The following is a 56540-nucleotide window of genomic DNA, read 5'->3' on the forward strand; positions in this document are numbered from 1 at the left end:
TCTTGACAATGTCCTGCTCATATTAAAAGGAACGTCCCCAAATGCCGGCAGTTTGGGACAGTCATTATTGATGAGAATCGGGCGCAGTGCCAAAAGCCCCGTTGGGCGAGATGTCAAACGGGAAGGTGCCGCAGCGATTGAACGCGGCGATAAACATGCGGATGGCGTTGGACGGCGTGGTGCCCACGAGCTGGGTTGCCGCCGCGAAGGCTGCCTTCTCCTCGGGCAAGACCTTCGCGACAACCGGGGTCATGTGTTCTGCCATGGCGCTTCCTTTTTGAAACGACGGTGGTGCGGATAGATGCGGGCCACGCGGCTGGGCGACGGGCTGTGAAGGCAACCCGATTGGCCCGCATCCGGAGTTTGTTTCTGCGGCGTTGGTATTACTTGGTATTCCTAAGTATTACCCCACAGATAGAATACCACACCCGACCCCATGGGGACGGAGGAAAACGGATCATTTTGTTGCTGAGTTAGTATTTAGAGCGTGATGATGTCCGAGATATTGAGGACCTGAGCGTCGACGGCATCGTGCGTAGCAAGCAACAGCATGCGACCGTCGAGCAAGTCGAGCACGACCTCGGCGCATGCGTCGCGCGCAGCGGTATCTAGACCGGTAAAGGGCTCGTCCAGAATCACCGCGTCGCCTGGGCACAGCAGGGCTCGGGCAATCTCGACGCGACGGCGCTGCCCGCCCGAGAGCTCGGCCACACGAGCATGCACATCGACCCCCGGCACCAGCAGGCGCAACAGAGCCGCGGCACTCGAGGCGTCCACGCGCGCGTCGGCGCACACCAGCACGTTATCCAGGGCAGAAACGTCCTCGACTAGGCGCACATCCTGAAACACCATGGAACACGGCGCGCACTCCCCCGCCGCCAGTGCAAGCAACGTCGACTTGCCCACACCCGAGGCGCCCATCACGCAGGTCCGTCCACCGGCGGGCACGCGAAGTACCAGTCCGTCAAGCGCCGGCGCCCAGAGCGCACGATCGCCCACAGCAAGCGCAAGCTCCGCCGCAACCCCGCCGCCAGCAGAACCGCCCGCACGCCACGCCGCTGGCCCCGAAGCCCGCAGCAGCCACACCAGCACGCGCTCGCATGCCCACGAAGCCATAACAACCAGCACGGTCCAGGCCAGCAAATCGGCAGTCTCAATCAAAAGCTTCGCCTGATAGATGCGCTCGCCCACGGTGCCCGTCGCCATGCCGATCAGCTCCGCCGCCACACCGGCCTTCCAGCTCATGCCAATCACGGCGCGGGCACACGAAAGCACAAACGGCAGGACTTCGCGCCAGGTGTGGGCACAAAACAGTCGCCAGCCCCGCACGCCATGCAGACGAAACATCTGCTCCAGCGGTTTATCCGCTTGCATCAAGCCCTCGACCAACGAAAAATACACGCCCGGCAGAGCCATCAAAAAGACCGCTGCAATGCTCACACGCGCCGACCCCAACCAAATGAGCAGCAGGACCACCACGCAGGCAACCGGTGTCGCCTTAACAAACGAAAGCGCCGGCGCCACCAAGCGGGCAAACGTCAGCGATCGCACCGAGACTCCCGCCAGTACGCCGCCGCACACCGCGGCAAGCGCCAGCCCGCCCAAGATACGCGCACCCGAGCCTGCCAGAATCGCCCATGTGCTGGCATCGCATACCAGTCGCAGCAACGCCACCACGACGGCACCCGGCCCCGGCAAAATCAACGGCTGCGCCACGAAACCCGCCATCAGCACCCACACGGCAAGCCAAAAGGCGGCAACGGCACCTGCTGCCGCCACCGCCTTCATACGCTCTGTCATTTGTCGAGCAAACGCACGCACGGGCTACTCCATATAGTAGAAATCATCGGCCGGGAGCTTGCCGCCCACGGCGCTCGCGTCCGCATCGGCCAGCACCTGCAGGTACCCACCGAGCGCCGCCTTCATGTCCTTCCCCGTCTGGCACACGAGCATGCACCCGGGAATCGCCTTTTCGGCAATCGCGGCGTTATCGACGATACCCGCATCGACCACGGCCTGTGCCCAATCTGCCGGCGCCGCGTTCACGGCCTCAACGCTCGCCGCATGGCAGCTCAAGAATTCCGCCACGGCCTCGGGATGTTCCTCGGCAAAGGCCCGGCGCACCACGGTCACGCCCGTCAGCAAACGGGAGCCCGTGTCTCCTGCCAGCTCGTCCCACACATCGGTCAGACTTACCGGCGCCGACAGCTTGCCTTCGCTCTTGGCGATGGCCGCCGTCTTGAACGGCTCGGGCAGCACGCCCACGGCAGACGGATCGGCAAGCAACGCCGACAGCACCTCGGTAGGCTCGCTCTTAAACTCAAGCGTCACCTGGCCGGTCAGGCCCGCGCGCTCCAGCAGGTAGTTCATGACGTACTCCGGCGTGGCGCCCTTGCCCGTCATATAGACGGTATGGCCCGCCAGATCGCCAAACGAGGCCACACTCGCGTCGCCCGTCACAACGTTCAGCACGCCCAGCGTGTTGATGTCGATGACCTGCGCCGCGCCCTCGGTCTTGTTGTAGAGCACGCTCGCCACGTTGGCGGGCACCAAGGCAATGTCGACATCGCCCTGAATGACCTTGGGCACGATCTCGTCGGCCGCGGCGCTGATCGCAAAGTCGAACTCGTTATCCGTCTCGCCACTCGCTGCCTGGTCCATAAACTGCACCAGACCAATCGACGTCGGCCACTTGAGCGAGGCGACGTGCACCTCGACCGGCTCGGCAGCAGCACCGGCGCCGTCCGTGGCAGCCGAGCCCGCGGCGGACCCGGCACCGGCACCCCCGCCGCCACAGCCCGCGAGCGCAAGCGACAGCGCGCCCGCGGCAAGCGCCGAGGCAAACCCTCGGCGCGTCATCTCAACATTAAACGCACGCATCGCTAGCACTTCCCTTCGTTGGGCATCGACCAGGCGTGATGGTCGGTATGCAGCAACTCCTCGGCCAGCGGCGAGAGCGGCGCGCCCAAAAACTCGCGGTAGCACGCCTGAACATCGGGGTTCTCGTGCGAGAAGCGAATGTCCGCAGCGGCATCCAGGCCCCACAGCACCTGGCCGCGCTCGGCCGCCAGCTCGCAGCCGTCGTGGATGGGCTGACCGCCGCCACCGACGCAGCCGCCCGGGCACGCCATGACCTCGACGAAGTCATAGCTCGCACGGCCGTCGCGAATCGCGTCGAGCAGGCGGGCGGCGTTACCCAGCCCGTGCGCCACGGCGACGCGCACCTTGGTGCCATCGATATCGGCGACGGCTTCTTTCCAGCCGTCCAGGCCGCGCACATCGGTAAAGAAGTCCGCATCGGGGTTCTTGCCCGTCACCAGGTAATATGCCGAGCGCACGGCTGCCTCCATCACGCCGCCCGTGGCGCCAAAGATCACGCCCGCGCCCGTGCCAAAGCCCAGCGGCGTATCGAGCGGCTCCTCGACCAGCGTGTCAACGCTCACGTGGCTCGCACGGATCATGCGCACCATCTCGCGCACCGTCAGCGCAACGTCCACATCGGGCGTGCCGTCCTCGCCCACCATGCTCGGCAGCGCGCACTCGGCCTTCTTGGCCGTGCACGGCATAACGGACACCACGAACAGGCGCTCGGACTCCACGCCCAGCACCTTGGCGTAGTAGGTCTTGGCAATAGCGCCGAACATCTGCTGCGGCGACTTGGACGTGGACAGGCTGTCGACAAACTCCGGATAGCGCGCCTTCACAAAGCGCACCCAGCCCGGGCAGCAGCTCGTAAACATGGGCCAGCCGCGGCTGTCGCCCTCGCCCTTGGCGGCGGCGCCCAGGCGCTCGATCAGTTCGGATCCCTCCTCCATAATGGTGAGGTCGGCCGAGAAATCGGTGTCGAACACGTACTCAAAGCCCACGCGGCGCAGCGCGCAGGCCAGGCGCTCAACGGTGGCCTCCTCGCGAGATATGCCGAGTTCCTCGCCCCAGGCGCTGCGCACGGCCGGCGCGATCTGCACCAGCACGATCTTGTCGGGATTAGCGAGCGCGTCAAACACGGTCTCGGTATCGTCGCGCTCGCGCAGGGCGCCCGTCGGACAATGTGTAATGCACTGGCCGCACGCGACGCAATCGGTCTTGCCGATCGGTGCGCGCCCGCGGGTACCCACGGCGGTATGCGTGGCGCGGTTGGTCAGGTCCCAAATCCCTAGGCCCTGCACGCTCTCGCACACCTTGATGCAGCGCATGCATTTAATGCACTTGTCGTTTTCGCGGATGATGGGAAAATCGAAATCCCAGCCCTCGCCCGCCAAATGCCTTTGATACGGCAGATAGAAAATGCCCAGATCGTTGGCGATGGTCTGCAAGTTGCAGTTGCCGCTGCGCACGCAGCTCGTGCACTGCGAATCGTGCTGGGACAGCAGCAGCTGCACGTTGGTGCGACGCGCCTCGCGGGCCTTGGGGCTGTTGGTGTGGACCACCATGCCGTCGAGCACGTAGTTGTTGCAGGCGGCAACCAGCTGGTCGCAGCCCTCAACCTCGACCACGCATACGCGGCAGCCGCCGATCTCGTTTAGATCGCGCAGGTAGCACAGGGTGGGAATCTGGATGCTGACGGACTTGGCCGCATCCAGGATCGTGGTGTGCTCGGGAACCACGACCTCGCAATTATCGATAGTGAGCTTGACCATGTTATGCGCTCCGTTTTCGGTGTTGTCGCTGACGGTGGTGTTGTTGGGCTCTACCATTCCAGGTTCCTCCCTCCGCGGAACGCGCCAAAGCCAAAGTGATCGCAACGCAGGCAGCGGCTCGCCTCCTGGCGCGCCTCCTGCTCGGTAAGACCTTGCTCGACCAGATCCCAATCGTGAATACGCTCGCCGGCCTCGCGCTCGCCCAGCTCGCAGCGGCCGCACTCATGCTTGCCCTTAAACTGGACGGTCGGCAGCTCGACCTCGAGCTTAATCTTGTGGTCAAAGCCCAGGTAGCGGTCGATATTTGCCGAAGCAACGCGGCCGGCGTTGATGGCTCGGATGACGGTGGCGGGACCGGTCTGGCAGTCGCCGCCGCTAAAGAGACCATCGAAGTTGGGCACGGCGCCGTCCGAATCGGTGACGACGCGACCCCACTTGCAGACGATGCCCATGTCCTCAAACGGCTTGGAATCGATGTCCTGGCCAATGGCCACGAACACGCGCTCGCAGGGAATGACGCGCTCGGGCGTGGCGGCGGCACGCGGGGCCGGACGACCGCGACGGGGCTCACCGATAATCTGCGGCTGCACGCGCAGGCCGCTCACGCGACCGCCCCCGCCCGTCTCGATAGCGAGCGGGGCCGTGAGCTCCAGTACCTCGCAGCCCTCGGCCTGGGCGCCGGCGATCTCGGCGTCCTGTGCCGTCATGTCGCAGATACGACGGCGGTAGACGATGCTCACCTTTTCGGCACCGCAGCGCACGGCAGAGCGTGCCACGTCCATGGCCACGTTGCCGCCGCCGATGACGCACACGCGCTGGCCGCTCAGGTCGGGCAGTTCGTCATCGCCGATGGCGCGCAGCATCTTGACGGCCGACTCCACGCCGAGCGCCTCTTCGCCCGGAAGGCCAAGCTTCTTATCGCTGTGGGCGCCAATAGCCAGGTAGACGGCATCGAACTCGTCGCGCAGGCGGGCAAGTTCCTCGCCGTTGACGGAGTGGTCGAGTTCCACGTCGATGCCGGCGCTCAAGATCCAGTCGATCTCGGCCTGCAGGCGCTCGCGCGGCAGACGGTAGCTGGGAATGCCGTAGCGCAGCATGCCGCCCAGGTGGTGGCGCTGCTCAAAGATGGTCACCTTATGGCCCATCACGGCCAGGTAGTAGGCACAGGAAAGGCCGGCCGGGCCGCCGCCGATCACGGCGACGCGCTTGCCGGTGTTATCCACTACATGGGGTTTGTGGTCGTTGAGGTCGCTGTGCTCAACGGCAAAACGCTTGAGGGCGAGGATGTTCATGGGATCGTCGACCATGCCGCGACGGCAGTGCATCTCGCAGGGATGCTCGCACACCAGGCCGCAAACGAGCGGCAGCGGGTTGTTCTTGCGGATAACCTTGACGGCGTCGGCATAGCGGCCGGCCTCGACGAGCGAAATGTAACCGGGAATGTCGACGTGCGCCGGGCAGCCCGAGACGCACGGGACGCGGGCCTCGCGGTCAAAGCCACAGGAGTGCTCGCGGATGTGGTGCTCAAAATCGTCGCGGAAACCGCGAATGGCCGTGAGCGCCATGGCGCCAGCTTCGTAGCCGATGGCGCAGTCGCTCGAAAGATAGATAGTGCGGGCCGTGCGCTCGATCAGGTTGAGCGTGGACTCATCGGCGCGCCCTTCGAGCACATCGGCGAGCAGATCGCTCAGCGCGCTCAGGCCCACGCGGCAGGGCGTGCACTTGCCGCAGCTCTGGGTGGAGCACAGGTTGACGAGCGCTGCCGTAAACTCAACGGGGCACGGGGCGAGCGAACTCACCGCCAGACGACGTCCGAGCGCATCGTGCAGGTCGTCCATGACGGCCTGAGCGTGGCTGCGTTCCATTACATGCAGTCGTGCCATAAGATCCCCTCTCATGCGGCAGCCCGGAGGCGAGGCCGGGCGAAGTTGCTACACGCACAACACTGACCTAAAAAGTTGTTAGGTCTCCACGCAGTTCGGCAGGCGGTATAAAATGTCACCCTCGGCGGTGAAATAGAACATTACCGCAGATAAATGCCATATTTGATAAAACGCGTTACCAAATGACAATGCCCCGCCCACGCAATCACGTGGACGGGGCATTGCTCCAGGTATGCGGCCAGCGACCCTGTTGCTTTTACTTAAGCTCGGGCCAGTAACCCTTGTTGGCCTCGATCATGTCGTCGAGAACCTCCTTGGCGACCTTCATCGACGGCACGGTCTTGTTCAGCGTAAAGGCCTTGAGTGCCTTCTCGTACGAACCCTCGATCGTGGCCTCGACCACGAGCTTCTCGGAGTTCAGCTGCTGCATCATAAGACCCTGCTGGAACAGAGGAATGTTGTCACGGCTGATGACCTCGGGGCCGTTCTTGCCAATGTAGGCAGGCAGCTCGACCATGGCGTCGTAGGGCATGTTGGGGATAGCGCCCTTGTTCTCGCAAATGACCAGGAAGCGCTGCTTGGTATCGTTCTTCAGAGCGATGGCCAGGTCGGCAATCCAGTCGCCGTGGCTGCCCGCATAGAACGTACTCTCGTCGATCTCGCCGGTCTTCTCGTAGTGGTCGATGCCGTCGAAGAGGTTCTTCTCGCGCGTCTCCTCAACCTCGTTAGCACGGGTGCGCTCGGGGTTGGAATGCTCGACGAACTCCTTCTGCTGCAGGTAGTAGTTCAGATACGTGTTGGGCAGGTACTCCGGGAAGCACTCCATGATCTCGTACTCGCCCTTCCAGACGTAGTACCAGCTGCCCTTGGTGTGGCGGTTCTGCTCGGGGTGCTCGTCGGTGGTCTCCTCGGGCTTCTTAGACATCAGCGAGCCCATGCCCTTGAGGTACGAATCGGGCAGCAGAATCTCATGCTCCTTGATGTACTCGCGCAGCTGCGGGAGCACCTCCTCGCCCTTGTGGCGGATCGAGGTGAACCAGCCAAAGTGGTTGAGGCCAAAGTAATCGTACTCGACATCCTTCTTGTCGATATCGAGTGCGGCGCAAACCACGTCGATGATCGCGATCGGCATGTCGCAGATGTTGATGATGCGAGCGTTAGGACGCAGCACACGGCAGCCCTCGGAGACGATGGCAGCAGGGTTGGAGTAGTTGAGAATCCAGTAGTCCTTCTTGGCGTACTTCTCGACGTCATCGATCAGCTCGACCATGGGGAAGATGGTGCGCATGCCGTAGGCAAGGCCGCCGCAACCGCAAGTCTCCTGACCCACGCAGCCGTGACGCAGCGGAATCTTCTCGTCCTGCTCGCGCATGGCGTAGCCGCCCACGCGCATCTGGGCAAACACGAAGCTCGCGTCGGTAAAAGCCGTCTTTTTGTCGGTGGTCACCGTGAGCTTGATGTCCAGGCCGAGGTCCTCGTGCAGAATCCAGTCCACGAGCACGCCGATCTTGCGCTGGCGCTCCTCGTTGATGTCGTACAGACGAATCTCGTCAACGTCGAGCTCGTCCTTGCGCAGGGCGATGGACTTGACGATGCCGGGGGTAAAGGTGGATCCGCCACCACACAGAGTAATGATCATTGTTTACTGCTCCTTCTCAATTGCGTTTTCGACCTTGTCGCGCATCTCGGCGACCTTCATGCCAAAGATGATCTGGATATTGTTGCCGTTACGGTTGATGCCGCTGTTAGGCACATGGTTGATGAGGTTCTCATCGATGAGGTCCGGGTTCTTAACGTTCACGCGAAGACGCGTAAAGCAGTTCTCGAGCTCCTCGATGTTGTCCTTGCCGCCAAGACCTGCGACCAGGTCGGCAATACTTGCATCGACGCCCTCTGCGGGAGCTGCGGCAACAGCGCCCTGCTTCACCGCGACAGACGCGGCGGCCTCGCCCTCGGCAACGGACTCGGCGAGCTCGGACTCCTCCTCGCGGCCAGGCGTGTGGAGGTTGAGCTTCTTAATAAGGAAGGTGAAGAGGAAGAAGTACAGGGCGGCGTTGACGACTCCAAGCACCAGCATAACCGGCCAGTTGGTCTTATCGACACCGAGGACCAGGTTGGAGACCACGATGTTGATGATGCCGCCTGCAGTCGAAGCGGGCACGGAGAGGACCTTGAGCAGGACCAGGAAGATACCGGAAAGAACCGAGTGAACGACAAAGAGCACGGGAGCGGCAAAGACAAAGAGGAAGTCCATGGGCTCGGTGACACAGGAGAGCACGGCGGTGATGATCAGCGGGATGATAACGGCCTTGGTCTTATCCTTGTTCCCCTTGTAAGCGGTGAAGATAAAGGCGAGACCGATACCGATGTAGGGCCACAGGTTGTTGAAGGTGTAGCTGTTGAAGTAGGTGCTATCGGAGAAGGGCTGGCCCGTCATTGCCATCTCGGCGACACGGATGGGATAGGCGCCGGCGATAACCTGATCGCCCAGCGTCAGGGTGCCGCCCACATCGGAGAACTGGAACGGGGTGTAGATGAGGTGATGCAGACCGGTAGGAACGAGCAGCTTGTTGAGCATGCCGTAGATAAACAGACCGATGTTGCCCGACTCCTTAATGATGCCGGCAACGGAGGAGATGGCACCCTGAACCGGAGGCCAAACGATGCAGAAGCCAGCACCCATGATCCAGGAAATGATGATCATGATCAGGAACGGAAAACGAACGCCCGAGAACATCGAAAGGGCAATGGGGAACTGCTTGTTCGAGTACTTGTTGAACGCGGCACCGGTGATGCAACCAAGAATGATGCCGCCAAACACGCCGGTATCGAGCACCTGAATGCCCATAACGGTGCTCTGGCCGGTTCCGGTAAGGCCGAGCATGCCGCTCGCTTCGGCAAGAGAGCCGGTGGCGTTGAGCACGATGTTGTTAGCCTGCAGGAACAGGAAGAACGACATCAGGGCGATCAGCGAAGCATGGCCCTTGTTCTTCTTTGCCATGGCGCCGGCGATGCCCACGCAGAACAGAATCGAGAGGTTGTTGATGATAAACATCAGCGACTGATAGACAACGGCGCCCACAAGCTGGAACGGACCGGAGCCCAGCACAGGGATCACGGCGCAGATGGTCTTGTTGGTCAGAATAATGCCCACGATGAGCAGAATGCCGGCAACCGAGAGATACATCATCGGCTGAACGATTGACTTCGCGAACACCTCCAACGGCGCTTTGAAATTGAACTTCTTTTTTGCGGTCATAGCGGTACTCCCCTTCCTTTTCCGCAAATTAAGACAGATGTGCCCTGGACAAGACCGTGAGCCTTGCCTTATATCAATCGATGTGTGGGCACGTTATGCCTAGAGACCAGGTTCTCCAAGCAGGTTAACAATGTGATATGCGAGATAACTCTTCTCGGCATCGGTAACGACAACGTTATAGGTAGACGCTAAGTGGTCGGCAATTGACTCCGCACACGAGAACGCCCTCGGATACGCCGTTTCATCGATACGGAACAGCGCGTCGCCATTGACCTGCCCCGCCGCGGGATCGAGCGCCCGCTGCGCAAAAAACTGCAGATGGCGAACGAAACGCTCGTACGGCAACGAGGTGACGTCAAGGGTCGTGGCATAGTGCTCGGAAACAATCGCGAGCACGTCGCGAACAAGCTGGACCGAAACAATCAGACGGTCAGAGCGCTGCGGCATGGTGGCGTTGACGATATGCAGCGTAATAAAACCCTGCTCTTCTTCGCTCATCTGGATGCCCATATACTCCTTGATAATCTGCAGCGCACGGCCCGCAAGCGCATACTCCTTGCGATAGAACTGCTGGATCTCGAGCAGCAACGGATTCTCGCAGGGGACGCCCTTACGCTCGCGCTCCAAAGCAAGACTGATATGGTCTGCGAGAGCAATGAGAATCTTGTCGTTGATATCAACATTGAGCTCTCGACGGAGCATCTGAACAATGTCCTCGGCAATCACGAGGTTGACGGTGGGGATGGACTCCAAAAGATGTGCCAAGCGGTCAATCGTACGCGAATCCTGAGAAGTGCCCTCCTGCAGCGCATAGGTCTTTTCGACCGATGCTTCATCGATAGCGTCGCCGGCATGACGGCCAAAGCAGAGGCCTCGACCGATGACAATGAGCTCGGAGCCATCGTCCGAAGTGACCATTGCGACGTTGTTGTTGAAAACTCGCTTGATAACCACGGTACCCACCACAAGAATTTACTCGGAAAGCCAGACGACAGGCTCTTTAACAGCAACAGGGCCGGAAGCGTGCTCACGAAGAGTCGAGTTCTCCGAACGCTCGCACACGATAACGAAGACCGTGGGATCGAAGCCGGCGGCGCGGACCGCGTCGAAATCGACCTCGACGAGGGGCTGGCCCGCGTCGACATGGTCACCCTGGGCAACAAGCGCATGGAAGCCCTTGCCCTCAAGTTTAACAGTGTCGATTCCGATATGCAGCATCACCTGAGCAGAGCTGTCGTCGGACATGATGCCCAGCGCGTGCTCAGTCGGAAACAACGCCGCGACGGTGCCGGAAACAGGAGCGCACACCGTTCCCTCTTGGGGAACCACGGCAACGCCATCGCCCACGGCACGGCTGCTAAAAGCGGGGTCATTGGTATTTTCTAGATGAACAAGCTCGCCGGAAACGGGAGCGAGGATTTCGAACTCGGAAGCTGCAGTCTTCTGCTCATCCGAACCGCCCATCAGGCGAGAAAAGAAACCCATGGTGGCATGTCCCTTCATAAATATAGCCCAACCAAAATCAAGCGAATGCATCCATAGAGACACACTCGTTCAAAGACTTTGGTTAGGCCCACGTCCGAGGGACTCGGTAACCTTCCGCATTTCTTTTTACGGGAGTTATTTTAGACAAGCCCAAAGCCAGAATAGTCATTATGACCGGTGAGCGGTATTTTTTCTTCGATAAACGGTATTTAGGCAGCACTTGGGGACGTTCCTTTTCTGCCGGCACTCGGGGACACTCCTCACTCTGGTGCATTGGGGACAGGTTTGTTTGCACCAGGTTGGTGCAGATTAACCTGGCCCCATTGCACCAATTTCGTATGCGCTAGACAAAGAGCTCGCATTCCTTCCGCACGACGCAAACCTTGCTCAGCATCTGGGAAACAGCGGATAGCTTGTTGGGATCAAGCTTACGAGCGCCTCGCGGGCATACGGCAATGCAGCGCATGCAGGAGATGCACGCCTCGCCAGCTGCTCGTTTGGGGTCACCCTTGTCGATAGCACAAACGGGGCACGCCGCGGCGCATGCACCGCAGGAGACGCAATCCTCTGTTGCCTCAGGTGCCATGCGGTGACCTCTGGCTTGTTTGTAAGGACGATTGCCGGGAATAGAGGGCTCGGATGTATCCTCAGCCAACAGCTTTTGCTGAATTTGCTGCGCAAACTCTGCGAGCTGCGCCGCATCCTGCACATCCGGACGACCGGCAGCAAACTGTCGCGCAATGGAATGTTCTGCAATGGCTGCAACTGCCGCGATTACCCGGAATCCCGCATGCTTCGCAACGTCCTCCAGCTCTACGAGCGTGTCCTCAAACGCGCGGTTTCCGTATACACAAACCAAAACAGCCCGAGCCCCGTTGCCGCGCACCATGCCCAACCGGTCAGCCACCACAGCCGGAATTCTACCGGCATACGCCGGCACAGAGATTACGGCCACGTCGTCCTCAGTCATCGAGACAGCGCTGAGATCTAGCCCGCTATCGGTCAGATCGACGGTAACGGTATTATTGTCCAGCGCCCCGGCCACAAGGCCAGACACCTTCCGCGTTCCACCCGTCGGACTAAACACAATTTCGAATACGCTCATCGAGGCACCCTCTCCCTACGCCTGGCAACGCGTCAAGCCGTTTTCACATTCAGACAGAGTATACGGCGCATGGGGAGAGCTCCCCGTTTCGGTGCGCCAGGCACCCCAATGCACCCACCCTACGCTGTCTGCCTCTTCGTTTTGTATAAATTACGGTACAGATTGTATATATTTACGGGATACCGCCGCGTTCTCCTGAGGTACCCCATCCTGGCCCGTGCAAAAAACGGAGTATTCTGCAACGTGACCGCGCCAGCACCGCCGCGGATGGGCAAAACTGTAGGGCGCCGCATCCTTTTAAGTCCCGACATGGCGAGAATGACGCGCCCCTGCTCCGGAAAACGACGAAATCTGACTCAGAACGCTCGCTAGGGATATCCGAAGGCCACCGTTGGCGACGTCAAATCATATGCAGACAACTCGAACTGCAGAATACTCCAAAAAATGCACGGCGCACCCCATGGGACCCATTGCCGCATGGTAGGAAACAGGCCCACGGCATCCTCTAGATGCATTCCCGAGGAAATCACATTTGAACTAGCGATCGGATACGGCAAACAAAAAGGGCCCCGAGCGTAGTTGCTCGGGGCCCTTGGTTCACCTCGCTCTAGCGGGCGATGCGTGCGTTATTTGCGCTTGCCGCCGCCGTCACCGGGGCGACGGGAGCTGCTACCGCGCTTGCCACCACGACTATTGCCATAGCTGCCACGGTTATCGCGACCGCCGGCACGACCGCCACGGGAACCGGCCTGGTTGCCGCCGCGACCACCACGGTAGCCGCCGCGACGCTCTTCGCGGGTATCGTCGTAGTTGCGCCAGTCATCGCGACGATCGCGGCTGGCACGCGGGTCACGACGATCGCGCGACTCGTTAGAACGACCAGCACCGCCGCGGCCGCCGTTACCACGAGCGCCCTCGCCGCCGCGACGCTCGTCTCGGCCACTGCGCTCGTCATCACGACCGGAACGACGACGGTCGCCCGAGCCGCGCTTGCCGCCGCGCGAACCACGGCCCTCGTCTTCGCGCTCAACACGACGACGACCACCACGGTCCTCGTCCTCACGACGACGGCGGTGCGCCTCGCCCTGGAACTGCTTGGCACGGCGCTCGGCACGGTTGCCTCGCGGGACCTGCTCGACGGCACCAGCACCGCCGCGCTCCTCGGCAGCCACCTCGCGGGCAACGCTCTCCACGGCCTCGTCCACGCGAGCCTGAACACCCTCGCGCACGCGGGTCTTGCCGCCGCGCTTGGGACGGCTCGGACGCTCGCCGTCGCCGCGACGCTCGTCTCGGCCGCGGTTAGAACGACCGGCCACATCGCCGTAATCGTCGCCGTTGCGTTTGCCGTCGCGACGTGCCTGCTCAAGCTTCTTCTTGCTCTTGGACTTGCCGCGCTTGGTCTTCTTCTTCACCTTAAAGGCCGCAGGGTCGCGCTCGGGATCAACCGCAGGCGGATTGGGACCCACGTGCAGGTCGTCGGGCTCGTAGATGTCGGCGGTCTTGTCCATGAGCTTCTCAATCTCGTAGAACTCATCGACGTCCTGCTCGGTCACAAACGTGATGGCCCAGCCCAGCTCGCCGGCGCGGCCCGTACGGCCAATGCGGTGGATATAGTCAGTCGGCTCGGCCGGCACGTCAAAATTCACAACGTAGCGCACGTCGCTAATGTCGATGCCGCGGGCGAGCACGTCGGTTGCCACCAGCACGTCGACGGTGCCGTCGCGGAATGCCGAAAGGGCACGCTCGCGCTGGGCCTGGCTGCGGTTGCCGTGAATCGCGGCGGCCTTGATGCCCTTACGCTCCAGACGACGGCAGCAGCTGTCGGCGCGGTGCTTGGTGCGCATAAAGACGATAGTGCGCTCCGGACCCTCCTTCTTGAGGAACTCGGGCAGCAGGTTGTTCTTGGCCTCTATGGACACCGGGAACACAAACTGGTCGACGGTGTCGGCGGTCGACGTGGCGGGCGCGATCTCCACGCGAGCCGGGTCGCTCACCAGGTCGGTGATCTCGCCCACGGCCTCCTCGTCGAGCGTCGCCGAGAACAGCAGCGTCTGGCGCTCGGCCGGCGTCTCGCGCACAATGCGGCGGACGGCGGGCAAAAAGCCCATGTCGAGCATGCGGTCGGCCTCGTCGAGTACCAGCACTTTGACCTCGCCCAGGTGGCAGGCACCCTGCTCGATCAGATCGACCAGACGGCCCGGCGTTGCGACCAGGATGTCGCAACCGTACTTGAGGGCAGCGGTCTGGGGCTTGTAGCTCACGCCGCCCACGACGGTCACGGCAACATGGCCGGTGACGTCGGCGATTTTGCTCGCGACCTCGTCGATCTGCTGGGCAAGCTCGCGCGTAGGGGTGATGACGAGCATCACGGGGCCGCGGCCGTTGCCCTCGGGCTTTTTAGCACCGCGACGACGGTTGCGGCCGCTACGCTCGCGCACAGGCTTGGGCGGAGCGATGTGCTCCAGGTTGTTCATGGTCGGCAGCAAAAAGGCGGCCGTCTTGCCGGTGCCGGTCTGAGCGGCGGCAAGCAGGTCGCGGCCTTCGAGCACCACGGGGATCGAGCCGGCCTGCACGGGCGTCGGCGCCGTGTAGCCCAGGTTCTCGATAGCACGAAGCATCTCGTCAGAAAGGCCCAGCTCGTCAAAGGCGGGCAGGCTCTCGGTAGCGGACTCGACGGCCTGGGCAGCATTGGCCTCATCGGCGGCATCGAAGGCAGCCTGGGTCATGGCCTCGCGGGTCTCGTCCAGGATCTCGGCGTCGGTGACGTCGGATACAGAATTACGCATATGTTGTTGTTCCTTATCTGCACGCGCAATGGGCACGGCATGCGGCCGCGCGGGCGTGCTTGGTAGTGCGCTAATACATACAAAAACGGGTGCGCACAGAGAGGACGTTGCTCAGCACGCTGGCGATCGCTTTGGCAGCCCTATCGCGCGCCGTCCAGACGCAGCAGCTCTAAGCGATGGAGCAGATTCGCCGCGGGTTAGTATACCCGTACTCCGTATGCCCCCACGTAAACCACAGATGACGGAGCAGGTCTGGGCCAATTGTCTCAATCTGTAACATCTACAGGGCAAATCTTCCTCTACGTGTTACAGATCGAGACAAACGGTCGACACGGTTCACAAACGTCTCAATCTGTAACAGTTACCGAGTAAAATCGGTCCTAATTGTTATAGATCAAGACAGAGGGGGATTTCCGTCCGGTCCAAACCAAATCTCTCAGTCTTCCTGCAATTTCGAACATGTGGCCTATAATGTTGCTTTGGTTACGCTACATATTGCGCAGCCATTTAATACGTCGCCCACCGGGGGCCATTAATTCCTATCGCCTTATTGGCTAGGAAGCAATCAAAGGAGGTATCCGTGGCAGCAGAGACGCCTTGCTCGGTCCTCTATAACGATATTCGCTCGTTCGGCGGTCTTAAACATCTCGAGATCGCCCGAATGCTCATCAATGGAAACTCTTATCTCGGCAGTACCCTGCTCGAGAAATGCTCTTCCAACCGCTCGTATCTCACCCGTTACATCGTCCATCGCGAGCCTGACCAGTGCGCGCCCGCCATCTACAGCGACTTTGCCGTCACCACGCTCAATCTTTCCGCGGCAATCTGCAGCAAGCTCGGCGGCGGCGAGTCCGCCTATCAGGCAATCGCCGAGCACTATCGCGGCCCGGCCGCCAACGAAATGATGTCGGCTCTCGCCAGCTACAAGCTGGACAGCCGCCTATATGCAAATGCCCTCAATCACATCGACAACTTTGACGGCAATGCCGTGCGCGAGAAGAGTACGCTTTACCTTATGCTCTTTGTGGCAACGGGAGCGCTCGCCGATCCCGTTCAGGGCATGGCTACCGTCGAGCGCTTTTGTGACAGCAAGACGGGTGGGCACTTTGGCACCACCGAGACCACCGTCGGCCGTGGTTTTTTGAGCAGCTTGGATCAACCGCGTGCCGTCGCTCCCAACCTCGGTTTGCTTAGGATGCACGCCGGAAACAGCGTTGACATGCAGGTCCACCCCCTTACGCGTGACCCGCGCGGCACGGTAATTGGCTCCTTGCCCAAAACCTCGCCCAGCATCACCGATGTGGGCGCCGACGCATCGCGCGAGCATCTTCGCATTTGGCTTGAGGGTGAGCACTGGTACGCCCAGGGCCTTGGATCGACCAACGGCACAGTGCTCGAATCGGGCGCGGGCGACGGCGATATTGTGATTGAGCCGCCGCGCGACCAACGCGAGTCCGGCAAGATCTATCCCCCCGTGGAAATCGCCAACAGCGACAGACTTCATTTGGGTCTCTATACAACGTTTCTCGTTATTGTGGACTAGCGCGTAGAGACGTGGGAAACAGATGTCACTCGTCTTATATCATTTACGTTGCACGCTGCACTATAAATAGCAATACGAGTCAGCTTATCGGCAAACACGTCTATCATGGGCTTTAATCGATAATCGCGTTCTCGATGTGAGCACGCGGCCCCACCAAACGAAGGAACGCCTTGGATACCACCAACACCGCCTCTGGCGACAAACTCATCCGTCTCGACACGTTCGATACCGCCGTGGCGGTCGACCCCAGCGCCGAGGACGACGCCAAGCGACGGTTTATGACGCTTATTCTTCAGACTGCATACCGCGACGACGGCAATATCGGGCACGTGCTGCGCGCGACCAACACGAGCGGTGAGGTCTTTGCCGTCAAGCTGCTCAAGGACAACACCATCCTTTCCGGCCAAGCCCCCGATCGCTCCACCGAGCAAGCGGCTGCGCACCTGGCCAACACCGCCGCGCTGTTCGAGGAGTACCGTCATCTGTGCACCGTCTCGCACCTGCGCGGATTTCCGCGCGTCTATGGCTATGGATCGTGCGAGGACGACCCGCTCATCCTCATGGAGTGGGTCGAGGGCACCTCGCTCAAGCAGGCGCTGCCCTTGCTTCCGCACGATGTCTCGGGCGGGCTAACCACCCAGATGGTGGCCGCCGTTGGAAACGCCGTGCTTCGCGCACTCCTGATGACCCAGGGACTCGTAAATCCGGTCGTCCATCGCGACCTGTCGCCCGCCAATATCATGTTCCGTACCACCAGTCGAACGCTCGAGCAGCAGGTCGTCGATTGCTCCTTTGACCCCTGCCTCATCGACATGGGCTCCGCGACCATGGCTCTCGGCGACGACACGATCACCCGGCGCGCCGACATCTGGCGTTTTGCCACGCCCGCATACGCCGCGCCCGAGATGCTCACGCAGGATATCGAAGGCATCGCGGCCCTTCGCCGCTCGCCCGCCATCGATGTCTATGCGCTATCGAGCATTCTGTACCAGCTCTACAGCGGTCGCAAACCGTTCGATGTGGAGTCGACGGGTGCCGCGGCAACCGGCTCGTTCTACCTCATAAAGACCAAGACCAAGCCGGCACCGCTCGAGCCGCGATGCAATGACGACGAGGCACTCGTCCAGATCATCATGAAAGGTATCTCGGTTGAACAGGGCGATCGCCCCACCGAGCAGCAGATGCTCGAGGCGCTCTCGGCATACCTCCCCGCTGCAGAATCTGAGGGCCGTGAGGGCGCGGGCAGTGACGCCGCAATCGACATCGACGCCGGTACACACCTTAAGGTCGACGTCGCCGGCGAGCGCGCGAGAGAGATCCTGGAGCAGGCCCGGCACGATGCCATGACCCGCCGCCGCTTTATTATCGGCGGCGTTGTCGCAGCCGTTGCGGGACTCGGCGTTATCGGGGCGGCAACCCATGGCTTTGGCATCCCCGACTATCTGGACGGCATCCGCGGTTCACTTGGCGACTACACCTGGGATCAGCTGCAGGAGATTTCGCTCAAGATTAGGGCCGCCGAGACCCGTAGCGAGGCACGCGAGATTGTCAAGCGCTATCATCTGCTCGATGCCGATGGGCATATCCCCTATCCGTGTACCAAGCGCGTCACGCTCACCAACGGACTGCAGGTTGGCGCGCAGCTCGTGGGCATCCGCCACGACGAGCTTTTGGACGGAACGGGCAAGGCCGGACTGACGTTTATGTTCGATGCCGGCATTGCCGAGCGCGACGCCGCGGCCCAACCGTTGAGCGCCGGCTGGGCAGATTGCGAACTGCGGGAATGGCTCGATGGCGACGGCCTTAAGCTGCTGCCCAACGAGTTGCGCGCACTCATCAAATCTGTCAAAAAGATCTCGAATAACATTGGCGCCGCCAGAAGTGCATCGTGTCTGAGCAAGTTGCCCGCAACCCTTTGGCTGCCCGCCATGGTCGAGCTGTGCGGCAATCAGCCACCCGAGTCATTTACCGAGGACTTTCACTACCTGGCCGACATCTATAACGGCGAGGGCAAGGAGTACCAACTCTTCCGCGAGCTCAAGGTGAGCCCGTATTCCACGAACGAGACGATGGTCCGCCAGTGGAAGGGCAAGGACACCTGCTGGTGGGAGCGCACGGTGAGCCCCGACACATCGGAGAGCGAAGGCACACTCTATATGAATCGCGTGGGACGCGACGGCGACGTCTTTACGTACGCAACGCCTGCAAGCAAGCCCAACAAGCGAACCTGCGTGATTCCCGGATTCTGCATCTAGGCGGCGGGCGTCTTGCCGTGACGGGACCCCTCCCCGGCAATTGTCTCAATCTGTAACACTAGCTCGGCAGATACAGGTCTAGATGTTACAGAACGAGACAAACCTCAACCCCGCGAGACAACATCTCAATCTGTAACAGTAAGGGGTTAAAAACCTCTCTAGATGTTACAGATTAAGACATTTGAGTTGACCGCGGACAGTCTGTCTCGATCTGTAACAGTTAGAACCCAAAAAACCAGTCTAGATGTTACAGATTAAGACATTGAGTTTCCTGCCAACTGTTTGTCTTGATCTGTAACAAATACTCGGTAAAACGGGGTCTAGTTGTTACAGATCGAGACGTTAGTTTTCGGTTGAAATGTTTGTCTAAATCTGTAACAGCTATGGTTCAAAAACCGGTCCAGACGTTACAGATTGAGATGTTTGGCAGAGACGGCCACCGATTGAGCAGCCACCCTCATCTGTAATGAAAAGTCATACATTCCAACTATTACTGGACACCCCCAGGGGGTATGGGTGTATAGTATCGGTTGGTTAACATTTCCGACACTACGTCACAGAAAGGAGAAACCATGGCTCAAGATAAGTTCGACGTGGGCGGCATGACATGCGCCGCCTGCCAGGCGCACGTGGACCGTGCCGTGAGCAAGCTCGATGGCGTCGAGAGCGTCGCGGTCAATCTGCTCGCCGGCTCCATGATGGTCGACTATGACCCCGCGCAGGTCACCCCCGACGACATCTGCACCGCCGTCGATCGTGCTGGCTACTCGGCCTCACCCGTCAGCACGGGCACCGACGCCGCCCAAAGCGGCAGTACGCAAGCCAGGTCCGGCGCCGCCCATATGGAGTCGCCCACCAAAAAACTGGAGGCCGCCGCCTCTGCCATGCGCACTCGTCTCATCGTCTCGATCGTATTCCTCATCCCACTGTTCTACATAGGCATGGGGCACATGCTTGGCTGGCCGCTGCCCGGCATTTTCACCGACCATACCCACAGCATGACGCTCGCCCTCACCGAGCTCGTCCTGCTTATCCCCATCGTCTATGTCAACGACGCGTACTTTATCAACGGGTTTAAATCGCTCGCGCACGGCGCGCCCACCATGGACGCCCTTATTGCCGTGGGCGCCACCGCTTCCGTCGCCTGGTCGTTCTATGCCATGTTTATCATGGCCGACCAGCTGGCCGCCGGGCAAATCCACGAGGCCATGATGACGAGCATGGGCAACCTGTATTTTGAGAGTGCGGGCACGATCCTGTCGCTCGTCACCGTGGGCAAATACCTCGAGACACGCAGCAAATCCAAGACCGGCGGCGCCATCGAGGCGCTCATCGACCTGGCGCCCAAGAGCGCGACCGTCGTGGCAGAGGACGGCACCGAGACCACCGTCGACGTCGACAGCATCCTTCCCGGCCAGGTCCTGCGCGTACGCCCCGGAGAGTCCATCCCCGTCGATGGCGTGGTGCTCGAGGGCAGCTCGGCCGTGGACGAGAGTGCGCTCACCGGCGAGTCCATCCCCGTGGAAAAGACCGCCGGTGCCACCGTCAACGCGGCCACGGTCAACCGCACGGGCTCGTTTACATTCCGCGCCACGCGTGTGGGCGCCGACACGTCGCTCGCCAAGATTATCCAGCTCGTCGAGGACGCCAACACCACCAAGGCGCCCATCGCCCGCATGGCCGACAAAGTCGCCGGCGTGTTCGTGCCCGTGGTGTTTGTAATCTCTGCCGTAACTTTTGTGGCGTGGATGGTGCTGACCGGAAGCATCAACGAGGCGCTCACTTCCGCTGTCGCCGTGCTGGTGATCAGTTGTCCGTGCGCGCTCGGCCTGGCCACGCCCGTCGCCATTATGGTGGGCACCGGCAAGGGCGCCGAGATGGGCATTCTGTTTAAGAGCGCTGAGGCGCTGGAGAACCTGCGCAGCGTGGGCACCGTGGTGCTCGATAAGACGGGCACGGTCACCCGCGGCAAGCCGGCCGTGACCGACATTGTGGTTGTCGCGCGCGCCGACGGCTCGCCCGCTATGAGTGAAAAGGCGTTACTGAAGCTCGCTGCCGCGCTGGAGCGCTCGAGCGAGCACCCGCTGGCCGAGGCGATCATGGCCGAGTGCGAGTCGCGCGGAATCGTGGCGCGCACGGTCGAGGACTTTGCCGCCGTGCCTGGACGAGGCGTTACGGCGCGCGAGGGACAAAACGTCATCGCTGCCGGCAACGTGCGCCTGATGGTCGAGCTGGGCGCGAAGGTGCCCGCCGGCCTTGCCGAACAATTTGCCGCCGAGGGCAAGACGCCGCTGTTCTTTGCCAAGAACGGCGAGCTTGTCGGCACCATCGCCGTGGCTGATGAGGTCAAGGAGACGAGCGCCGAGGCCATCGCCGCGCTCCGCAAGCTCGGCGTCGATGTGCGCATGCTCACTGGCGACAACCGCGTGACGGCCGAGGCCATCGCCCGCCGCGTGGGACTGAGCAGCGAGCAGGTCATCGCCGACGTCCTCCCCGCCGACAAGGAACGCCACGTGCGCGAACTGCAGGATGCGGGCGGCAAGGTCGCCATGGTGGGCGACGGCATCAACGACTCCCCCGCCCTGGCGCGCGCCGACGTGGGCCTTGCTATCGGCACCGGCGCCGACATCGCCAAGGAGGGCGCCGACGTGGTACTCATGCGCAGCGACCTCATGGACGTCGCCCGAGTCATCGAGCTTTCACGCGCCACGATCCGCAACATCAAGCAGGACCTGTTCTGGGCACTGTTCTACAACGGCATCGGCATTCCGCTGGCGGCGGGCGTGTTCTTCCCGCTCACCGGATGGCAGCTCTCGCCGATGTTTGGCGCCGCGGCCATGAGCCTGTCGAGCGTGTGCGTCGTAAGCAATGCTCTGCGCCTGCGAACCTTTAAGCCTAAAGTGGCAAAATAGGCTCACTATTACGTCCATTTAGAACGGGTTTTCCAGGTGCCAGAGATTGACCTGAAAGAGGAGCGACGCGTACTTTGGTACGCGAGCGACGGCTTGAAGGTCAAGGTCGGGTGTCTGGGAAAGCCGACACAACAGAGAGGAATACCGATGCGATACACAATCAAGACTTCCGGCCTCATGTGCGGCCACTGCGACGCCACCGTCGAGACGGCGTTGCTCAACGTTGCCGGCGTGACCGACGCCGATGCCGATCACGAGACTCAGACCGTCCAGGTGGAGTGCGCCGACACCGTGACCGCCGAGCAGCTCGCCGCCGCTGTCGAGGCCGCGGGTGAGAAGTTCCACGCCCTTTCGGTGACCGCCGCGTAACGACCCGCAGGTACCCCCCCCGACCAGAAACGAGGACCCGCCATGATGGCAGACCACAAATCGGTAACCCGCATGCTCAAGACGGCACGCGGCCAGATCGACGGCATCTTGCGGATGGTCGATGAGGACCGTTACTGCGTCGATATTTCCACGCAGCTCATGGCAACGCAGGCGCTCATTGCGCGCATCAACGCCGACGTGCTCAAGGCGCATATCGAGGGCTGCGTGACTTCGGCAATCGAATCGGGCGACGAAGACCTCAAGGCCGCCAAGCTCGCCGAGATCGAACGCGTCGTCGACAAGCTCTCCAAGTAATTGGGGCATTGGGGACGGACTGCTTTGCACCTTCTTGGTGCATCGGGGACAGGTATGTTTGCACCACCTTGGTACAGATTGACCTGTCCCCCTTGCTCTAAATCGGGTATAAAGGCGTGCAGCATATCGAACGAAAGGCAATTTGCATGAATGACTTTATGAAGGGCCGCAATGGCGCCGATGAGCTCACCATCGTTATGGGCTTTGTCGGCATCGTCATCGCGATGATCGGATCGATAGCCCATATCCAGTGGCTCAGCTGGATTGCCATCGCCGTAATCGTGATTGGCGTGCTGCGCGGCCTGTCCAAAAACATCGACGCACGTCGCAAGGAAAACGCGGCCTTTGTCGCCGCGACCGCTAACGTCCCCGGCCTGGGCAAGTTCGTAGCGAGCTTGGGTAGCGGCGCCGCGGCTGCCAACGCCTCGCGCACGGCCGGTACCAGCAAGGAAGACTTTGAGCGTGCCAAGCGCACGGCCAAGAAGATGTGGAAGGGTCGCAAGACCACAGCATACCTCAAGTGCCCCAACTGCGGCCAGATGCTCTCCGTCCCCAAGGGCAAAGGCAAGATCCGCGTCACCTGCCCCAAGTGCCACGCCAAGATGGAAACCCGCTCCTAACGCCCGCACGCGGGACAAATTAATCAGGTTTGTTTGTCCCAAATCTTAAGTATTTGTTCGATAAAAAAGCCGAGGCCTCGTGTTGAGACCTCAGCTTTTTGCATGCGGCAACGGAGCTGCCCCTTTGTCACATCTACGCCACACCGTCGCGGGCAAGCTCCTCGGCCAACGCCTCGGCAGGCATGGCCATAATCGCGTCGAGCTCGGCGTCCACCTCGGGAATACGCTTCACCTTGAGCTTGCGTACCAAATCACCGCGACACATCACATGCGTCGGCTCACGCAGAGTGCACAGGTCATCGAGCGGATTCTTGCGCGTCACCAGGATATCGGCGGCCTTGCCGCACTCGATCGTACCGGTCTCGCCGCCCAGCCCCAGCAGCTCGGCGTTGACTTGCGTAGCCGTATGCAGCGCGAAGGCGTTGCTCACACCGACATACTTGGCAAAATAGGCCACCTCACGCCACATGTCGTACTGCGTCACGAACGGGCAGCTTGAGTCCGTGCCCAGGCCCACCTTAATGCCAGCTTCCAGCGCGGCACGGGCGCTCTCGATGATGCCCGAGCACACGATGTCGCCGTTCTTCTTTTGTGTATCGGTCGAATGGGTCTTTTCCGGGTCGAGCAATACAAACGGCAGCGCCGGGCTGATCGTGCAGGTCACGCTCGGCGCGCGTCCCTCGAGCTGTGTGCCCGCGGCGCCGCGATACAGCTCCAGGATCTCGGGCGTCATCGGGGCACCGTGCTCGATCGTGTCGACCCCGGCCTCAAGCGCGGCCTTCACGCCCTCGGTGCTCTCGACATGAGCCATAACCGGCAGGCCCACCTCGTGCGCCGCCTTGCACGCCGCCGCGGCAACATCGATCGGCATGCGCAGCACGCCCGGCTCGCCAACTTCGGTCGCGTCGAACACGCCACCCGTCACGAACAACTTGATGACGTCGGCACCACGAGCGTACAAGTCGCGCACCTGTTCGGCCGCCTCGTCGGGCGTATTGGCGACCTGCGCGAACAGCCCCGCGCCGTGGCCACCCGGCACTGTAACGCCCGTTCCCGGCGCTACCAGACGCGGACCCTGATACTTGCCGGCATCGATAGCATCGCGCACGGCGATGTCGGCAAACAGCGGGTCACCCGCACCGCGCACCGTAGTCACGCCGCTTGCCAGCTGCTGTTGGGCGCTGCCTTTGAGGATGTGGCGAACGATGGCGCGGCCCACGGGATTGTCGAGCTTCTTCATCAGCGCGCCCGCATCACCCGCCGAGACCGGCTTGCCCGAACCGCACAGATGCACGTGCATATTGATGAGGCCCGGCATGAGATACGCCCCTGCCAGGTCGATGACCTCGGCCCCCGCTGGAGCTTGGGCCACAGCGCTCGGTCCCATCCAGGTGATGATGCCACGCTCGACGACCACGGCCATATCGGGCTGCGGCTCCATATGCTCCGAACCATCCAGAACGGTCGCATTGATAAACAATGTGGGACGATCGGCAGATGCCATATCGAGCTCCTCCCTCACGAGCAACTTGAACATTTGTCCATTATCACCCAGTGCGGCAGGGTTGCTGCGGACATATCGGTTAACGGAGAAAGGATGAGACACGGAGAACGGAATGCATTGCAGTCCCATCCCAGCGACATCCGGGAAATGTCTAGATCTGTAACAGGTAGACCGGGTTTTAGCAGCCAGATGTTACAGATCGAGATCTTTCGGCACCGCGTCCAACCTTTGTCTCAATCTGTAACAAGTAGACAGGTTTTCGGCCTCTAGATGTTACAGATCGAGATATTTTAGCGGCAGCCAACCTTCTGTCTCGATCTGTAACAGTTGCGAGGCCAAACGGCCCCTTGTTGTTACAGATCGAGACAAACTCGGCAGGAACAACCACATCCGCGTCAGTTACACCCCTCAGCGCCCATACCACTGCCGCCTCCACTGCTCAGCCAAATCGGCCCACTGCGGAATGCCCGCCAGTCTCATCTTTTCAGCCAGCTTCCCCGGATTCTTGAGCTCATCAAACGTAAAACTCAGCACCTTATGTCCGAGCATCGTCAGATGAGACTCTCGCTGACGTTCTGCCACGAACGGGTCGACCGACTCCCGACCCTCGTCGTTCTGTAAGGCATACTTTCCCTTTCCATCGAGCTCGCCAATCACGCACGTCCCGTCCTCGAGCCTCCAGAAATAATCAACGCGAAACACTTGGCTCGAATCAAGCGGGTCACGAAACTCCACCTGCAACTCTGGCACCGGAAAACCGTATGCAATAAAGAATGCCCGGAACCGAGACTCGCCACCGTTTTCGGACAGCCCGTCCGCATGCGACGCAATCACCTGAGCTCTGCGATATCCGCGTCTGCCCTCGCAATCGGCCTGGAGCCGTTCGCAGAGGTCGTCGCGCGATATGCCCTTCGCCCGCAGCGCAGAATCGGCGATCGCCAGACCATACGAAAACGGCGCACGCAGCAGACAGTCCTTCACCGTGCGCCAAAACGGCGTCACTCGCACGCCGTCGACGCGCTCAAGCGCACCCGCCGCCTGCGGACGCAACAGCCGGCATCCTGCACTCAGCGGCACCGAGCAACCTGTCTTAACAAGAAATCGCGGCCCAAGCAGATCATTTGGCACCTCCAGACCCCACAAAAGTGCCGCGTCGTAACCCCAAAACGCCCAATCGGGATGAAACTCCGCAAGCCCTTTGATGGTCCGCAGCGCTCGCTCCGTCGGCGTCAACGCATCCCAATCATGCTGAAAACAGAACAGGTGCGACTCAGGCTCCGCGATATCGTCGGTTCCCACATGGCGCCGCAGCCACATGAGCTCGGCATTGTCGTGCGTCACAAGCAGCACGCCTAGTTCAGCCGCCTCCGTGAGCCTGGCAAGCATCCTATTCCGCGCCAACGTGTTGCGAGCCGTATGCTTGTGTTTGAGAACGGTATTAGACACTTCCATCACCACCACATCGGACAAATGGACCATTGTCACCGTTGCCTCCGCTGATAAACGTCTTGATCTGTAACAGTTAGACGTTCTCCAGGCCCCTAAACGTTACAGATTTAGACAAACCAGCGGCGCCCAGGTATTCGTCTCGATCTGTAACAGGTAGACCGGTTTTTTGTCCCTAAACGTTACAGATCGAGACATAAAGGCAGAAGGCAAGGCAGGCGACAACCGTCCATCCCCTACTCCCATTCCTGTTCGTAGATGTTGAGCGACTTTACGTACCGCCCCTGGGCGCCCATGATGTCGCGGACCAGACGCAAGAAGAAGCTGATGCACGAGGTGTCAAAGCCGTCCTGCAGGTCCTCCGGATGCACCGCACCCGGCCCATCGACCGCCGTATCGCTCAGCCGCGCGATGTCATACAGGTAGAGCTGTCCCGCCGTAAGCCAGACATCGTCGACGCAGGCGAGGCGCACCGCAATCGCGCCGTCACTCCAGTGCTCCTTCTGCACGATATGCGGATCGTAGACATCAAAGCGATGATCGGTGCGTGTGTCCTTCAGCGCAACCATGCCGTTCGCAGGATCCTTGTCCAAAATGCCAAAGCGCGAGAAATACTGCGTGTCGCGTACCTGCTCGAGCCGCTTGAGCGAGGCAGGCGAAAGCGATGCCGGCGGCTCGTCAACATACAGCTCGAGCAGCGTCTTGCCATGGCGATAGGGGCGCTCGAAGAGCAGCCAATCGGTAAATGCCATGTTGTAGGCCATGATTTCGTTTTGCGAAGGCTCGGTGCAATAGCTGAGCCACGGGTCGACAATGATCTCGAACTGTTCGCGCGCCGGCTCCAAAAACTGGAACTTCCGCAGCATCCAAAAATGGGCCATGTCGGCAATATCGTTGCCGACGGCTTCGGCTAGCTCTGCTCTGTCAAAAGCGTGGTCAGTCATGGCATCCTCCTCAAACTGATGGACCTCAATTTGAGCTTACGAGGAAGGTGGGCAGCCACGACCAGCGCGGGCAAAATAGGCCTCCGACTGCAAACCAGATACTGACCAAACACTTGACGAAAAGCTTGATCGAAAATGCGCACCGCAACAAAACCGCAGGTAGACATAGACGGCCAACCCGCCCTTTTGAGCCAGATGCCCGCAGCCACCACAGAAACAACAGGTGACCACAGCCCGAGAAGTCGACAAATGAACATCCGTACGTCGACAAACGAGCAAACTGCTCGCAAATCCGCAAGGAGTGTCCCCGAGTGCCGACAGAAAAGGAACGTCCCTAACTGCCGGCACTTAGGCGGCACTTAGGGACGTTCCTTTTGTGCCGGCCGTTGGGGACAGCCCTTGACGATTCAGCTGTGGGCAGCAGCCTTACAGCGCCAGCGCGTCGGCGACTTCGGCAGCGCAGGCCAAGGCGTCGGCCATAGCGTTCACCACGAGCGAGCTGCCGTTGCGAGCGTCACCGGCAACATACACCGGCGCGGCATCCGCGGCGACGCCCTCCGTGCGAGCCGCGAGATGCGAGCCCTCGGCAGCCATCACCGGCAGCGGACGACCAGCGATGGCAACAGGCACGCTCACCGCATCGAACACGCCGTGCTCCGGACCCGTAAAGCCGCAGGCAATGAGCACCAGCTGCGCCGGCACCTCGTGCTCGGAGCCCGCGATGCGCTCGGGCTTTCCCGCCGACCAGTCCAGATCGACCACGCGCAGACCCGCAGCCGCACCCTTCTTGTCCAACAGCACCTCGAGCGTATCCACGCCCCAGGCACGCATCTCACCACCCATCGCAGCGATAGCCTCCTGCTGGCCGTAGTCGGTCTTCTTAACGTTGGGCCACTGCGGCCAGGGGTTGCTCGCCGCGCGCTTATCGGGCGCAGCCGGCAAGAACTCAAACTGGCGCACGCTGCGCGCGCCCTGACGCACCGCGGTACCCACGCAGTCGTTGCCGGTATCGCCACCGCCAATGACCACGACGTCCAGGCCGCGTGCGTTCACCGCGGGCTTGCCGCCATCGAGCACCGAGACGGTCGAAGCCGTCAGGTAGTCCACGGCATACACCACGCCCGGGGCATCAATGTTCGCAGCCGAAAGTCCACGCGGAGCACGGGCGCCGGCAGCCACCACGGCGGCGTCAAAGTCGTCGAGCCTGGCGGTAACCTTGGGATCGCTCACGTCGGCGCCCAGCTCGAACACAATACCCAGCTCGCGCATGAGCGCCACACGACGCTCAACCACAGACTTCTCGAGCTTCATGTTGGGAATGCCGTACATGAGTAGGCCGCCGGGGCGGTCGTCGCGCTCAAACACCGTCACGCGGGCACCGCGACGTGCAAGCTCCCATGCTGCCACCAGGCCAGCCGGGCCGGAACCAACCACGGCGACCGAGGGCGCGTCCTCCCCTGCCGGCTCAAAGCGACGTGGGCCGCCGTTGGCCCACTCATGGTCGCTGATCGCACGCTCGTTATCGTGAATCGTCGTGGGTTGGCCGTCGACCGAGCCCAGGTTGCACGCGGCCTCGCACAGTGCCGGGCACACGCGGCTCGTGAACTCAGGCATGGGCGAGGTGAGCGACAGGCGCTCGGCAGCCTCAACCCAGCGGCCGCGGTACACCAGCTCGTTCCACTCGGGAATCAAGTTGTGCAGCGGGCAGCCGCTCGGACGTGCCTTGCCAAAGCTCGCGCCCATCTGGCAAAACGCCACGCCGCACATCATGCAGCGGCTCGCCTGGGCGCGACGTGCGTCGTCATCGAGCTCCACATACAGGGGATCAAAATCATGACTGCGCTCCTCCACGGGACGCAGCTCGTGGGTCACGCGATCGATATCAAGAAAAGCACCGGGCTTATCCATGGCACTTACGCCTCCTTCTTGGTCGAAGCAACAGGGCTGGCAGCCACGGACGCAGCACCCGCAGCACCGCCCGCAATATCGAAGCGAGCGACATCCGCGGCGCTCGCGCGACCGGTCACAATGTCAAACGCCAGCTCCTCTGCCTGCGCATGCGTCTTACCGGCAGCCTCGCTCGCAGCGACAATCGCCAGCACACGCTCGTACTCGGTCGGAATGACCTTCACAAAGTGCTTGCTCATCGTCTCAAAGCTGTAGAGCAGCTTGATGCCGCGCGGGCTCTGCGTCGCGTCCACGTGCTCCTGGATGAGCTCGCGAATCTGCGCCAGCTCGCCGGCAGTCGGGGCCTTGAGCTCAACGCTCTCGTGGTTCACGCGGGCATCGAGCGTGCCGTACTGGTCAAAAACATAAGCCACGCCACCCGTCATGCCGGCAGCGAAGTTCTGCCCGACCTCGCCCAGGATGAGCGCCAGGCCACCCGTCATGTACTCGCAACCGTGGTTGCCGCAACCCTCGACCACCACGGTGGCACCGGAGTTGCGTACGCCAAAGCGCTGGCCGGCCAGGCCGTTGATGAAGCCACGGCCGCTCGTGGCGCCAAAGAACGCAACGTTGCCCACGATGATGTTCTCGTCGAACTTGTAGGTCGCATGCGGATTGGGGCGCACCGACACCTCGCCGCCCGAAAGGCCCTTGCCAAAGTAGTCGTTGGCGTCGCCGCACACGTTGAGCGTAATGCCGCGCGGCAGGAACGCGCCAAAACTCTGACCGGCTGAACCATCGCAATCGATGGTAATGGAGCCGGCGGGCAGGCCCTCGGGATGCGCCTTGGTCACCGCGTTGCCCAAGATGGTGCCGACGCAGCGGTTGACGTTGGCGATATCGGCGCGGAAGCGTATCGGACGCAGGTGCGCACGGGCATCGGCCGTATAGGGCACAAACAACGTGGAGTCGAGCGTCTTGTCGAGCTCGCTGTCGGCAGCCATCTGCGGCAGGAAGTGACGACCGTCGGCACCCGGAATATGGGCACCAAACTCACAGGTCGCGCTCGCCAGCACGGGCGACAGATCCAGCAGGTTAGCCTTGCGGTTCCCCGGGACCTCGATCTGGCGCAAGCACTCGGGATGGCCGACCATCTCGTCGACGGTGCGGAAGCCCAGGCTCGCCATGACCTCGCGCAGTTGCTCGGCAACAAAGAGCATAAAGTGCTCGACGTGCTCTGGCTTGCCGCGGAAGCCGCGACGCAGGCGGCAGTTTTGCGTAGCGATGCCGGCGGGGCAGGTATCCTGCTGGCAGTCGCGCTGCATGAGGCAGCCCATCGAGATGAGCGGCATGGTCGCAAAGCCAAACTCCTCGGCGCCCAACAGGCAGGCGACAGCAACATCGGTGCCGTCCATGAGCTTGCCGTCGGCCTCGAGCACCACGCGCGAGCGCAGGCCGTTTTGCAGCAGCGTCTGCTGAGCCTCGGCAAGGCCAAGCTCCAGCGGCAGACCGGCGTGCCAGATCGAATCGCGCGCAGCGGCACCCGAGCCGCCATTGTGGCCGCTGATCAAAATCTTGTCGGCAGCACCCTTGGCAACACCAGTGGCGATGGTGCCGACACCAGCCTCGCTGACCAGCTTGACCGACACGCGCGCACCGGGGTTGGCGTTCTTAAGGTCGAAGATCAGCTCGGCCAGGTCCTCAATGGAGTAGATGTCGTGATGCGGCGGAGGCGAGATCAGGCCGATGCCGGGCGTGGACTGACGGACCTCGGCAATCCAGGGGTAGACCTTCTTGCCGGGCAGGTGGCCACCCTCGCCGGGCTTGGCGCCCTGGGCCATCTTGATCTGAATCTCGAAGGCGCTGCACAGGTAGCGGCTCGTCACGCCAAAGCGCGCACTTGCCACCTGCTTGATCGCGGAGTTCTTGGAGTCACCGTTAGCCAGCGGGGTCTCGCGACGCGGATCCTCACCGCCCTCGCCCGAGTTGGAACGGCCGTGCAGGCGGTTCATGGCGATGGCCATGCACTCGTGTGCTTCCTTGCTGATGGAGCCGTACGACATGGCGCCGGTGTTAAAGCGGCGGACGATGTTGAGCGCGGACTCGACCTCGTCGAGCGAAACCGGCGTGCGGCCGCTGGCATCAAAGTCGAGCAAGTCGCGCAGACGCACGGTACGGCCGGTGCGGTGCAGGCGGGCGCTGTACTCCTTAAAGGTGTCGTAGCTGTCCTCACGGCAGGCGGTCTGCAGCAGGTAGACGGTCTGGGGGTCGATGAGGTGTTCCTCGCCGCCGAGCGGGCGCCACTTGGTCAGGCCCAGCGTGGGCAGCTGATCGGGAGCCGGGCTCTTAAGGATAGCGAGCGCGGCGTCGTAGCGCTCGTTTTGCTCGCGTTCAACGTCCTCGACACCCATACCGCCCACACGGCTCACCGTGCCGGCAAAGTACGCGTTGACGAACTCCGGCGTAAAGCCCACGGCTTCGAAGATCTGCGCCGAATGGTAGCTCTGCACCGTGGAGATGCCCATCTTGGACATGATGGAGACGATGCCGGCGGTCGCAGCCTTGTTGTAGTTGGCGATGCCCTGCTCGGCCGTCACGTCCAGGTCGCCGCGTGCCGCCAGATCGCGGATGCACGCATGTGCGTTGTACGGATAGATGCCGCTCGCGGAGTAGCCCACCAGTGCCGCAAAGTCGTGCGGGGACACGGCGTCACCGCACTCCACCACGATGTCGGCAAAAGTACGAACGCCGGCGCGGATCAGGTGGTTGTGCACGCAGCCCACGGCGAGCAGCGACGGCACGGGCACCTCGCCCGCAGCGGCACGATCGCTCAACACCACAATGTTCACGCCGTCGCGGACCGCAGCCTCAACGTCCTCGGCAAGCTGTTTGAGCGCAGCCTGCAGCGCGCCCTCGCCGGCATCGCGGCGGTAGACGGCACGGAAACGACGGGTCTTAAAGCCAACACGGTCGATGGCACAGATATGCTCGAACTCTTCCTCGTTGAGCAATGGGCGCTCCAAGCGCACCAGCTGACAGGCCGTGCGGGAATCCTCGAGCAGGTTGCCGTGGTTGCCCAGGTAGAGCGTGGTCGAAGTCACCATGTGCTCGCGCAGGGCATCGATCGGAGGATTCGTGACCTGAGCGAACAGCTGATAGAAGTAGTCAAAGAACGAACGCGTCTTCTTGGACAGGCAGGCCAACGGCGCATCGATACCCATCGAGGCGAGCGGGGCCTTGCCCTGCTGGGCCATGGGGCGCACGACCTCGTCAACATCATCCCAGTGATAGCCGAGCTTGGCCATGCGCACGGCGGCGGGCACCTCGGCATCCTCGGCGGGCGCGGGCGCGGCGGGCTCATCGAGCGCGTCGACGGTCAGTGTCTCCTCGGCAATCCAGTCGCGGTAGGGCTTCTCCTTGGCATAGCGGGCGCGCAGCTCGTCGTTGTAGATCACGCGGCCGCGGGCAAAATCGACCTCGAGCATCTGGCCCGGTCCCAGGCAGCCGCTCGTCAGGATGTTCTCGGGGCTCACCTCGATGGTGCCCACCTCGCTTGCCAGCATAAAGCGGCCATCGCGCGTCACGTAGTAGCGGGCGGGGCGCAAGCCGTTGCGGTCGAGGGCGGCGCCCAGCGTGCGACCGTCGGTAAAGGCGATGGCCGCCGGGCCGTCCCAGGGCTCCATGAGCATGGACTGGTAAGCGTCGTAGGCGCGGCGCTCCTCACTCAGGCTATCGTTGTGGTCCCACGGCTCGGGCAGCAACATGGACGCGGCACGCGTGAGCGGGCGACCGTTCATGACCAAGAATTCGAGCACGTTGTCCAGAATCGCGGAGTCGGAACCCTCGCGGTTGATGATGGGCATCACGCGCTCAAGATCGTGCTGCAGCACGGGGCTGTACAGGTTGGGTTCGCGGGCGCGAATCCAGTTGACGTTGCCCTTGAGGGTGTTGATCTCGCCGTTATGGATGATAAAGCGGTTGGGGTGCGCACGCTCCCAGCTGGGCGTGGTGTTGGTGGAGTAGCGCGAGTGGACGAGCGCCACGGCCGTTTTGACGGCGGCGTCGTTGAGGTCGATGAAGAAGCGGCGCATCTGCGTGGCGACCAGCATGCCCTTGTACACGATGGTGCGCGAGCTCATGGAGCACACGTAGAAGATCTTGTCTCGCAGGGCAAACTCGGCATCGGCCTTCTTTTCGATGGTGCGGCGGCACACGTACAGACGACGCTCAAAGGCATCGCCGGCGGGCGTGTCGTCCGGACGGCCCAGGAAGGCCTGCAGGATAGTGGGCATGCAGGCGCGGGCCGTCTCGCCCAGGTCGTGCGGGTCGACGGGCACCTCGCGCCAAAAGAGCAGCGGCACGCCGGCCTCGGCACAGCCCTCCTCAAACACGCGGCGGGCATCCTCTACGCCCTTGTCGTCCTGCGGGAAGAACAGCATGGCCACGCCATAGTCGCCCTCTGCCGGCAGAATCTGACCGCACTTTTGAGCCTCTTTACGGAAAAAGTGATGCGGAACCTGGAACAGGATGCCGGCGCCGTCGCCGGTGTTCTTCTCGAGTCCCGTACCGCCGCGGTGCTCCAAGTTGACCAGAATGGACAGCGCGTCGTCCAGAATCTGGTGATGGCGCTCACCGTTGATATCGGCAAGCGCGCCGATGCCACATGCATCGTGGTCGAATTCGGGGCGATAAAGGCCCTGCTGCTGAGCGGAATCTGCCTGCATCGCGATCCTCCCCTAGATATTTAGACAGTCAGTTGAATAGGCATACTAGGAGCATCGCCGACCCGTTGTGTTTCCCACCCGTTTCGAAACAATCGCGTAACGCACGCCCTACGAGTGGACACCGCCGACCTCAAGGGCGACAACATAGGCCCCAAGTTCGGCCTGTTAGCTCACCACTTCAAACATCTCAATCTGTAACACGAAGGCCCAATTACGACGACTAACTGTTACAGATTGAGATGTTTTCGAGAGACAGTTCCGAATGTCTCGATCTGTAACACAAAGGGCCGGTTTTGGCGGCAAACTGTTACAGATCGAGACATTCCATAGGACCATTTCTTCCTGTCTCGATCTGTAACACCTAGGCCCAATTTCCATCCCTCGTTGTTACAGATCGAGACATTTCGGCAGCCCCCTTTCACCATCCCATTCAAATACAACAATTTTGTTAGTCTTGGTTAACTTTTAAGCTTAAAACGGGTATCCTTTGCGACGTCAAGCAAACGACACGCACACCGTGCCAGATCAAGGAGGCCCCTATGGCGCACCAAGCAGACCAGCAGACGATGCAACTCGTCCTTATCCGTCACGGAGAGTCCGAGTGGAACAAGCTCAACCTGTTCACCGGCTGGACCGATGTTGAGCTCACCGACACGGGCCGCGAAGAAGCCGCAGCAGGCGGTCGAGCCCTCAAAGAAGCGGGCTTCGACTTCGGCGTCTGCTACACCTCGCGTCTCAAGCGCGCAATTCACACCCTCGACATCGTGCTCGGCCAAATGGATCGCGAGTGGTTGCCCGTCATCAAATCCTGGAAGCTCAACGAGCGCCACTACGGAGCGTTGCAGGGTCTCAACAAGGCCGATGCCGCAGCGGAGCACGGCGACGAGCAGGTGCTCATCTGGCGCCGCTCCTTCGATGTCTGCCCGCCGGCACTCGAGCCGGACGACGCGCGCGATCCCCACACCCAGGAGCAATACCGTGATGTCGCGCCCGATCAGCTGCCCTATACCGAGTGCCTCAAGGACACGATCGCCCGCGCCTGGCCTTATTTCGAAGACGAGATTCGCCCCCAGATGCTCGCCGGCAAGCGCGTACTCATCGCCGCACACGGCAACTCCCTGCGCTCACTCGTCATGAAGCTCGAGCACCTCACGCCCGAGGAGATCCTCAAGGTCAACATCCCCACCGGCGTGCCGCTCGTCTACACCTTCGACACCGATTTCAACGTCCTCGACAAGCGCTACATCGGCGACCCGGCGACCATCGCCGCCAAGATCGACGCCGTGGCCAATCAGGGCAAAGCGCACAAGTAGCCCCAACCCAAATCCGACGCGTGGCGCCGCACGACCCAGATGCGACGTCACGCCGCCCATACGCAGGAGCGCACCATGCTCAACCATCTCAAACAGCACTTTGGCTCCCGACGCACCGGTGGTCACGGAGGCCTAGACATTGCGCGGCATATCGGCCCAGGGCTGCTCGTGACCGTCGGCTTTATCGACCCGGGCAACTGGGCCTCCAATATGGCCGCGGGCTCGCAGTTTGGCTACGCGCTGCTGTGGATCGTCACGCTGTCCACGATTATGCTCATCGTGCTGCAGCACAACGCGGCGCACTTGGGCATCGCCACGGGCGCCTGCCTTGCCGAGGCCACGACCCGCTTTCTCCCCCGCATCGTGGGACGCGCGGTGCTCGGCAGCGCCTATCTCGCGACCATCGCCACCGCCATGGCCGAAGTCCTGGGCGGCGCGATTGCCCTTCAAATGCTCTTTGGGCTGCCCGTGCGTGCGGGCTGCGTCATCGTGGCGGCAGTATCGATGGCGATGCTCATGACGAACTCCTACAAGCGAGCCGAACGCTGGATCATCGCCTTCGTAGGCGTGGTAGGACTCTCGTTTTTGGCCGAGCTTGCACTAGTCAAGGTCGACTGGCCGCAAGCCGCCGCAAGCTGGATCACGCCCAGTATGCCCACTGGCTCTGCCGCGATTATCGTGAGTGTCCTGGGTGCGGTCGTTATGCCACACAACCTTTTTCTGCACTCCGAGGTCATCCAATCCATGCACTTCGAAGGCCAAGGCGAGCAGGTTATCGAAGAGCGTCTGCGCTACGAGCTCTTCGACACGCTCTTTTCGATGGGCGTGGGCTGGGCAATCAACTCGGCCATGGTCATCCTGGCCGCAACGACCTTCTTTGCGCACGGCATGGTCGTAGACGACCTCGCCGTCGCAGCGGCCACGCTCTCCCCCATTCTGGGCCCGGCGAGCTCGACCATCTTTGCGGTAGCGCTGCTGTTCGCGGGACTATCGAGCAGCGTGACAGCGGGCATGGCGGCGGGGACCATCACTGCGGGCATGTTCGACGAGGAATACGATATCCACGACCGACATTCCTCGATCGGGGTGGCGGCCTGTTTCGTCGGCGCAGTGACGGCGTGCCTGGTCGTCCCAAATCCTTTTGAAGGTCTCATCTGGAGTCAGGCACTGCTGTCGCTTCAGCTACCGATTACGGTCTTTGTGCTCATACGGCTCACCAGTTCACCCCGCGTCATGGGCAAATACGCCAATTCGCGTCCACTCAACGCGCTGCTCGTAGGGATCGGTGCCATCGTGACGATTCTCGATGTCGTGTTGTTGACAGGGATGTAATGGGGCGGGGCACCTACTCAGGCAAACGTCTCGATCTGTAACATCTAGACCCGCTTTCGATGTCTAGATGTTACAGATTGAGATCTTCTGCCGGACGGTTTTGGTTTGTCTCGATATGTAACAAGTGGGCCCAATTTCCACCGTTAGATGTTACAGATTGAGACAAAAGGTCGGCCGGACTCACAACAGACAGGATCGGCCAACAGCAACCGTGATCCCTTGGGGGCGGAGGAAAAGGGCCCCGGCCGAGAATTCGACCGAGGCCCTTGAACAGAGCTATGTTCGGCTTTCGCCGTGTGTCTGCGAGCTACTCCTCGACGAGCTCAAACTGATCGGGACCGACGCCGCACACCGGGCACACATAATCCTCGGGCAGCTCGGGCGTATCGACCTCAACCTCGTAACCGCAAACGACGCACACGAACTTATACGTCTTCTTCTCCTCAGCCATGATGTTCTCCTCTCAAACGCGACTGGTGATGTACTTCATTTATCAGTATAGATTCTCAATAATATAATGCAAGTATTTTTAAAACATTTCTAGCCTTGATACGAGGACGCCTTCGGAGGCGTCTTGCCCTTCAGGACCTTATGGTAGTAATCGTAGGTGAGCGGCGTCTCGTCACTCAAGCGCTCGGCATCCTCGACCTCGCCGATAAACAGTAGATGCGTGCCAACATCCACAGTGTCGATCAAATGGCAGCTAAACAGGGCCGCCGCGTGCTCGGGCACATAGGGCATGCCCAGAGCCGTCTCGCGGGCCTCGTATTTGGCAAACTTGTCATAATCGCTGCTGGTGCGGAACCCAAAGTTACCGATGTAGAGCATATCGGCGGTCTGATCGATCACGGTCAGCGCGAACGCTTTGGCCGAAGCGATGACGCCCGAGGTGACGTTGTCCTTGTTCACGGCAACCGAAATGCGCGGCGGCATGGACGTCACCTGCACCGCAGTGTTGATGACGCAGCCGGCGCGCAGCCCGTCTGCCGCGGCGCTCACCACGTACAGACCGCTCGGCATGGTAAAGTACGCAGTTTTGTCCATAACAATCACTCCCCTAACGCGGGTTGGAACCTCATGGATGTATGTACCCACAAAAAAAGGCGGCGCCCACAACGGACACCACCTTTGAGACATATGTGTCAAAACAGTATAAGCAAGATGAGAGGCCCGCAGTTGCGGTGAAATAAGGACTGAATAGCCCCTCAAACAGGCAAAACAGTCCGTATTCCACCGCAACTTATACAGAACGCCTAGCGATTGCGCTCCTTGAGGGCGCGGTCGATCTCGCGCTGGACATCGCGCTTGGCCATATCCTCGCGCTTGTCGTAAAGCTTCTTGCCGCGGCCTAGGCCCAGCAGCAGCTTTACGCGGCCGTCGGTATTAAAGTAGAGCTCCAGCGGCACCAGCGCATAGCCGCGGTTGCGAAGTTTGCCGTCAAGAAAGTCGATCTCCTTGCGGTGCAGCAGCAGACGGCGCCGACGGTCGGGATCGCGATTCCACACGCCACCATGGCTATAAGGGTGGATATGCAGGCCGACGAGCCAGCACTCCCCACCACGAATCAGCGCGAAGGTATCGGTAATCTGGCACGCGCGCTCGCGAATCGACTTGACCTCGGTACCGCTCAGCTCAATACCGCACTCAAACGTCTCATCGATAAAGTACTCGTGATGTGCCGAGCGATTCTTGGAAATGAGCTTGCGCTCGCGCTTACTGGGCATCGCCGGCCTCCTTGACGTCGTCGGCGTTTGAGCCCGCAGCCTCGCGCTTTGCCTTGCGCTCGGCGTTAAGCTCGGCGTCGCTCTCGCGCACCAGTTTGATAATCGCCGCGCAGGCCTCCTCGCCCACCAAATCACGAGCGCGCACCGTCAGGCGCGTCGCCTCCTGCTTGTCGCCGTCGCTTGCAGCATCGGTCGCACACATGATCAGGCAGATGGCAATCTCGGCCGAAGGCGAAGTCGGCACGCCTTGCAGGGCGAGCTCACCCATCACATGGTCGTCACTCTCGTCCGCGGCATCCGGATAGGTGGTATGGATCTTGTTGAGCAGGCGCGTCGTATGCGCATCATTGGGCGCCAGGCGCAGCGCCAGACGCGCGCAGCCCACGGCTGCCGAAATGTTCTCGGTCTCGGGCTCCAAGAAGTACTGACCCAAGTTGGTGTAGGCACGTGCGGCGCACTTACCGTCGCTCGCGCGCTCCAGCACCGAGAACGAGAGCGATGCCCACTCCTGCTTGTCCTCGAGCGCGCGGAACAGCTCGGCCAAGTCCAAGCGATAGTTGCAGTTCATGGGATCCCAACGCACGGCCTGCATCAGGGCATTCCGAGCACTCACATAATCCTGCTGGCGAATGTAGGCAAACGCCATGTCGGAGTACAGGCGGTCAAAGGGAACCTCGACCTGCACCAGCTCGCGCGGATCCTTCTCCACGCGGCGATAGGCCAGGCGCTCAAACTTGCTGTCGAAGCTAAAGTACTGGCGCTTATCCTCCGTCTTGCACTCAGCGTCGATATACTCCTCGGCGAGCTCCACCAGACGCTCAAGCAGCGGCGTCGCCGTAGCCAGGTCGCCCTGCGCCAGATAGTTCTCGGCATACGTGATGTCTTCCAAGCTGATAGGCAGGTCCATGACAACTCCTCGGTCCGGGCGGCAGACTCAACGCGCGCCTTAAATATCGGTCAATACACAAAACCCGGGTCTCTTACGAGGCCCGGGCGTTCAATTTTGGTAGCCCGTACCAGATTCGAACTGGTGATCTCCGCCTTGAGAGGGCGGCGTCCTAAACCGCTAGACGAACGGGCCATATGTAGCAAATGCAATGGCTGGGATGGAGGGAGTCGAACCCCCATTGACGGAACCAGAATCCGCTGTCCTGCCATTAGACGACATCCCAATGACTGCATCGCTGCGCTCGGCTGTGCCTTTGCGCAAGAAAGAAATATACGGGAAGTCCCGCCGTGACGCAAGCCCTAATTTTGACTTTTTTGAAATTCAGTCAAATACGGCCGACACGTGAAGGACCTGTGAAGTCGACCGCTGCACACGAAGGGCAAAACGCCGCGAGCGGTAGCCGTCAACCGTTGGCAGATTCTACCGCGAAAACGATAGCACCAGGCAACACAATCGAAGTATCAATGATCACGTAGATATCGAGGCGCCATGGACGAAGAGCTTGATTACCTATGGGAGACCCTGGGCCTCGAGATCACTGCTGACCTTTGGCCCGAACGGGACAAAATCCATCCCACCCTGCGCCCCGCCATCACGGTAATGCAGGCAAAATACCGCCGTGCATCCTTTTTGATCATGCGGATGTCATGGCACGCGGGACTCCCCGACCTTAAGCGAATCCAGGCAAGCCTCGTCGAGCTGTCCGGTATGCCGACTGTCATATCCGAGGCGCACCTGGAGCAGCGCCAACGCGAGCGACTGCAACAGCAGCGGATTCCCTTTATCTGCCCCGGTGTTCAGGCATATCTGCCCTTTATGGACGAGGAGTACTGGAGCGGCAAGCCCAACAAGCACGTAAAGGTCTACGGTCCGCACGAATGGGCACAGCTCAAGGATTGAGCCGAGCGAGCCCTCCGATGGAAAACACGTCCCACCCCGAGCGCTCAAAACGGGTCGCACTTTCCGCAGCCGCTACAGCAGCGCCTCGGTCCAAGCTGCTTCCCTAAAGCCGGGAATCGCAAAGTCGTCGCCCACCAACAGCGGACGCTTGACCAGCATGCCGTCGGTCGCCAGCAGCTCGTAGCACTCCCGATCCGTCATGCCCGCATCTAGACGCGCCTTCAGGCCCAGCTCTCGATATTTCATGCCCGACGAATTAAAGAAGCGCCGCACCGGCAGTCCCGAACGAGCAATCCAGGTCGCAAGCTCATCAGCCGTGGGATTGTCCAAAACGATATCGCGGTCGATATACTCTACCCCGTGTTCGTCCAGCCATGCCTTGGCCTTCTTACAGGTCGAGCACTTGGGATATTCAACAAACAGTACGGTCATGGGATTTCCTTTCTTAGAGAAAACAGGTGTCCGGAAAACTGCACATCGACGACCACTCGCGATTGCAGCCGTTATTGTAGCCAATGTCGAAGCATAGGCAGTCGCGATGTCTCGTCTTAAGGCTAGCGCCTCGCATGGGCGCCGATCGGCCGAGTCGCATAGCGCACCAACGCCGCTGCCAGCAATACCAACAGCATGGCGGTGACATAGCCCGCAGCATCGAATCCTAAATCGATAACGTCGAAATGCCTGCCGGGAACAAAGATCTTATGTACCTGATCGCCAACGGAGCAGACGGCGCAAAAGAGCAACACGGGCACGCAACGGGAGCATACGCTCCAAGGACGCCTGGAAAAGCAAACCACGACCACCGAGGCGAACAATCCGACGAAGAAAAACTCTACGGTATGGGCAACGCGACGGACGTTCGTGCCCACCCACATGCGAATGGAAGCAAGTCGGCCAGACCGGACATTCGAAGCAGCCGAATCGGTGCCCCCGGTCATCCCGTTCTCGGTCTGAGCTTCACCCGCGACATCGGCAGCCTGAACGCCCGTAGCCTGACCCTCCACCACGCGCGCGGTGGACTCGCTCAGCAACGACGTCTCCACCGCATTTTGCTCCGTCAGCACCCAGATGCCCGCCAGCGTTGCAGCGAACAGAATGATCGCGGTCCATCCGATTATTTGTTTTACGCGCGCCAAGGGCCTACCTCCTTTTTTGAATATCAGCGAGTGTAGCCCCAAATGGCATCGTCACCGTATCAAAATTTGAATCGCAACAGGAAGCGACAAAGCGACGCAAACCCCTACCCCGCCTCGCGCATCCAGCGATCGAACGTCCCCACGCACACGCCCAGGCACTTTGCCGCCTGGCTGCGGGTAATATCGCCCGCCTCATAGCTATCGCGCACCAGCTCAAACTGAGGAGGGCACGGCTTGCGAGGTCGACCGAAACGGACCCCTCGCGCCCGCGCCGCTGCAATCCCCTCCGCCTGGCGCCGATGAATATTCTCGCGCTCCACCTGCGCCACGTAGCTCAGCAGTTGTAGCACAATATCGGCAATCAGGGTATTGGTCACATCCGGCGCGCCGCTGGCCCTGGCGCGCGTGTCAAGCAATGGCATGTCCAACACCACAATGGCAACCCCGAGCTCCTTGGTAATGCGTCGCCATTCCTCAAGAATCTCGGAGTAATTACGGCCAAGCCGGTCGATAGAAAGCACCACCAGCACGTCCCCGTCTCCCAGGATGTGCAGCAGCTCGCGATACCGCGGGCGATCGAAGTCCTTGCCGCTCGCATGGTCGGCATAAATATTCGCCGAGCCCACGCCATAGGCGCCCAGCGCATCCAGCTGCCGATTTAGATTCTGATCGCGCGAACTCACCCGCGCATAACCATACACCGTCGCCATCTCATCCCCGCTTTCTTGTAAACCTGCCAAAAAGGGACAGGTTTATTTTGGTAGGTTTTACCTCTCGAATAGCAGGTAAGCGGGCGGCCGAGCGGACGGCAAGGTAGCTATGATCCAAATGCGGAGGGCGGCCCCGAAAGACCGCCCTCCGCTCTCCCGCCATGAGTCGAGATTTGGCTAATGGATAAGCTTAAAGTCCAAGTGCCCACGCGTGGTATTGACGCGCGAAACCTCGATAATCACGCGCTGGCCCAGTTCATAGCGAGTCCCCGTGTCGGCGCCCGTCAGCGTAAGCGCATCCTCGTCGAACTCGAACCACTCGTTGCCCAGACTCTTGATCGAAACCAAGCCTTCGACCTGCGTCAGGTCCAAGCGCACAAAGAGGCCCATGCTGCTGACCCATGAGACCGTTCCGGCATAGCGCTCGCCCAGGCGATCCTCATAGTACTGGGCAATCTTGATCTTTTGCGTCGCATGGCTAGCGGCATCTGCCGCGCGCTCGGCATCGCTGCATGCGCGGCAGATCTGCGGCAGAATGCGCGGCAGCGACTCGCGCCCCTTGCCGATCAGCCGCGGTGTACGGACCAGGGCGTCCTTGCCGCCGAGCTGCTCATAGGCCAACTGCAGTTTGAGCACGCGGTGCACCACCAGATCGGGGTAGCGACGGATGGGACTCGTAAAGTGACAGTAGCACGGCGCGGCGAGCGCAAAGTGGCCCTCGTTGCGCGGCTTGTACAGTGCGCGCTGCATGCTGCGCAGAAGCAGCGTGTTGACGAGCGGTGCGTTGGCCGTACCGGCGGCAGCATCAACTGCAGCCTGTAGCTCATCGGGACTCCCCAGGGCGATACCGGCAGCACGGCGATCGTCGATGATGCCCAGCTGCGCCAGCGCAACGGCGGCACCGTGCAGGCTATCGGGGCTCGGATCCTCATGCACGCGATAGCAGGCCTCGATATCACGGTCTGCCAGCCACTCTGCAACGCACTCGTTGGCGAGTAGCATGGCTTCCTCGATAAGCGACGTGGCACACGAACGCTCGCGCGCCACAATCTGCACGGGTACTCCGTCCTCATCCAATAGAGCGCGAATCTCGGCCGTGTCAAAATCGACTGAGCCGCGGGCACGACGAATACGACGGCGAAGTTCGGCGAGTTCGTTGGCGGCGACAAGGAAATCGCCGAGGTCGACGTTATAGCCGCGAGCAGTTTCCTCGCACGCAAGACCGCGCTCAAGCGCCTCCTCGCGCGAGGCCTCAGCAGCCGCAACATCCTCAGCGGCGCCTTCCAGCACCGAATACTCAACCGCGTCGGCACGCACCAGCAGCGCCTCGGCGCCGTCATAGTCCATACGCACACGCGAGCGAATCACGCTGGGGTACGGATCGTAATGCCGCACGCGACCCTGCGCATCGAGCTCAATGTCAACGGTAAACGCAAGACGGTCCTCGTCAGGGCGAAGCGAGCATAGGTCACAGGACAGGCGTTCGGGCAGCATGGGAAGCACGCGATCGGCCAGATACACCGATGTCGTACGATGGCGAGCCTCAAGATCGATATGCCCGTCCCAAGCCACATAGTGAGAAACGTCAGCGATATGCACACCCAGCTTGTAGCCACCCTCGGGCGTGCGCTCAAGCGAAATGGCATCGTCAAAGTCGCGCGCGTCGACCGGGTCGATCGTGATGACAAAGCGGTCGCGCAGATCGCGGCGGAGCGGGTCCTTAAGCGCCGCGGACACATCGAGCGAAAGCCCCTCGGCCTCGTCCAGCGCGGCCTCGGGATAGCTATCGGTATAGCCGTAACGCGCCATCACGTATTGAACGCCCAAATCGGGCGCGTCATCTCCGCCAATGCGGCGTTCGATCGTCACGGTGCCCGATTCCAGGCGCGTCGGGTAGGTCAAAATGCGCGCGACAACGGCATCACCCGGGTGGACGCCCAGACGATCCGCCGAGGTATCCTCGGGCAGAATGAAGAAGTCGGCCTTCAGGCGCGAATCGAGCGGCTCGATCACACCGAGCGGACCAGCGGTCTGGTACGTACCCACCACGCTTATGGCTGCGCGCTCAACCACGCCTTCGATCACGGCGCGCCGCTCACCGTGCGGGCTGTTCTTAATGCTCACGGCTACGGTATCGCCATCCATGATCTCGCGCTTACCGCGGCCCATGACCTTGTAGTCGCCGTTTTCGGTTACAACGTAGGCGCTATGCTCATGGAGCTGCACGCGCCCGGTCAGGCTCGGACGGCGTTCGCTGCGCACCGGCCCGCGCTTATTGCGAGCTCCACGCTTATGCTTGTTATTGCGCCCCATGGCGCCTCCTAACTATCGATTGCGAACTCCAAAGAGTCTACCCAAATGATCCGTTTTCCTGCCGTCCCCTAGGGATCAAAAAACGGGCCGCCCCGCAAGAGACGACCCGTTGGAAGGGATGAATTCCAGGCATGCCTACACGCGCAGGTAGCGGCGCATGGCGATGGCAGAACCAAAGAGACCGATAATCACGCCGACCAGAATCAGCGCAGCATAGGTCACCAGGTAGTACTGCATCGGCATGGCAAACGACATCCAGCCGATGCTCTCCTGCAAACGCGGAATCATCAGATTGCGCAGCAGCTCCAGAACGCCGATGGAAAGCAGCGAGCCCAAAATGGCCTGCAGTACGCCCTCGGTGATAAACGGGCCGCGAATGAAGCCGTTGCTGGCGCCGACCAGACGCATAATCGCAATCTCACGACGACGCGCCGTGATGGACAGGCGAATCGTGTTGTTGATGAAGATGAATGCGATAAAGGTCAAAAGGCCAACGAGCACCACGGCGGCGATGCGGATGTAGTTGGTCACCTGGAACAGGCGGCTCACTTCCTCCTGGCCGTACAGCACGCTCGCGTTGACGTCGCCGTCATCCGCGATCTTCTGGAAGTCGGCGTTCTTCTTGAGCTTCTGGGCCGTGCTCTCGACCTTGGACGGATCGTCCATCTCAATTGCAAACGAAGCCGGCAGCGGGTTCTGGCCATCGAGCGCGCTCATGGTGGCGTCGGCTTTGCCAGACATCTTGCTCGTATACTCGGCCAGCGCGTCGTCCTTGTCCTTGTACGTCACGGACTTGACGTTGCTCCACGTCTTGAGCTCAGCCTCAAAGGCCTGAACATCTGCCTGGTCGGCGTCATCGCTAATAAAGGCGTTGATGACGACCTGATCCTCGACGGTGCCGATCACGGAGTTCAGCATCGCGGAACCCATGATGAACAGGCCGATGATAAACAGCGAAAGGAAGATCGTGATGACGGCGCCGAGCGAGGTAGTCCAGTTACGGAAGAAGTGACTGATTGCCTCTTTGAAGGAGTAGCCCACGTTAGTTGGTGCCATAGTTGCCGTAACCTCCCCTCTCCTGGTCGCGGATAACGTGGCCGCCCTCGAGGGCGATCACGCGACGGTGCATGCTATCGACCATCTCGCGGTCGTGCGTGGCGACGATCACGGTGGTGCCGGTGCGGTTAATACGCTCGAGCAGCTTCATGATGCCCAGCGAGATCGCCGGGTCGAGGTTACCCGTGGGCTCGTCGCAGATCAGCAGCGGCGGACGGTTGACCATAGCGCGGGCGACGGCGACGCGCTGCTGCTCGCCACCGGAAAGCTGGTCGGGCAGCGAGTCCATCTGATCGGCCAGACCGACCAGACGCAGCACCTCCGGCACCTGGCTGCGAATGACGCCCTTGGGCTTGCCGATGCACTGCAGAGCAAACGCCACGTTTTCGTAGGCGGTTTTTTGCGGCAGGAGCTTAAAGTCCTGGAACACGGCGCCAATCTGGCGGCGCAGGAACGGAACCTTGCGGTTCTTGATCTTCATGAGGTCCTGACCGGCAACCAGGATGCGACCGCTCGTCGGCTTGACGTCGCGGTTGAGCGTCGACAGCAGCGTGGTCTTACCCGAGCCGGAGTGACCGACCAGGAAGACGAACTCGCCCGGATAGATCTCGATGTTGATGTCGTCGAGTGCAGGCTTGTTGGGCTGTGCCGGATAGATCTTGGTGACATGCTCCATAAGGATGACGGGCTCGACACCGGCCTGCTTGGCCATCTTCTTGCGGCTGGCCTGCGGATCGATGGGCGCAAACACCGACGTAAAATCGGGGTTGTTGAGCGCGTTATCGAGGCTTGCGACCTCGGCCGCCTGATCGCTCTCGACCACCGGGGCAGCAGGCTGCGTGGGGTCGGGAATAGCGGCAAAGAGACCGGACTGCGCAGGCTGAGGAGCCGGTGTCGCAGGGGCCATGGGGTCGGGAATGCCGGCCATGGTAGGCTGCGGCGTGGCAGCGCCAGCCTGAGGCTGCTCCACGCGAGCGGTCACGGCCTGAACGGGCTCAAAACCCGCCGTGCCGGAAAGCGCGACATCGCTGGTGGGATTGTAGGCAAAGGGATCGGATGCCGGCTGTGCCTGATCTGCCGGCTGAGCGGGGGCCTGAGCAACAAGCTGGCCCTCTGAATCCGGAGTGGCGAAACGACTGCCCTGGACGCCTGTCTGCGTCTTGGGGGCATCATCGCCCGCACCGGAGGTACGGAAGTGGTTACCCACTGGTGCTCCTTATCGTCGTGCGTTTAAACTACATGAGCGCTTTGTATTTTAGCAGCATTAGCTTTGCTGCACATAAGAAGCATGGCGGGGTTTGGGTCTCACCGGCCGGGCGCAGGGTTACCTCCCAAATCGTCCTCGCGCATGGCCGGCATTTGTCCTGCTCCTGCGGAGCTGCGGACAAACGCCGGCCTGCGCTGCGGAAAGATTTGGGAGGTAACCCTGCGCCCGGCCTGCGGCTACTATGGGGCCGACGCACCAACTTGAGATGCTGCGCATACAAAATTGGAAGGGTCTGAATTGCACTTTGCTGGGATGGGCTCGTTTCCCCATGGGAACTTTGCTTGGCAGGACTCTAATTTAAATTCAGCATAAACAGGGGCGCCCTCTTTGAGGACGCCCCTGTTCTGGCTTGTTTGCGGTTGTCGACGCGATACTTTGCCTCGTCTTGCCTTATGCCAAGAACTCCTTGGTGGTCGCCACGATGTTGGCGGCGTCCAGGCCGTACTTGTGCAGGAGCTCGGCACCCGGGCCGGACTCGCCGAAGGTGTCGTTGACGCCAATCTTCTTGAGCGGCGTCGGGCACTGCTCACACAGAACGTCGGCAACGGCGCTGCCCAGGCCACCGATCACGGAGTGCTCCTCGACGGTCACGACGTGACCGGTCTTGGTGGCGCTCTTGACGATCAGGTCGGCGTCGATGGGCTTGATGGTGTGCATGTTGATGACCTCGGCATCGATGCCCTCGGCAGCGAGCTGCTCGGCGGCCTCGAGGGCCTCGCCGACCATTAGGCCGCAGGCGATGATGGTGACGTCGGTGCCCTCGCGCATGACGATGCCCTTGCCTACCTCGAACTTGTAGGTCTCGGGGTCGTTGATGACCGGCGAGGCCAGACGGGCAAAGCGCATGTACACGGGGCCGTCGCACTCGTAGGCGGCGCACGTCACGGCACGAGCCTCCACGTCGTCGGCGGGAACGATAACGGTCATGCCGGGGATGACGCGCATGAGGGCGATATCCTCGCAGCACTGGTGCGTGGCGCCGTCCTCGCCCACCGAGATACCGGCGTGCGTGGCACCGATCTTAACGTTAAGGTGCGGATAGCCGATGGAGTTGCGGACCTGCTCAAAGGCGCGGCCAGCGGCAAACATGGCAAAGGTGCTCGCAAAAGCAACGCGGCCGGTGGTCGCGATACCGGCGGCAACACCCATCAGATTGCTCTCGGCAATGCCCACATCGAAGAAGCGGTCGGGGCAGGCTGCCTTAAACTTGCCGGTCTGCGTGGCGGCGGCCAGGTCGGCATCGAGGACCACAAAGTCATCGTGCTCGTTGGCGAGCTCGACGAGGGCCTCACCGTAGCTTACGCGCGTGGCGATTTTCTTGACGTCTGCCATCCTAGAGCTCCTCTCCGGCGGCCGTGAGCTCTGCCATGGCCTGCTCAAACTGTTCATCGTTGGGGGCCTTGCCGTGCCAACCCACCTGGTTCTCCATAAAGGAAACGCCCTTGCCCTTGGTGGTCTCGGCGATGATGGCGGTCGGCTGACCCTTGGTGGCGCGGGCCTCGGCAAAGGCGGCGCGGATCTGATCGAAATCGTTGCCGTCGGCGAGCTCCACCACGTGGAACTTGAAGGCGCGGAACTTGTCGGCGAGCGGCATGGGGTCGTTGACCTCCTCGACGGGGCCGTCGATCTGCAGACCGTTGTGGTCGACGATCACGCAGAGGTTGTCAAGCTGCTGGTTGCCGGCAAACATGGCGGCCTCCCAAACCTGGCCCTCCTCGCTCTCGCCGTCGCCCAGCAGGGCGTAGGTGCGATAGTCGTCGCCCCAGTGCTTGGCGGCAACGGCCATGCCCACGGCGGCGGAGATGCCCTGGCCGAGCGAACCGGTGGACATATCGACGCCCGGGGTGTCGTTCATGTTGGGGTGACCCTGCAGGTGGCTGCCGATGTGGCGCAGCGTCTCGAGATCCTCCTTGGGGAAGAATCCGCGCTCGGCGAGCACAGCGTACAGACCAGGCGCGCAATGACCCTTGGAAAGCACGAAGCGATCGCGGTCGGCCTTGCGGGGGTCGGCCGGGTCGACGTTCATTTCCTCAAAGTACAGATAGGTCATGATGTCGGCAGCGCCGAGCGAACCGCCCGGATGGCCGGACTTGGCAGCGTGCACGCCGGTGACGATGCCCTTCCTTACCTCGTTGGCAACCTTTTTGAGCTCTTCGTCGCTCATTGTGCCTTCCTTTCATCCTCTTAAGACAAGATGCGCACGGCACGGAAAGGTAGTCCCAACACAGCCGCGATGCACGTACGTCATTCATTATGCTGGAAACTGGAAGCTTTACCAGAGTATTTATCATTATTTGAACAATTGAGCAGGCAGAACCGCTGATGAAACGGTTTATCAATGTGAACGTCTTTTGGATGGAACGCAGTCGGCCCTACGCGTTAATGTCCTTGAATCCCTCACCGAAGGTTTCCGTAACGTCGGCGACCGTCACAATGGCGTGAGGATCGCGCTCGCGCACGATCGTTTTGAGGGTGTTGAGCTCGCGGCGGCTCACAATGACCATGATCACCGGCTTCTCGGCACCCGAGTACATGCCGGTCGCCCTAAACTTGGTGCAGCCGCGGCCCAGGCCATACATGATATCGGCCGCGATATCGGGAAACTTGTCCGAGATGATGAGCACCATACGGCGCCTGTTGCCACCGTCGACCACGGCATCGATCACGTAGCCGCTAATGACCATCGAAAGGCCCGCATACAGCGCGTTTTCGACCGAAAAGACCGGGGCCGACAGCGCGCATACGGCAACATCGATCGCCATGACGGTCGAGCCCACGGGCAGCGAGGTATTACGCGAGATGATTTGGCCAATCGTGTCCGAGCCGCCGGTGTTGGCGCCGGCGCGCAGCACCATGCCGTAACCGATGCCTGTAATAATGCAGCCCCACATGGCAGGGAGCATCAGGTCCGCATCCGCCAGAGGTGCTACAAACGGGGCGAACAGATCGGTAAAGAAGCCCAGCAGCACAAAGCCCGTCGCGGTCTGCACCACGTAGAACATGCCGCCCTCGCGCATAACGACCAGCAACAGCAAGGCGTTCATCACGATCGTCTGAATACCAACGGGAAGCGATATGCCGCGCGATGCGCCGACCGCCTGGATAATGGTGGCAAGGCCCGTAACACCACCGGCAGCAAGGCCGTTGGGAATCAAAAACAGGTCGGTCGCAATAGCGGCCAGAGCGCACCCCAACATAATCTGGGGCAGGTCGTGAAAGAAGTTCATCGATAGAATGCGCTTAATGTCCAGACGATATGCCATGCTACCTCCCTCAAAAAAGCGCACCCAAACGGATGCGCTTCGAACTTCTTGCTGTATTCGATTCTACCGATTCGCCGAACAAAAACCACCCCTGCGCAGGGTTTGCTTTGGATACAAAACCACCCTGCTCGGAGGGTTTTATCCATTTCCACATAAACCGGGCGGTTTATGCAGATGGGATCTCCGCGTCAGCGTTGCCAGTGGCCCAGCGATGGTAGCCAATAACAAACGGGTCCAGGTCGCCATCGTCAAGAACTGCCTCGACGTTGCTGGTCTCAACGCCCGTGCGTAGGTCCTTAACCATCTGATACGGGTAGAGCACGTAGCTGCGGATCTGGTTGCCAAAACCAATCGTGGTTTTGGGTCCGCGAATCTCATCCAGGGCCTCGGCGCGCTTCTCGAGCTCAATCTCGTACAGGCGAGCCTTGAGGATCTGCATGCACGCGGCCTTGTTCTGGATCTGGCTGCGCTCGTTTTGGCAGGTGACCACAATGCCGCTGGGGAAATGCGTCACGCGCACGGCGGAGTCGGTGGTGTTCACGCCCTGACCACCCGGGCCACTTGCGTGGTACACGTCGACGCGGATGTCGTCGGGGTTGATCTCGATATCGATATCGTCGGGCAGCACCGGAATGACCTCGACGCCGGCAAACGTGGTCTGGCGGCGCTTCTTGTCGTCGGTGGGGCTAATGCGCACCAGGCGGTGGACACCGGCCTCGGCGCGCAGCATGCCAAATGCGTCCTTGCCTTCGACGGTAAAGGTCGCGCGATCAATGCCAATGACCTCGGCCGCGGGGCAATCGTTGATGGTGACCTTCCAACCGCGGCGCTGGCAGTACTTCATGTACATCTTAAAGAGCATGAAGGTCCAATCCTGGGCCTCCAAACCACCCTGCCCGGGCTTGATGGTCACAATCGCGTCGCCATGGTCGAACTCCCCGGTAAACCAGCTCGCAAGCTCAAGCTCGTCGATGGCGCGGGCTAGGCGTTCTGCCGTAGCGGCAGCCTCCTCGCGCAATGCGACGGCGTCGGGGTCATCCCCCATCTCCTCGGCAAGCTCCAGCGCAGCGCGGGCATCGGAAAGCTCGCCGCGCGCGGTGTCCACGGCAGCGATATCTTCCTTGGTGCGCGCGATCTCCTCCATCGTGGCGCGAGCGGCATCGGCGTCGTCCCAAAAGCCCGGGGCGACGCTTTTGGCCTCGAGCTCCGTTACGCGGGTGCGCTTCTCGTCCAAATGGAGGTACGACTCAACCTCACCGAGCCGGTCCGCAAACGCGTCCAGCTCGGCGGGCGTTACCTCTAAAGCCTCAGCCATTAACGATTCCTGCCGTGGCAGTACTTGAACTTCTTACCGCTACCGCAAGGGCACGGGTCGTTGCGGCCCACGTTGACGTACGGATCGTCGCTCTCGGACTTGCGGTAGGTCGTCACCTTGCCACCGTTGTTGACGGCAGCCGGTCCGCCTTGGACAGCCGTGCGGGCCTGCACCTGCGCCTGCTTGCGCAGCACCGAGTCGCCGTTGTCACCATCGACCTCGGCAGGACCGGAGAAGTGCGCACCCTCGAGCGCGGGCTCCTCCTTGTGCTCCACGACACGCGGGGCAGCCTTGATCTCGATGCGCAGAACCGTGCGCAGGTAATCCTCGTACATGGTGTCGACGAGTATCTGGAACGCGCCGTAGGCCTCGGTCTTGTACTCGACCAGCGGGTCGCGCTGGCCAAAGCCGCGCAGGCCGATGCCGGTCTTGAGGTAGTCCATCTCCTGCAGGTAGTTCATCCAGCGGGTATCGATGACGCGCAGCATGACCTGGGTGTTGAGCTCGCGCATCAGGTCCTCGCCCAAGCGCTCGGCCTTCATGTTGTAGCACTTCTCTACGTAAGCCAGGACATCGGCAGCCAGAGCCTCATAATCCTCGTCGGGGAACTTCGGCGTATCGATGTGGCCGGTGAGCTCCACAACCCACTTGCGCAGGCCCTCCAGGTCGCGCTCGCCATCGTGACTGTCCTTGGTGCAGAACTCCTGAACGCAGCGGTACACGGTGTCGTGCATGACCTCGGTGATGTGGTCGGTCAGGTCCTTGCCGTCCAGAATCTTATTGCGCTCAGCGTAGATGACCTGGCGCTGCTTGTTCATGACGTCGTCGTACTCAAGAACGCTCTTACGCATGGAGAAGTTGATGCTCTCGACCTTGTGCTGGGCGCTCTCGACAGCCTTGGAGATGATCTTGTGCTGGATGGGCATATCGTCGCCCATGTCAGCCGTGACCATCATCTTGGAGACGCGGTCCATCTTGTCGCCGCCAAACAGACGCATCAGATCGTCCTCGAGCGACAGGTAGAACTGGGTTTCGCCCGGATCGCCCTGACGGCCGGAACGGCCGCGCAGCTGATTGTCGATACGGCGGGATTCATGACGCTCGGTGCCGATGACGGTCAGGCCGCCGGCGGCAAGAACGCGCTCACGCTCGGCCTTGCAAGTCTCCTTGGCCTCGGCGTTAAACTGCTCGAGCTGCTCGGGCGTTACGTCCTCCATGGTCAGGCCCTCGTACTCCAGGCGCTCGCGCACCAGCTCGTCGGGGTTACCGCCCAGCAAGATGTCGGTACCGCGGCCGGCCATGTTGGTAGCGATGGTCACGGCGCCATAGCGACCAGCCTGGGCAACGATATGGGCCTCGCGCTCGTGGTGCTTGGCGTTGAGGACCTCGTGCGCGATACCGCGCTTCGTGAGGGCGGCGGACAGCTTCTCGGAGCTCTCGATGGAGACGGTACCCACCAGGACCGGCTGGCCCTTAGCGTGACGACGCTCAACGTCGTCGGCAACGGCGTTGTACTTAGCCTGAATGGTGCGGTAGACCAGGTCCTCGTGGTCCACGCGCTGCACGGGCTTGTTGGAGGGGATTACCTCGACGGGCAGCTTGTAGATCTCGCGGAACTCGGCGTCCTCGGTGAGTGCCGTACCGGTCATACCGGAGAGCTTGTCATACAGGCGGAAGTAGTTCTGCAGGGTGATGGTCGCCAGCGTCTGGTTCTCCTCGCGCACGAGCACGCCCTCTTTGGCCTCGATGGCCTGGTGCAGGCCCTCGGAGTAACGGCGGCCTTCCATAATGCGGCCGGTGAACTCGTCGACGATCTTGACCTCGCCGTTGGTGACCACATACTGCTTGTCGCGGTGGAACATGTACTGGGCCTTCAGCGCCTGCTGCAGGTGGTTGACCAGCTGGCCGGAGAGATCGGCATAGATGTCATCGATACCCAGGCGGCGCTCGATCTTCTTAAGACCGCGCTCGGTGGCAGCGATGGTGTGCTTGGCCTCGTCCATGACGTAGTCGCCCGTGGGTTCAACGTCCTCGGTGGCGGTAAGCATGTCGTGCGACACGTCCTCGCCGCGCTCAAGGCCACGCACGGCACGCGCGAAGTCCTTGTAGGTACTGGCGGACTTGGTGCCAGCGCCCGAGATGATCAGCGGGGTGCGAGCCTCATCGATCAGGATGGAGTCAACCTCGTCGACGATGGCGTAGTTGTGGCCGCGCTGCACGCGCTGCTCGGGACGGGTAACCATGTTGTCGCGCAGGTAATCAAAGCCGAACTCGGAGTTGGTGCCGTAGGTGACGTCGGCCTGGTAGGCCGGGCGCTTGAGCTCGAGCGGCATGTTGTTCTGGAGCAGACCGACAGTCATGCCCAGGTACTTATAGATGCGGCCCATCCACTCGGAGTCGCGCTTGGCAAGGTAATCATTGACAGTAACGACGTGCACGCCCTTGCCGGCAATAGCGTTGAGATAGCCAGCCAACGTGGAGACGAGGGTCTTACCTTCGCCGGTCTTCATCTCGGCGATGTGGCCCTCGTGCAGTGCCATGGCGCCAATGAGCTGCACGTCAAAGTGGCGCATACCCATGGTGCGCTTGGAAGCCTCACGCACGGTGGCAAAGGCCTCGGGGAGCATGTCGTCAAGCGACTCGCCGTTGGCGTAACGCTCGCGGAACTTATCGGTCTGGCCGCGGAGTTCCTCCTCGGTCATCTTCTCAAACTGGGGCTCAAGACCGTTGATCTGGTCGACGATCTTGTAGTAGCGCTTAAGGTCCTTATCGGATCCAAAGGACAGCAGCTTTGATATGAATCCCATGTGGTTTTCCTTTTTGGCCATCGCCCACGCCGTGCAGCTGCGGGCGAGTTAAACACAGATGATTGTACTTTAGCCAAACAAGGCGCGGCCTATACGGTCGACCTCGACCGCCACGTAATAACTACGACCCGACCGACCTGCCAAAAAGGGACTGGTTTATTTTGGCAGGTTTTATCTGGGAAAACGCCGTCACTCTGCCATTTGGTGCAAACCAACCCGTCCCCTTCGCGCCAATCTGGTGCAATGGGAACGGGTTAGCCTGCACCAATAAAAAGAAAAGGGCCGCGCACCCAAACGGATGCGCGGCCCTTATGCCATGAATGCGAGCGATTCCGCGGCGAGCTATTTACTCAGCAGCCTCGGTGGTCTCGGCCTCGGCAGCGGCCTCCTCGACGGGAGCCTCTGCGGGAGCCTCGGCAGCCTGCTTGGCAGCCTCCTCGGCAAACTTAGCGGCACGCTTAGCCTTCTCGGCAGCCTTAGCCTCAGCGGCGGCCTTGCGAGCGGCCTCGGCCTCAGCAGCCTTGGCGGCCTTGGCAGCCTTGGCCTCCTCAGCCTTCTTGAGCTGGGCGGCAGCGGCGCCACCGAACTTGTCGGCGAAGCGCTGGACGCGTCCACCGGTGTCGACGAACTTCTGCTGGCCGGTGTAGAACGGGTGGCACTCGTTGCAAAGCTCGACCTTCATCTCGGACACGGTAGCGTGCGTCTTGAAGGTGTTGCCGCAGGAGCACGTCACCGTGCACTCGACATACTGGGGATGGATACCCTGCTTCATGGTAGGACTCCTTATTAGTCAGGCGCTGGTTACCGATCAGCGCATAAGGCGTCTTGGTTTCCGACCAAGACAACAAACTCGGCTATGGTACCACGGCGCCGCGTGTCCCACAAAAGGTTCACGGTCTTTTCGGCACAACACGAGCTGGACCTTAAATATCAACTTCATCCGAACACTCCCCCACATTCATCTCTCGTATGTATCGAGGTATTCCTGCTTGAGCGTCTGCGAGGACGACTCGATCTTTTCCACGAGCGTGCCGGCCTCGATGAAGTAGAACGAGTTGGTGAGGTCTGCCAGGTCGTCGAGCAGATGGCTTGAAATGAGCACGCTTCGTCCCCGCGCCACCTCGCTGCGCATCGCGTCGCAGGAGGTTTTCCGCTTTCCCGGATCGAGGCCGTTCAGCGGTTCATCGAGGATAAGGTACGGGCAATCGGTCGATATCGCCATGGCAAGCTTTACCTGCTGCTTCATTCCTGTCGAGAGTTTACGGGTCGGCTTGTCGAGATATGAGGAGATTCCGAGGGAGTGGCAGCGCGAGTCGATGTCGGCGGCCGATTTCCACGCCTCCCTAACGAAAGCAAGGTGCTCGAGGGCTGATAGCGTGGGGTAAAGATCCGTGCCGCCTGAAGAGCTCAGGTAGACGAGTTCTGCAAATTCGGCTGACTGACGTTGGCTGATTCCGTCTGCCACCAGGCTTCCCGAGTGGATACGGGTGGGAAATTGGCCCGACAGCGCTTCAAGAAAGGTGGTTTTCCCCGAGCCGTTGGGAGCAATGAGGCCCGCCGCCGTTCCCGGGCTCAAGAAAAGCGATCCGATTGAAAGTATCGTCGTGCTTCCGTATCCCACGCTCGCGTCTAGAAGCTCGAGCCCATGGCGCTTTTTCGCGGGTCCAGACTGTTTGGGCGAACGTGTCGCAACGGCGCCGACCGCAAAAAAGACCGCGACGTATATCAGGGCCACGGCAAGCATCGATGCGCTGCCTGAACCGGAGCCAATGAATTCTGTTGGGAAGCATCCTACGTAGCCCGTTGCCTCGATAGGCGAGAATACGGCCAGCGGCAGGAGATTGAGCGCGGCGTTATGCTCCAGTGCCGAATCGGACAGTAACGGGAATACCGGGGCCGCGACAAGCAGCACGGAGGTAAGGGGGCCTGCGAGGACGCGCCTCGTTGCGGTCGATAGGACGACGGAACAAACGGATATTAAGGTTCCGCCCGCAAGAAGCGCGATAAGCAGGGCTGTGAAGACGTTTCCCGCAGTCGTGGTGGTAAGCGCGCCGTCATGGAAGAAGGCGATCGGGTACCCAATTTGCCCGAAGCCGTTTAGGGCCAAGGCGTAAATGCCCCCGGGTGCAAGGCCGGCGAGGAGCATCGCGGTCCCCGCGGCGATTATCGAAAACACGATCTGGATAAGGCGCCGGAATTTGGGCACGGGCGCCTTCGCCGCCAGGGTCGCAGGCCTTGTGGCCCCGAGCAGGAGTATCGACGAGAGAAGAAAGGGAATGAAGGGAAGGAAAGACGGAACCATGGCAATGGCGTAAGGCAGGAAGGAAAGGAATGGCAGATCGCTTGCGGAGGCCGGAATGTGCGTGATGCCGGAACTGCTCAGAGCACGGCAATATGCGAGCTCCGCGTCATTGGTCTCTCGGTCTCCCACGATGGATCCGGATTGGAAGCCTTCGTCCATGAGCGCGTAGTAGCTCTCGGCAGAATCGAGAAAGGCGGCGTCGGTTTGAGCGGCAAGGGCGGCGTTCGCGTATCTTGCAAGCTCCGCGTCATTTTGCTGCTCTGGAGATAGGTCTGTGCCGTTGGCTTGGGGCGCGCGCGTATTGAATGCGTCGACAAAGCTCTGCATGCCCTGTTTCATAAAGAAGGGCCCGTAGATGGGTGAATTGAACGCAATGGGGACGGAAAAGGCTGCAGCGAGAACGAGCGTACAAATCCATACGGCCTTGTCTCTTAGGATTAGTTTGAGAAGAAGTCGACAGTACATTTAGAAGCACCTAC

Annotated in this window: 42 protein-coding genes and 2 tRNA genes; 9 read left to right on the top strand and 35 right to left on the bottom strand. The window is 61.0% G+C overall.

Annotation, left to right across the window (positions count from 1 at the left end):
• Positions 1 to 64: 64 nt before the first annotated feature.
• The 11 genes from DXC18_RS08610 to DXC18_RS08660 form a co-directional block, all read right to left on the bottom strand.
• Positions 65 to 265 (bottom strand): hypothetical protein, encoded by a 201-nt coding sequence (locus DXC18_RS08610; protein ID WP_117583961.1) that lies wholly within the window; start codon positions 263 to 265, stop codon positions 65 to 67.
• Between the two features lie 215 nt (positions 266 to 480).
• Positions 481 to 1788 carry an ATP-binding cassette domain-containing protein gene (locus tag DXC18_RS08615; RefSeq protein ID WP_233509049.1) on the bottom strand — a complete coding sequence of 436 codons (1308 nt, stop codon included), beginning with the start codon at positions 1786 to 1788 and terminating at the stop codon, positions 481 to 483.
• Between the two features lie 36 nt (positions 1789 to 1824).
• Entirely contained in the window at positions 1825 to 2880 is a 1056-nt protein-coding gene (locus DXC18_RS08620; protein WP_117716897.1) for an ABC transporter substrate-binding protein, read from the bottom strand.
• A 2-nt stretch (positions 2881 to 2882) separates the two neighbouring features.
• Positions 2883 to 4637 carry a [FeFe] hydrogenase, group A gene (locus DXC18_RS08625; RefSeq protein WP_117716919.1) on the bottom strand — a complete coding sequence of 585 codons (1755 nt, stop codon included), beginning with the start codon at positions 4635 to 4637 and terminating at the stop codon, positions 2883 to 2885.
• A 50-nt stretch (positions 4638 to 4687) separates the two neighbouring features.
• On the bottom strand, positions 4688 to 6520 hold the full coding sequence (locus DXC18_RS08630) for an NAD(P)-binding protein (protein ID WP_117716898.1): 1833 nt from the start codon (positions 6518 to 6520) through the stop codon (positions 4688 to 4690).
• Between the two features lie 256 nt (positions 6521 to 6776).
• Positions 6777 to 8159 carry a 6-phospho-alpha-glucosidase gene (locus DXC18_RS08635; protein ID WP_117716899.1) on the bottom strand — a complete coding sequence of 461 codons (1383 nt, stop codon included), beginning with the start codon at positions 8157 to 8159 and terminating at the stop codon, positions 6777 to 6779.
• A 3-nt stretch (positions 8160 to 8162) separates the two neighbouring features.
• Positions 8163 to 9779 (bottom strand): PTS transporter subunit EIIC, encoded by a 1617-nt coding sequence (locus DXC18_RS08640; protein ID WP_117716900.1) that lies wholly within the window; start codon positions 9777 to 9779, stop codon positions 8163 to 8165.
• Between the two features lie 99 nt (positions 9780 to 9878).
• Positions 9879 to 10733 carry a PRD domain-containing protein gene (locus DXC18_RS08645; RefSeq protein ID WP_117629598.1) on the bottom strand — a complete coding sequence of 285 codons (855 nt, stop codon included), beginning with the start codon at positions 10731 to 10733 and terminating at the stop codon, positions 9879 to 9881.
• Between the two features lie 18 nt (positions 10734 to 10751).
• Complete coding sequence (locus DXC18_RS08650) at positions 10752 to 11264, bottom strand: PTS glucose transporter subunit IIA (RefSeq protein ID WP_158549076.1); 513 nt, start codon at positions 11262 to 11264, stop codon at positions 10752 to 10754.
• 343 nt (positions 11265 to 11607) lie between these two features.
• Entirely contained in the window at positions 11608 to 12369 is a 762-nt protein-coding gene (locus DXC18_RS08655; protein WP_117583954.1) for an EFR1 family ferrodoxin, read from the bottom strand.
• A gap of 626 nt (positions 12370 to 12995) precedes the next feature.
• A complete protein-coding gene (locus DXC18_RS08660) occupies positions 12996 to 15155 on the bottom strand; it encodes a DEAD/DEAH box helicase (RefSeq protein ID WP_199412251.1) in 2160 nt (719 codons plus the stop codon).
• A 580-nt stretch (positions 15156 to 15735) separates the two neighbouring features.
• Here DXC18_RS08660 and DXC18_RS08665 point away from each other — a divergent pair.
• The 6 genes from DXC18_RS08665 (at position 15736) to DXC18_RS08690 (ending at position 23169) form a co-directional block, all read left to right on the top strand.
• Positions 15736 to 16698, top strand: coding sequence for an FHA domain-containing protein (locus tag DXC18_RS08665; RefSeq protein ID WP_117716901.1), 963 nt, complete (start codon positions 15736 to 15738; stop codon positions 16696 to 16698).
• A 170-nt stretch (positions 16699 to 16868) separates the two neighbouring features.
• Entirely contained in the window at positions 16869 to 18953 is a 2085-nt protein-coding gene (locus DXC18_RS08670; RefSeq protein WP_117716902.1) for a DUF6273 domain-containing protein, read from the top strand.
• 572 nt (positions 18954 to 19525) lie between these two features.
• The gene (locus DXC18_RS08675; protein WP_117716903.1) at positions 19526 to 21865 is read left to right on the top strand and encodes a cation-translocating P-type ATPase; all 2340 of its coding nucleotides are present in this window, start codon (positions 19526 to 19528) and stop codon (positions 21863 to 21865) included.
• A gap of 147 nt (positions 21866 to 22012) precedes the next feature.
• Positions 22013 to 22234 (top strand): heavy-metal-associated domain-containing protein, encoded by a 222-nt coding sequence (locus DXC18_RS08680; protein WP_055310331.1) that lies wholly within the window; start codon positions 22013 to 22015, stop codon positions 22232 to 22234.
• 42 nt (positions 22235 to 22276) lie between these two features.
• Entirely contained in the window at positions 22277 to 22549 is a 273-nt protein-coding gene (locus DXC18_RS08685) for a metal-sensing transcriptional repressor (protein WP_055285698.1), read from the top strand.
• A gap of 146 nt (positions 22550 to 22695) precedes the next feature.
• The gene (locus tag DXC18_RS08690; protein ID WP_117716904.1) at positions 22696 to 23169 is read left to right on the top strand and encodes a hypothetical protein; all 474 of its coding nucleotides are present in this window, start codon (positions 22696 to 22698) and stop codon (positions 23167 to 23169) included.
• Between the two features lie 133 nt (positions 23170 to 23302).
• Here the strand turns inward: DXC18_RS08690 and DXC18_RS08695 are convergent, their stop codons facing one another.
• The 5 genes from DXC18_RS08695 to gltB all read right to left on the bottom strand — a co-directional run bounded on the left by DXC18_RS08695 (position 23303) and on the right by gltB (position 33674).
• Positions 23303 to 24673, bottom strand: coding sequence for an amidohydrolase family protein (locus tag DXC18_RS08695; protein WP_233509051.1), 1371 nt, complete (start codon positions 24671 to 24673; stop codon positions 23303 to 23305).
• A gap of 408 nt (positions 24674 to 25081) precedes the next feature.
• Positions 25082 to 26143, bottom strand: a complete 1062-nt coding sequence (locus DXC18_RS08700; RefSeq protein ID WP_147330267.1) for a hypothetical protein — start codon at positions 26141 to 26143, stop codon at positions 25082 to 25084.
• A 212-nt stretch (positions 26144 to 26355) separates the two neighbouring features.
• A complete protein-coding gene (locus tag DXC18_RS08705; RefSeq protein WP_117716907.1) occupies positions 26356 to 27063 on the bottom strand; it encodes a hypothetical protein in 708 nt (235 codons plus the stop codon).
• Positions 27064 to 27489: 426 nt separating this feature from the next.
• Positions 27490 to 28971 carry a glutamate synthase subunit beta gene (locus DXC18_RS08710; RefSeq protein WP_117716908.1) on the bottom strand — a complete coding sequence of 494 codons (1482 nt, stop codon included), beginning with the start codon at positions 28969 to 28971 and terminating at the stop codon, positions 27490 to 27492.
• A gap of 5 nt (positions 28972 to 28976) precedes the next feature.
• Entirely contained in the window at positions 28977 to 33674 is a 4698-nt protein-coding gene (gltB, locus tag DXC18_RS08715; RefSeq protein WP_117716909.1) for a glutamate synthase large subunit, read from the bottom strand.
• 566 nt (positions 33675 to 34240) lie between these two features.
• Between gltB and gpmA the strand changes: the two genes are divergently transcribed.
• Complete coding sequence (gpmA, locus tag DXC18_RS08720; protein WP_199412252.1) at positions 34241 to 34987, top strand: 2,3-diphosphoglycerate-dependent phosphoglycerate mutase; 747 nt, start codon at positions 34241 to 34243, stop codon at positions 34985 to 34987.
• Positions 34988 to 35062: 75 nt separating this feature from the next.
• Positions 35063 to 36319, top strand: coding sequence for an Nramp family divalent metal transporter (locus DXC18_RS08725; protein ID WP_117716911.1), 1257 nt, complete (start codon positions 35063 to 35065; stop codon positions 36317 to 36319).
• A gap of 307 nt (positions 36320 to 36626) precedes the next feature.
• On the opposite strand, the gene DXC18_RS08730 is transcribed toward DXC18_RS08725, so the two are convergent.
• From DXC18_RS08730 to DXC18_RS08755, 6 genes are all read right to left on the bottom strand, one after another.
• Positions 36627 to 36770, bottom strand: a complete 144-nt coding sequence (locus DXC18_RS08730) for a rubredoxin-like domain-containing protein (protein WP_055251878.1) — start codon at positions 36768 to 36770, stop codon at positions 36627 to 36629.
• An 89-nt stretch (positions 36771 to 36859) separates the two neighbouring features.
• A complete protein-coding gene (locus tag DXC18_RS08735) occupies positions 36860 to 37363 on the bottom strand; it encodes a flavin reductase family protein (protein ID WP_117716912.1) in 504 nt (167 codons plus the stop codon).
• A gap of 209 nt (positions 37364 to 37572) precedes the next feature.
• Positions 37573 to 38043 carry an SsrA-binding protein SmpB gene (gene smpB, locus DXC18_RS08740; protein ID WP_006235325.1) on the bottom strand — a complete coding sequence of 157 codons (471 nt, stop codon included), beginning with the start codon at positions 38041 to 38043 and terminating at the stop codon, positions 37573 to 37575.
• On the bottom strand, positions 38033 to 38950 hold the full coding sequence (locus DXC18_RS08745; RefSeq protein WP_117716913.1) for a hypothetical protein: 918 nt from the start codon (positions 38948 to 38950) through the stop codon (positions 38033 to 38035). Before DXC18_RS08745 ends, smpB begins: the two co-directional genes overlap by 11 nt.
• Before the next feature lie 97 nt (positions 38951 to 39047).
• Positions 39048 to 39124, bottom strand: a tRNA-Glu gene (locus DXC18_RS08750).
• A gap of 17 nt (positions 39125 to 39141) precedes the next feature.
• Positions 39142 to 39215 (bottom strand) — tRNA-Gln (locus tag DXC18_RS08755).
• A gap of 266 nt (positions 39216 to 39481) precedes the next feature.
• Between DXC18_RS08755 and DXC18_RS08760 the strand changes: the two genes are divergently transcribed.
• A complete protein-coding gene (locus DXC18_RS08760) occupies positions 39482 to 39892 on the top strand; it encodes a hypothetical protein (RefSeq protein ID WP_117629499.1) in 411 nt (136 codons plus the stop codon).
• Positions 39893 to 39964: 72 nt separating this feature from the next.
• Here the strand turns inward: DXC18_RS08760 and DXC18_RS08765 are convergent, their stop codons facing one another.
• From DXC18_RS08765 to DXC18_RS08825, 13 genes are all read right to left on the bottom strand, one after another.
• Positions 39965 to 40324, bottom strand: coding sequence for an arsenate reductase family protein (locus tag DXC18_RS08765; protein ID WP_117583016.1), 360 nt, complete (start codon positions 40322 to 40324; stop codon positions 39965 to 39967).
• A 122-nt stretch (positions 40325 to 40446) separates the two neighbouring features.
• Entirely contained in the window at positions 40447 to 41028 is a 582-nt protein-coding gene (locus DXC18_RS08770; RefSeq protein ID WP_158551657.1) for a VanZ family protein, read from the bottom strand.
• Positions 41029 to 41132: 104 nt separating this feature from the next.
• A complete protein-coding gene (locus tag DXC18_RS08775; protein WP_117629497.1) occupies positions 41133 to 41738 on the bottom strand; it encodes a recombinase family protein in 606 nt (201 codons plus the stop codon).
• Between the two features lie 177 nt (positions 41739 to 41915).
• Positions 41916 to 44051, bottom strand: coding sequence for a ribonuclease R family protein (locus DXC18_RS08780; RefSeq protein WP_117629496.1), 2136 nt, complete (start codon positions 44049 to 44051; stop codon positions 41916 to 41918).
• Positions 44052 to 44186: 135 nt separating this feature from the next.
• Positions 44187 to 45107, bottom strand: coding sequence for a permease-like cell division protein FtsX (gene ftsX, locus DXC18_RS08785; protein WP_117716914.1), 921 nt, complete (start codon positions 45105 to 45107; stop codon positions 44187 to 44189).
• Positions 45094 to 46314, bottom strand: coding sequence for a cell division ATP-binding protein FtsE (gene ftsE, locus DXC18_RS08790; protein WP_117629495.1), 1221 nt, complete (start codon positions 46312 to 46314; stop codon positions 45094 to 45096). Before ftsE ends, ftsX begins: the two co-directional genes overlap by 14 nt.
• Positions 46315 to 46764: 450 nt before the next feature.
• Positions 46765 to 47706, bottom strand: coding sequence for a transketolase family protein (locus tag DXC18_RS08795; RefSeq protein WP_117583024.1), 942 nt, complete (start codon positions 47704 to 47706; stop codon positions 46765 to 46767).
• 1 nt (position 47707) lies between these two features.
• On the bottom strand, positions 47708 to 48538 hold the full coding sequence (locus DXC18_RS08800; RefSeq protein WP_099432020.1) for a transketolase: 831 nt from the start codon (positions 48536 to 48538) through the stop codon (positions 47708 to 47710).
• Between the two features lie 208 nt (positions 48539 to 48746).
• Positions 48747 to 49637 carry a YitT family protein gene (locus DXC18_RS08805; protein WP_117716915.1) on the bottom strand — a complete coding sequence of 297 codons (891 nt, stop codon included), beginning with the start codon at positions 49635 to 49637 and terminating at the stop codon, positions 48747 to 48749.
• 166 nt (positions 49638 to 49803) lie between these two features.
• A complete protein-coding gene (gene prfB / locus DXC18_RS08810; protein ID WP_117716916.1) occupies positions 49804 to 50952 on the bottom strand; it encodes a peptide chain release factor 2 in 1149 nt (382 codons plus the stop codon).
• Positions 50952 to 53759 (bottom strand): preprotein translocase subunit SecA, encoded by a 2808-nt coding sequence (secA, locus tag DXC18_RS08815; protein WP_117716917.1) that lies wholly within the window; start codon positions 53757 to 53759, stop codon positions 50952 to 50954. Before secA ends, prfB begins: the two co-directional genes overlap by 1 nt.
• Before the next feature lie 346 nt (positions 53760 to 54105).
• Positions 54106 to 54531 (bottom strand): 50S ribosomal protein L31, encoded by a 426-nt coding sequence (gene rpmE, locus DXC18_RS08820; protein ID WP_006235303.1) that lies wholly within the window; start codon positions 54529 to 54531, stop codon positions 54106 to 54108.
• 186 nt (positions 54532 to 54717) lie between these two features.
• The gene (locus DXC18_RS08825) at positions 54718 to 56400 is read right to left on the bottom strand and encodes an ATP-binding cassette domain-containing protein (RefSeq protein ID WP_158552058.1); all 1683 of its coding nucleotides are present in this window, start codon (positions 56398 to 56400) and stop codon (positions 54718 to 54720) included.
• Between the last annotated feature and the right edge of the window lie 140 nt (positions 56401 to 56540).

It is taken from the genome of Collinsella sp. OM08-14AT, from assembly GCF_003438115.1.
GTDB lineage: Bacteria > Actinomycetota > Coriobacteriia > Coriobacteriales > Coriobacteriaceae > Collinsella.

Bases quoted from the DNA above. Each gene is read 5' to 3' on its own strand.
- rpmE (WP_006235303.1), bottom strand. From the start codon at position 54,531: ATGAAGCAGGGTATCCATCCCCAGTATGTCGAGTGCACGGTGACGTGC.
- DXC18_RS08610 (WP_117583961.1), bottom strand. From the start codon at position 265: ATGGCAGAACACATGACCCCGGTTGTCGCGAAGGTCTTGCCCGAGGAG.
- DXC18_RS08620 (WP_117716897.1), bottom strand. From the start codon at position 2,880: ATGCGTGCGTTTAATGTTGAGATGACGCGCCGAGGGTTTGCCTCGGCG.
- DXC18_RS08690 (WP_117716904.1), top strand. From the start codon at position 22,696: ATGAATGACTTTATGAAGGGCCGCAATGGCGCCGATGAGCTCACCATC.
- DXC18_RS08705 (WP_117716907.1), bottom strand. From the start codon at position 27,063: ATGACTGACCACGCTTTTGACAGAGCAGAGCTAGCCGAAGCCGTCGGC.
- DXC18_RS08615 (WP_233509049.1), bottom strand. From the start codon at position 1,788: ATGAAGGCGGTGGCGGCAGCAGGTGCCGTTGCCGCCTTTTGGCTTGCC.
- DXC18_RS08650 (WP_158549076.1), bottom strand. From the start codon at position 11,264: ATGGGTTTCTTTTCTCGCCTGATGGGCGGTTCGGATGAGCAGAAGACT.
- prfB (WP_117716916.1), bottom strand. From the start codon at position 50,952: ATGGCTGAGGCTTTAGAGGTAACGCCCGCCGAGCTGGACGCGTTTGCG.
- DXC18_RS08765 (WP_117583016.1), bottom strand. From the start codon at position 40,324: ATGACCGTACTGTTTGTTGAATATCCCAAGTGCTCGACCTGTAAGAAG.
- DXC18_RS08805 (WP_117716915.1), bottom strand. From the start codon at position 49,637: ATGGCATATCGTCTGGACATTAAGCGCATTCTATCGATGAACTTCTTT.
- DXC18_RS08780 (WP_117629496.1), bottom strand. From the start codon at position 44,051: ATGGGGCGCAATAACAAGCATAAGCGTGGAGCTCGCAATAAGCGCGGG.
- DXC18_RS08775 (WP_117629497.1), bottom strand. From the start codon at position 41,738: ATGGCGACGGTGTATGGTTATGCGCGGGTGAGTTCGCGCGATCAGAAT.
- DXC18_RS08630 (WP_117716898.1), bottom strand. From the start codon at position 6,520: ATGGCACGACTGCATGTAATGGAACGCAGCCACGCTCAGGCCGTCATG.
- secA (WP_117716917.1), bottom strand. From the start codon at position 53,759: ATGGGATTCATATCAAAGCTGCTGTCCTTTGGATCCGATAAGGACCTT.
- gpmA (WP_199412252.1), top strand. From the start codon at position 34,241: ATGCAACTCGTCCTTATCCGTCACGGAGAGTCCGAGTGGAACAAGCTC.
- DXC18_RS08730 (WP_055251878.1), bottom strand. From the start codon at position 36,770: ATGGCTGAGGAGAAGAAGACGTATAAGTTCGTGTGCGTCGTTTGCGGT.
- DXC18_RS08800 (WP_099432020.1), bottom strand. From the start codon at position 48,538: ATGAGCGACGAAGAGCTCAAAAAGGTTGCCAACGAGGTAAGGAAGGGC.
- smpB (WP_006235325.1), bottom strand. From the start codon at position 38,043: ATGCCCAGTAAGCGCGAGCGCAAGCTCATTTCCAAGAATCGCTCGGCA.
- DXC18_RS08635 (WP_117716899.1), bottom strand. From the start codon at position 8,159: ATGATCATTACTCTGTGTGGTGGCGGATCCACCTTTACCCCCGGCATC.
- DXC18_RS08825 (WP_158552058.1), bottom strand. From the start codon at position 56,400: ATGAAACAGGGCATGCAGAGCTTTGTCGACGCATTCAATACGCGCGCG.
- DXC18_RS08655 (WP_117583954.1), bottom strand. From the start codon at position 12,369: ATGAGCGTATTCGAAATTGTGTTTAGTCCGACGGGTGGAACGCGGAAG.
- gltB (WP_117716909.1), bottom strand. From the start codon at position 33,674: ATGCAGGCAGATTCCGCTCAGCAGCAGGGCCTTTATCGCCCCGAATTC.
- DXC18_RS08675 (WP_117716903.1), top strand. From the start codon at position 19,526: ATGGCTCAAGATAAGTTCGACGTGGGCGGCATGACATGCGCCGCCTGC.
- DXC18_RS08710 (WP_117716908.1), bottom strand. From the start codon at position 28,971: ATGGATAAGCCCGGTGCTTTTCTTGATATCGATCGCGTGACCCACGAG.
- DXC18_RS08625 (WP_117716919.1), bottom strand. From the start codon at position 4,637: ATGGTCAAGCTCACTATCGATAATTGCGAGGTCGTGGTTCCCGAGCAC.
- DXC18_RS08725 (WP_117716911.1), top strand. From the start codon at position 35,063: ATGCTCAACCATCTCAAACAGCACTTTGGCTCCCGACGCACCGGTGGT.
- DXC18_RS08760 (WP_117629499.1), top strand. From the start codon at position 39,482: ATGGACGAAGAGCTTGATTACCTATGGGAGACCCTGGGCCTCGAGATC.
- DXC18_RS08640 (WP_117716900.1), bottom strand. From the start codon at position 9,779: ATGACCGCAAAAAAGAAGTTCAATTTCAAAGCGCCGTTGGAGGTGTTC.
- DXC18_RS08660 (WP_199412251.1), bottom strand. From the start codon at position 15,155: ATGCGTAATTCTGTATCCGACGTCACCGACGCCGAGATCCTGGACGAG.
- DXC18_RS08695 (WP_233509051.1), bottom strand. From the start codon at position 24,673: ATGGCATCTGCCGATCGTCCCACATTGTTTATCAATGCGACCGTTCTG.
- DXC18_RS08680 (WP_055310331.1), top strand. From the start codon at position 22,013: ATGCGATACACAATCAAGACTTCCGGCCTCATGTGCGGCCACTGCGAC.
- DXC18_RS08735 (WP_117716912.1), bottom strand. From the start codon at position 37,363: ATGGACAAAACTGCGTACTTTACCATGCCGAGCGGTCTGTACGTGGTG.
- ftsX (WP_117716914.1), bottom strand. From the start codon at position 45,107: ATGGCACCAACTAACGTGGGCTACTCCTTCAAAGAGGCAATCAGTCAC.
- DXC18_RS08685 (WP_055285698.1), top strand. From the start codon at position 22,277: ATGATGGCAGACCACAAATCGGTAACCCGCATGCTCAAGACGGCACGC.
- DXC18_RS08795 (WP_117583024.1), bottom strand. From the start codon at position 47,706: ATGGCAGACGTCAAGAAAATCGCCACGCGCGTAAGCTACGGTGAGGCC.
- DXC18_RS08745 (WP_117716913.1), bottom strand. From the start codon at position 38,950: ATGGACCTGCCTATCAGCTTGGAAGACATCACGTATGCCGAGAACTAT.